Source organism: Aeromonas sp. QDB62, from assembly GCF_027705695.1.
Classification (GTDB): Bacteria; Pseudomonadota; Gammaproteobacteria; order Enterobacterales; family Aeromonadaceae; genus Aeromonas; species Aeromonas allosaccharophila.
In genome coordinates this window covers 1-56,972 of the sequence record NZ_JAPDCD010000013.1, presented here as the reverse complement: position 1 = coordinate 56,972, position 56,972 = coordinate 1, and the positions used below count along the sequence as shown (strand labels likewise).

At 60.5% G+C, this 56,972-nt stretch carries 54 protein-coding genes (1 of these 54 running past the window's edge); 19 read left to right on the top strand and 35 right to left on the bottom strand.

The features are described 5' to 3' along the window. From mshE to OKC27_RS08545, 8 genes are all read right to left on the bottom strand, one after another. On the bottom strand, positions 1-35 hold the 5' portion of the coding sequence (gene mshE / locus OKC27_RS08580) for an MSHA fimbrial ATPase MshE (protein WP_042057133.1). Its footprint begins 1,675 nt before the window's first position; only the first 35 of its 1,710 coding nucleotides appear in the window; the start codon lies at positions 33-35; the stop codon falls past the left edge of the window. Positions 36-109: 74 nt separating this feature from the next. Further along, positions 110-1,204 (bottom strand): tetratricopeptide repeat protein, encoded by a 1,095-nt coding sequence (locus OKC27_RS08575; RefSeq protein WP_270806170.1) that lies wholly within the window; start codon positions 1,202-1,204, stop codon positions 110-112. A gap of 100 nt (positions 1,205-1,304) precedes the next feature. After that, entirely contained in the window at positions 1,305-2,195 is an 891-nt protein-coding gene (gene mshM, locus OKC27_RS08570) for an MSHA fimbrial biogenesis protein MshM (RefSeq protein ID WP_270806169.1), read from the bottom strand. A gap of 92 nt (positions 2,196-2,287) precedes the next feature. Next, a complete protein-coding gene (gene mshL / locus OKC27_RS08565) occupies positions 2,288-3,961 on the bottom strand; it encodes a pilus (MSHA type) biogenesis protein MshL (RefSeq protein WP_270806168.1) in 1,674 nt (557 codons plus the stop codon). Positions 3,962-4,031: 70 nt separating this feature from the next. After that, on the bottom strand, positions 4,032-4,361 hold the full coding sequence (locus OKC27_RS08560) for a SctD/MshK family protein (RefSeq protein WP_058054210.1): 330 nt from the start codon (positions 4,359-4,361) through the stop codon (positions 4,032-4,034). Continuing rightward, positions 4,354-5,001, bottom strand: coding sequence for an MSHA biogenesis protein MshJ (locus OKC27_RS08555; RefSeq protein ID WP_182933345.1), 648 nt, complete (start codon positions 4,999-5,001; stop codon positions 4,354-4,356). Before OKC27_RS08555 ends, OKC27_RS08560 begins: the two co-directional genes overlap by 8 nt. Continuing rightward, the gene (locus tag OKC27_RS08550; RefSeq protein WP_270806167.1) at positions 5,001-5,594 is read right to left on the bottom strand and encodes a PilN domain-containing protein; all 594 of its coding nucleotides are present in this window, start codon (positions 5,592-5,594) and stop codon (positions 5,001-5,003) included. Before OKC27_RS08550 ends, OKC27_RS08555 begins: the two co-directional genes overlap by 1 nt. Further along, positions 5,594-6,457: a hypothetical protein gene (locus tag OKC27_RS08545; RefSeq protein WP_058054213.1), complete on the bottom strand. Its 864-nt coding sequence runs from the start codon at positions 6,455-6,457 to the stop codon at positions 5,594-5,596. Before OKC27_RS08545 ends, OKC27_RS08550 begins: the two co-directional genes overlap by 1 nt. 86 nt (positions 6,458-6,543) lie before the next feature. Here OKC27_RS08545 and OKC27_RS08540 point away from each other — a divergent pair, with 86 nt between their 5' ends. Continuing rightward, positions 6,544-7,467 carry a 1-aminocyclopropane-1-carboxylate deaminase/D-cysteine desulfhydrase gene (locus OKC27_RS08540; RefSeq protein ID WP_182938836.1) on the top strand — a complete coding sequence of 308 codons (924 nt, stop codon included), beginning with the start codon at positions 6,544-6,546 and terminating at the stop codon, positions 7,465-7,467. Between the two features lie 63 nt (positions 7,468-7,530). On the opposite strand, the gene OKC27_RS08535 is transcribed toward OKC27_RS08540, so the two are convergent. Continuing rightward, the gene (locus OKC27_RS08535; protein WP_182938835.1) at positions 7,531-9,459 is read right to left on the bottom strand and encodes an EAL domain-containing protein; all 1,929 of its coding nucleotides are present in this window, start codon (positions 9,457-9,459) and stop codon (positions 7,531-7,533) included. A gap of 505 nt (positions 9,460-9,964) precedes the next feature. Here OKC27_RS08535 and OKC27_RS08530 point away from each other — a divergent pair. Together OKC27_RS08530 and OKC27_RS08525 are read left to right on the top strand one after the other, a co-directional pair. After that, the gene (locus tag OKC27_RS08530; RefSeq protein WP_418133795.1) at positions 9,965-11,491 is read left to right on the top strand and encodes an EAL domain-containing protein; all 1,527 of its coding nucleotides are present in this window, start codon (positions 9,965-9,967) and stop codon (positions 11,489-11,491) included. A gap of 201 nt (positions 11,492-11,692) precedes the next feature. Next, a complete protein-coding gene (locus OKC27_RS08525; protein ID WP_182938833.1) occupies positions 11,693-12,790 on the top strand; it encodes a calcium:proton antiporter in 1,098 nt (365 codons plus the stop codon). A gap of 145 nt (positions 12,791-12,935) precedes the next feature. On the opposite strand, the gene hutH is transcribed toward OKC27_RS08525, so the two are convergent. The 10 genes from hutH to ftsY form a co-directional block, all read right to left on the bottom strand. Further along, positions 12,936-14,468: a histidine ammonia-lyase gene (gene hutH / locus OKC27_RS08520; RefSeq protein ID WP_182938832.1), complete on the bottom strand. Its 1,533-nt coding sequence runs from the start codon at positions 14,466-14,468 to the stop codon at positions 12,936-12,938. Between the two features lie 4 nt (positions 14,469-14,472). Continuing rightward, positions 14,473-16,182: a urocanate hydratase gene (hutU, locus tag OKC27_RS08515; protein ID WP_182938831.1), complete on the bottom strand. Its 1,710-nt coding sequence runs from the start codon at positions 16,180-16,182 to the stop codon at positions 14,473-14,475. A 53-nt stretch (positions 16,183-16,235) separates the two neighbouring features. Further along, the gene (gene hutG, locus OKC27_RS08510; protein WP_182938830.1) at positions 16,236-17,198 is read right to left on the bottom strand and encodes a formimidoylglutamase; all 963 of its coding nucleotides are present in this window, start codon (positions 17,196-17,198) and stop codon (positions 16,236-16,238) included. Further along, positions 17,191-18,426 (bottom strand): imidazolonepropionase, encoded by a 1,236-nt coding sequence (hutI, locus tag OKC27_RS08505; protein ID WP_182938829.1) that lies wholly within the window; start codon positions 18,424-18,426, stop codon positions 17,191-17,193. The genes hutG and hutI overlap by 8 nt, the downstream gene beginning before the upstream one ends. Positions 18,427-18,580: 154 nt before the next feature. Next, the gene (gene hutC / locus OKC27_RS08500; protein ID WP_182939698.1) at positions 18,581-19,285 is read right to left on the bottom strand and encodes a histidine utilization repressor; all 705 of its coding nucleotides are present in this window, start codon (positions 19,283-19,285) and stop codon (positions 18,581-18,583) included. Positions 19,286-19,296: 11 nt separating this feature from the next. Beyond that, the gene (can, locus tag OKC27_RS08495; RefSeq protein WP_041206790.1) at positions 19,297-19,956 is read right to left on the bottom strand and encodes a carbonate dehydratase; all 660 of its coding nucleotides are present in this window, start codon (positions 19,954-19,956) and stop codon (positions 19,297-19,299) included. 125 nt (positions 19,957-20,081) lie between these two features. Beyond that, the gene (rpoH, locus tag OKC27_RS08490; protein WP_182938828.1) at positions 20,082-20,936 is read right to left on the bottom strand and encodes an RNA polymerase sigma factor RpoH; all 855 of its coding nucleotides are present in this window, start codon (positions 20,934-20,936) and stop codon (positions 20,082-20,084) included. Positions 20,937-21,386: 450 nt separating this feature from the next. After that, positions 21,387-22,340: a permease-like cell division protein FtsX gene (gene ftsX, locus OKC27_RS08485; RefSeq protein WP_033137698.1), complete on the bottom strand. Its 954-nt coding sequence runs from the start codon at positions 22,338-22,340 to the stop codon at positions 21,387-21,389. Continuing rightward, positions 22,340-23,008 carry a cell division ATP-binding protein FtsE gene (gene ftsE, locus OKC27_RS08480; protein WP_042057091.1) on the bottom strand — a complete coding sequence of 223 codons (669 nt, stop codon included), beginning with the start codon at positions 23,006-23,008 and terminating at the stop codon, positions 22,340-22,342. Before ftsE ends, ftsX begins: the two co-directional genes overlap by 1 nt. Before the next feature lie 89 nt (positions 23,009-23,097). Further along, complete coding sequence (gene ftsY / locus OKC27_RS08475) at positions 23,098-25,035, bottom strand: signal recognition particle-docking protein FtsY (RefSeq protein WP_270693004.1); 1,938 nt, start codon at positions 25,033-25,035, stop codon at positions 23,098-23,100. Between the two features lie 110 nt (positions 25,036-25,145). Between ftsY and rsmD the strand changes: the two genes are divergently transcribed. Together rsmD and OKC27_RS08465 are read left to right on the top strand one after the other, a co-directional pair. After that, positions 25,146-25,775: a 16S rRNA (guanine(966)-N(2))-methyltransferase RsmD gene (gene rsmD, locus OKC27_RS08470; protein ID WP_042057088.1), complete on the top strand. Its 630-nt coding sequence runs from the start codon at positions 25,146-25,148 to the stop codon at positions 25,773-25,775. Next, positions 25,759-26,070 (top strand): DUF1145 domain-containing protein, encoded by a 312-nt coding sequence (locus OKC27_RS08465; RefSeq protein ID WP_042057085.1) that lies wholly within the window; start codon positions 25,759-25,761, stop codon positions 26,068-26,070. Before rsmD ends, OKC27_RS08465 begins: the two co-directional genes overlap by 17 nt. A gap of 854 nt (positions 26,071-26,924) precedes the next feature. On the opposite strand, the gene OKC27_RS08460 is transcribed toward OKC27_RS08465, so the two are convergent. The 5 genes from OKC27_RS08460 to OKC27_RS08440 all read right to left on the bottom strand — a co-directional run bounded on the left by OKC27_RS08460 (position 26,925) and on the right by OKC27_RS08440 (position 32,049). Beyond that, a complete protein-coding gene (locus OKC27_RS08460) occupies positions 26,925-27,911 on the bottom strand; it encodes a helix-turn-helix transcriptional regulator (protein WP_042057084.1) in 987 nt (328 codons plus the stop codon). Between the two features lie 290 nt (positions 27,912-28,201). Continuing rightward, the gene (locus OKC27_RS08455) at positions 28,202-28,588 is read right to left on the bottom strand and encodes a SirB2 family protein (RefSeq protein ID WP_182938826.1); all 387 of its coding nucleotides are present in this window, start codon (positions 28,586-28,588) and stop codon (positions 28,202-28,204) included. Then, positions 28,585-30,441, bottom strand: a complete 1,857-nt coding sequence (locus tag OKC27_RS08450) for a monovalent cation:proton antiporter-2 (CPA2) family protein (protein ID WP_270693005.1) — start codon at positions 30,439-30,441, stop codon at positions 28,585-28,587. Before OKC27_RS08450 ends, OKC27_RS08455 begins: the two co-directional genes overlap by 4 nt. Before the next feature lie 67 nt (positions 30,442-30,508). Further along, entirely contained in the window at positions 30,509-31,105 is a 597-nt protein-coding gene (kefF, locus tag OKC27_RS08445) for a glutathione-regulated potassium-efflux system oxidoreductase KefF (RefSeq protein ID WP_182938824.1), read from the bottom strand. Between the two features lie 101 nt (positions 31,106-31,206). After that, complete coding sequence (locus tag OKC27_RS08440; protein WP_182938823.1) at positions 31,207-32,049, bottom strand: LysR family transcriptional regulator; 843 nt, start codon at positions 32,047-32,049, stop codon at positions 31,207-31,209. Between the two features lie 143 nt (positions 32,050-32,192). On the opposite strand from OKC27_RS08440, the gene OKC27_RS08435 reads away from it, so the two are divergent. The 6 genes from OKC27_RS08435 to OKC27_RS08410 all read left to right on the top strand — a co-directional run bounded on the left by OKC27_RS08435 (position 32,193) and on the right by OKC27_RS08410 (position 40,233). Next, on the top strand, positions 32,193-32,915 hold the full coding sequence (locus OKC27_RS08435) for an SDR family oxidoreductase (protein ID WP_182938822.1): 723 nt from the start codon (positions 32,193-32,195) through the stop codon (positions 32,913-32,915). A gap of 89 nt (positions 32,916-33,004) precedes the next feature. Further along, positions 33,005-33,328, top strand: coding sequence for a hypothetical protein (locus OKC27_RS08430; RefSeq protein WP_005342845.1), 324 nt, complete (start codon positions 33,005-33,007; stop codon positions 33,326-33,328). 46 nt (positions 33,329-33,374) lie between these two features. Then, positions 33,375-33,806, top strand: a complete 432-nt coding sequence (locus OKC27_RS08425) for a DUF411 domain-containing protein (RefSeq protein ID WP_182938821.1) — start codon at positions 33,375-33,377, stop codon at positions 33,804-33,806. Between the two features lie 234 nt (positions 33,807-34,040). Beyond that, positions 34,041-36,194 (top strand): S9 family peptidase, encoded by a 2,154-nt coding sequence (locus tag OKC27_RS08420; RefSeq protein WP_182938820.1) that lies wholly within the window; start codon positions 34,041-34,043, stop codon positions 36,192-36,194. A 411-nt stretch (positions 36,195-36,605) separates the two neighbouring features. Then, positions 36,606-37,577, top strand: a complete 972-nt coding sequence (locus OKC27_RS08415; protein WP_042057072.1) for a TAXI family TRAP transporter solute-binding subunit — start codon at positions 36,606-36,608, stop codon at positions 37,575-37,577. A gap of 103 nt (positions 37,578-37,680) precedes the next feature. Beyond that, complete coding sequence (locus OKC27_RS08410) at positions 37,681-40,233, top strand: TRAP transporter permease (protein ID WP_182938819.1); 2,553 nt, start codon at positions 37,681-37,683, stop codon at positions 40,231-40,233. A 521-nt stretch (positions 40,234-40,754) separates the two neighbouring features. Here the strand turns inward: OKC27_RS08410 and OKC27_RS08405 are convergent. Then, complete coding sequence (locus OKC27_RS08405) at positions 40,755-42,008, bottom strand: phospholipase D-like domain-containing protein (RefSeq protein WP_182938818.1); 1,254 nt, start codon at positions 42,006-42,008, stop codon at positions 40,755-40,757. Positions 42,009-42,081: 73 nt separating this feature from the next. Between OKC27_RS08405 and OKC27_RS08400 the strand changes: the two genes are divergently transcribed. Next, complete coding sequence (locus OKC27_RS08400; RefSeq protein ID WP_182938817.1) at positions 42,082-42,258, top strand: hypothetical protein; 177 nt, start codon at positions 42,082-42,084, stop codon at positions 42,256-42,258. On the opposite strand, the gene OKC27_RS08395 is transcribed toward OKC27_RS08400, so the two are convergent. From OKC27_RS08395 to tatA, 3 genes are all read right to left on the bottom strand, one after another. Beyond that, on the bottom strand, positions 42,236-43,657 hold the full coding sequence (locus OKC27_RS08395; protein ID WP_182938816.1) for a lytic transglycosylase F: 1,422 nt from the start codon (positions 43,655-43,657) through the stop codon (positions 42,236-42,238). The genes OKC27_RS08400 and OKC27_RS08395 overlap by 23 nt on opposite strands. Positions 43,658-43,886: 229 nt before the next feature. Then, the gene (locus OKC27_RS08390) at positions 43,887-44,189 is read right to left on the bottom strand and encodes a YfcZ/YiiS family protein (RefSeq protein WP_005339945.1); all 303 of its coding nucleotides are present in this window, start codon (positions 44,187-44,189) and stop codon (positions 43,887-43,889) included. Positions 44,190-44,205: 16 nt separating this feature from the next. Then, the gene (gene tatA / locus OKC27_RS08385; protein WP_042057064.1) at positions 44,206-44,367 is read right to left on the bottom strand and encodes a twin-arginine translocase TatA/TatE family subunit; all 162 of its coding nucleotides are present in this window, start codon (positions 44,365-44,367) and stop codon (positions 44,206-44,208) included. Between the two features lie 276 nt (positions 44,368-44,643). Here tatA and OKC27_RS08380 point away from each other — a divergent pair, with 276 nt between their 5' ends. Beyond that, a complete protein-coding gene (locus tag OKC27_RS08380) occupies positions 44,644-45,612 on the top strand; it encodes a LysR family transcriptional regulator (RefSeq protein ID WP_042658151.1) in 969 nt (322 codons plus the stop codon). Between the two features lie 75 nt (positions 45,613-45,687). Here OKC27_RS08380 and OKC27_RS08375 read toward each other — a convergent pair whose 3' ends face one another. Both OKC27_RS08375 and OKC27_RS08370 read right to left on the bottom strand, forming a co-directional pair. Continuing rightward, complete coding sequence (locus OKC27_RS08375; RefSeq protein WP_042057060.1) at positions 45,688-46,287, bottom strand: YhgN family NAAT transporter; 600 nt, start codon at positions 46,285-46,287, stop codon at positions 45,688-45,690. Between the two features lie 97 nt (positions 46,288-46,384). Then, positions 46,385-46,630, bottom strand: coding sequence for a YecH family metal-binding protein (locus OKC27_RS08370; protein WP_042057059.1), 246 nt, complete (start codon positions 46,628-46,630; stop codon positions 46,385-46,387). A 209-nt stretch (positions 46,631-46,839) separates the two neighbouring features. Here OKC27_RS08370 and OKC27_RS08365 point away from each other — a divergent pair, with 209 nt between their 5' ends. After that, a complete protein-coding gene (locus OKC27_RS08365; RefSeq protein WP_139409338.1) occupies positions 46,840-48,123 on the top strand; it encodes a dicarboxylate/amino acid:cation symporter in 1,284 nt (427 codons plus the stop codon). 11 nt (positions 48,124-48,134) lie between these two features. On the opposite strand, the gene OKC27_RS08360 is transcribed toward OKC27_RS08365, so the two are convergent. Then, positions 48,135-48,449 (bottom strand): putative signal transducing protein, encoded by a 315-nt coding sequence (locus OKC27_RS08360; protein WP_042057054.1) that lies wholly within the window; start codon positions 48,447-48,449, stop codon positions 48,135-48,137. A gap of 9 nt (positions 48,450-48,458) precedes the next feature. Further along, entirely contained in the window at positions 48,459-49,361 is a 903-nt protein-coding gene (locus OKC27_RS08355; RefSeq protein ID WP_042057053.1) for a LysR family transcriptional regulator, read from the bottom strand. Between the two features lie 96 nt (positions 49,362-49,457). Between OKC27_RS08355 and OKC27_RS08350 the strand changes: the two genes are divergently transcribed. Together OKC27_RS08350 and OKC27_RS08345 are read left to right on the top strand one after the other, a co-directional pair. Further along, entirely contained in the window at positions 49,458-50,510 is a 1,053-nt protein-coding gene (locus OKC27_RS08350) for an HlyD family secretion protein (RefSeq protein ID WP_182938815.1), read from the top strand. Further along, on the top strand, positions 50,510-52,063 hold the full coding sequence (locus OKC27_RS08345) for a DHA2 family efflux MFS transporter permease subunit (RefSeq protein ID WP_182938814.1): 1,554 nt from the start codon (positions 50,510-50,512) through the stop codon (positions 52,061-52,063). Before OKC27_RS08350 ends, OKC27_RS08345 begins: the two co-directional genes overlap by 1 nt. 78 nt (positions 52,064-52,141) lie before the next feature. Here OKC27_RS08345 and OKC27_RS08340 read toward each other — a convergent pair whose 3' ends face one another. Beyond that, a complete protein-coding gene (locus OKC27_RS08340) occupies positions 52,142-52,768 on the bottom strand; it encodes a lysoplasmalogenase (protein ID WP_042658155.1) in 627 nt (208 codons plus the stop codon). Between the two features lie 187 nt (positions 52,769-52,955). On the opposite strand from OKC27_RS08340, the gene OKC27_RS08335 reads away from it, so the two are divergent. Beyond that, on the top strand, positions 52,956-53,099 hold the full coding sequence (locus OKC27_RS08335; protein WP_167573640.1) for a hypothetical protein: 144 nt from the start codon (positions 52,956-52,958) through the stop codon (positions 53,097-53,099). A gap of 215 nt (positions 53,100-53,314) precedes the next feature. Here OKC27_RS08335 and OKC27_RS08330 read toward each other — a convergent pair whose 3' ends face one another. Continuing rightward, entirely contained in the window at positions 53,315-54,433 is a 1,119-nt protein-coding gene (locus OKC27_RS08330; RefSeq protein WP_182938813.1) for a fatty acid desaturase, read from the bottom strand. A 147-nt stretch (positions 54,434-54,580) separates the two neighbouring features. Here OKC27_RS08330 and fabR point away from each other — a divergent pair, with 147 nt between their 5' ends. Both fabR and OKC27_RS08320 read left to right on the top strand, forming a co-directional pair. After that, the gene (fabR, locus tag OKC27_RS08325) at positions 54,581-55,201 is read left to right on the top strand and encodes an HTH-type transcriptional repressor FabR (RefSeq protein ID WP_058054236.1); all 621 of its coding nucleotides are present in this window, start codon (positions 54,581-54,583) and stop codon (positions 55,199-55,201) included. 19 nt (positions 55,202-55,220) lie between these two features. Next, on the top strand, positions 55,221-55,586 hold the full coding sequence (locus OKC27_RS08320; RefSeq protein WP_182938812.1) for a YijD family membrane protein: 366 nt from the start codon (positions 55,221-55,223) through the stop codon (positions 55,584-55,586). Positions 55,587-55,680: 94 nt separating this feature from the next. Here OKC27_RS08320 and OKC27_RS08315 read toward each other — a convergent pair. Beyond that, positions 55,681-56,843, bottom strand: a protein-coding gene (locus OKC27_RS08315) for an IS3 family transposase (RefSeq protein WP_270806166.1) whose coding sequence is annotated in 2 segments (ribosomal slippage) — positions 55,681-56,585 and positions 56,585-56,843 — 1,164 coding nt in all. Because the reading frame shifts where the segments join, the coding sequence is not laid out codon by codon here. Positions 56,844-56,972: the final 129 nt, after the last annotated feature.

The window sequence follows — 56,972 nt, the reverse complement described above, 5'->3', positions numbered from 1 at the left end:
TCGCCGAGGCGCATTTTCAGTCTGGGTTGTGCCATGTTTGCTCCGATGTCTGTTACTTCACACCCGTTGCCGCATTCGATCAGGCTTCGCTAATCGAACTTGCGTTTTATCAAGGGGTTAGTTGGCCAATTCGTTGTTCCAGCCAGTTGGTCGACGCCTCGCCGAGGTTGCCGTGCAGCAGGGCGTTGCGATAGGCATCGAGCGCTCGCTGGCTGTGCCCCTGACCATCCTCGGCCACGCCGAGGCCAAGCCACCAGCGGCCCTGATCCGGCTGCTGGCGCAGCAGCTTCACATAGAGCGCCGCTGCATCGGCATTCTGGCCCAGCTCCTGGGTCAGCCCGGCCCAGGTGGCGTAGTAGTCCATGTTGCTGGCAAGATCCGGCTGATAGCCGGATAACCAGCCAAGCGCCTGCTGCTGCTGACCCTCGCTGATGGCAAGGCGGGCCAGCAGCAGACGAAAATCGGCCTGCTGGGGATCGAGCCGGATCCCCTCCTCCAGCAGCTGACGCGCCTCAGTCAGGCGGCCCTCGCCGTAGAGCAGCCCCGCCAGCTGCTCCCGCGCCCCCTGGTTGTAGGGATCGTGGGCCAGCACGTCGTAATAGTTGTCCTGCGCATCCCGCAGGCTTCCCTTGACCATGGCAGTGGTCGCCTTGCGCTCCGCCAGCGCCGCCAGCTCCTTGGCCGACAGCTCCACCGTCTCGATCTTCAATACGCCCGGTTTGCGCGGCGCGCTGGCGACGGCCTGCTGCTCTGCCGCCAGTTCGGCGTAAAGCTCGGGCTGCAGCTCTTCATCGGTCGGCTCCGACTCGTCAAAATCACTAGAGGCATCAAAGGGCGCACCGTCGGCCGTGTCGCCCGAGTCACCTTCTCCGGCCTCGTCATTCACTTCATCCTGACTTGGCAGCGGCAGCGCAGCCGCCACCTCGACCGGCTCGGGCTGGCTGACTGGCGCGGCGGCCCTTGTCACCACATCGGGAGTCACCGCATCGGGGGCGACCGCTTCGCTGGTAGCCGTGACGGTATGGGTCTGCTGCCAGTAGATCCAGGTTCGCCAACCGAGGATCCCCAGCGCCAGACCGCAGATCAGGGTCAGCAGCAACATCCACCATCCCTGCTGACGCGCAGGGGCAATATAGACGGCAGCGCCATCGGATCCTTGCTGGCGCTGATCCAGATCTTTCAGCATCTGGTTGATGACGCTCATGGCCAGACTCCATAAGCCAGCATAGGTATCCGCCAGCCCCATGTTGACGCACAACGCAGCTGGGGCGCTCTCATATCCCCGAGCATCTGGTTGATCTCGTTCATGGCCAGACTCCATAAGCCAGGGCGCACCCCAGCAACAGTAACAGGGGCCACCAGCGCCGTGGCGCAAAGCGGCTGACATCGTCGGTATCGCGAATGGCGAGCCGCACCAGACGGCTATCGATCTGGCGCACACCCTGACCATAGGCCAGCATCAGGCACTTCTGCGCCAGGATGTTGATAAGTCTCGGGATCCCTCGCGAGGCTCGCCACAACAGGCGCATGGCGCGACCGGCAAACAGCGGCGCCCCGCGATACCCGGAGACCTGCAATCTGTGCTCCAGATAGGCGCGGGTCTCGTCAAAACGCAGCGGCCGCAGGCAATAGGAGAAGCCAATCCGCTGGCGCAGTTGGCGCAGATGTGGCTTGGCCAGTCTGGCATCCAGCTCCGGCTGGCCGAACAGCACGATCTGCAGCAGCTTGCTCGATTCGGTCTCGAGATTGCCGAACAGCCGGATCGCCTCCAGCGTCTCGTCCGGCAGCGCCTGCGCCTCGTCGATCAGCACCACCACCCGACTGCCCTGCTGGTGCAGGCTGATCAGGTGACGATGGATGCGATCGGTGAGATCCAGCTCGCTCTGATCCCGCACCGCCAACCCCAGCTCCAGCGCCAGCGCGATGCGCAGCTCGGCCGGGGTGAGGTGGGGATTGGGCAACCAGGCCAGCCGCACCGGGCGCGCTTCCGAGCCCAGCTCGCTTAGCAACTTGCGGCAGAGCAGGGTCTTGCCGGTACCCACCTCGCCGGTCACCTTGATAAAGCCCTCCCCCTGCGCCAGCGCCCAGTTAAGCACCTGCAGCGCCTCTTCGTGAGGCGGCAGACCGTAGTAGAAGCCGGTATTGGGGGTGAGGCCAAACGGCGCCTCCTGCAGGCCGAAGTGGGTCAGGTACATGAGACCTCACCTGCCACGGCGAGCACGCGACCTGTGCTGGCAAGGCCGCACAGGCCGTTCGGGATAAGGATGACCGCATCTGGTGTCATGGGTCAGCCCTTGGCCGGATACCACTTGTCGAGCAGCTCGGAGGAGCGTTGCAGCTCGTTTTGCCAGGTATCTTTCTCCACCACGGTCGGTTTGAGCATGATCACCAGCTCCACCTTCTTGGTACTCTCGCGGCGGTTGGTAAAGGCTTCGCCCACCCAGGGAATATCCCCCAGCAGCGGCACCTTGCTGACGATCTCCTGCTTGTCGGTCTTCATCAGACCACCGATGACGATGATGTCGCCGTTATTGGCCTGCACCACGGTATCGGATTCGCGGATAGAGCTCTTGGCGAGCGGCAGCTCCAGCGGTTTGGCGGTGCCGACGTTGATGATCTTCTTCTGCTCTTCGGTATCGATAACCGAGGGGTGGATATGCAGCAGCACCCGACCCTCTTCATCGATCTGCGGCGTCACATCCAGCGCAATACCGGAGAAGAAGGGGGTCAGCTCCACATTGGGGGTCACGATAGGTTCGGCCGTGCCGGTCGAGGTCACGGTGGTGGTCGAGGCGTTGGTGACGAAGTACTCGTCCGTGCCAACCTTGATCACCGCCTTCTGGTTGTTGGTCGCGGTGACACGCGGGCTGGAGAGGGTATTTACATCTCCCTGGGTCTTGAGCAGGTTGACCGCCACGTTGAAGTTGCCGTCAGAAATCTTGAAACCGGCGCCGCCACCCAGCGCACTGAAGATCTGGTTGGGGGTGGTAGGCAACTGTGAGGTGTCTGCTGAACCGCCGCCGGTGATCCCCTTGTTGCCATCCCAACTGGCAGAGAGACCGCTCCAGTCCACCCCCTGCTCGTACCCTTCGTTGAGGGCGACTTCGATAATCCGCGCCTCCAGCACCACCTGACGCTTGAGGTGACTCTCGGATTGGTTGAGGAATTCACGCACCGCCTTGAGCTCTTTCGGATAGGCGCGGATGGTGACCAGACCCGCCTGCGGGCTGGTGATCACGGCGCGCCCATCGCCACTGCCGATCAGGGTCTGCAGAGAGTCGCGCAGATCGGTCCAGTAGTCGCTGTTGGTATCGGTCTCGATACGGGTGCCGTTACTGCTGTCGCCGCTCGAGTTGTTGCTGGAGGAGTTGTTAGAGCTGTTGTTGTTGGACGAGTTGTCGAAGCTGCCGTTGCTGTCGTTGTTGCTGTCATTGGCGGTCACCCCGCCGGTACTGACCGAGGTGCGGGAGAGGCCACGGCGGGACATCATCAGGTAGTTGACCGGGATGGTTTCGGTGCGCAGGCCCGCCGGATAGATATGGAAGACATTGCCCTTGCGCTGCACGTCAAAGCCGTACATGTCGCCCACCACCGCCAGCACTTCCGGCAGGGTCACATCTTTCAGCTCGACGGAGACCAGCCCGGCCACACCGGGGTGCACCGCCACGCTATAGCGGGAGCCCTTGAACAGGGAACCGAAAAACTCCACCGCCTCCACGTCGTGAGCCGCGATCCGCAGCCGCTTCTCCGGCATGCCGACCGGCATCTGCGGCCGGTTCAGCTGCAGCAATTCACTTTGCACCGATTTGGGCAAGGCGGTCAGCGGGGCAGCCTGCTTCTGCTGGTCGTTCATGGCCTGCTTGAGCGCATCCTTGGCCTGGGTCGGCTCGGGGTGCTGATACGTGGTACAGCCTGCGGCCATCATGGCCACGGTGATCAGACAGAAACGGTGTTTTTTCATGTAATTAGGGCACCCTGACTTGCAATTAAACTCGATAAAGCCGGCTCACCTGCCAACGGGCAGCTGCGACTCACACCCGGATCTTGCTGGCAAACAGTGTTACCGCATGGCGTTTTCCCGCCTTTTCCAGCACCACGGCATCGGCATTGATGGCCACCAGCGTATAGCCGTCCACCTGTTGTCCGACCCGATAACTCTTGCCATTGAGTACCGCCAGTGCCGGGCCATTGCCCAGCACCACGCTCTGCAGCTTCGGCAAACCGGCGCTGCTCTCGCCGGTCGCACGGGCACCAACCGCCACATCCGCCAGCGGCGCGGTGGGATCCTGCAATACCTCGACCTGCTCCGCCTGTACCAGCACGCTGAACAGGCAACAGCACAACGCAAACACTCTAGCCACGGATAAACTCCTTGCTGGTACTCAGGGTGTAGATCTCCATCTCCACCACCGCGCCGGGATAGGCTTTGACCTGATAGTCGAACTGCTTCCAGTAGAAGTGGCGCGGCAAGGCTTCCAGCGCTTTAAGATATTGATACACATCGAAATAGCCGCCTTCAAGCTGAAGCCGGATACCATGCTTGTATAAATTGACCTTCTGCTCCCCCGCCATCAGCGGGGTCGGCTCCAGCGAACTGAGCGCCAGCATATGGAGATTGGCGGAGCGGGAGAGCAGCGCCTCCAGCACCAGCGGCATCTCGTGCGCCGGGATCAGATCGACGGTCTGGGCCTTCAGCTCACCGTCGATCCGAGCCAGATCTGCTTCCACTTGCGCCAACTGGTCACGCACTCCCTGATTGGGATCCCGCTTGAGGCGAGCCTGTTTGCCGAGGTTCTCCAGCTCCATGATTTCGAGGTCACGCTCGGCGGCGCTCAGGGCCATGCGATCCTGCTGCAGGCGGGCATCGGCGCCCTCGAGCCAGCCGTAAATGCCGGCCGCGCCCAGCAGTACCAGACCGGTCAGCAGGATCAACACCCGCTCCCGCTGGCTCAACACGGCGATACGCTGGCCCCATGCCTGCCATTGTGCTTTCAGGTTCATCAGGGTTTCTCCCGCGCAATGCCGCTCAACTGGAAGGTCAGGCGACCCTCCTTGTCACGACTCAGGGTCAGTTCACCAAACTCCTTGCCCACCAGACTCGGGGTCTGCTTGAAGCGGTTGACCCAGGCTGGCACATCCTGACTGCGGCCAGCAAAGCCGGAGAGGTTGATCCGCCCTTCGTTGATCTCGATGCGCTGCAACGAAAGGTTGCTGTCGCGAATGCGGGAGAGATCCGCCATCACGCTGGCGTAGCCCTGGGATTTTTGCAGGGTCAGGCTGCCCAGCTGGCGCATCAGCCCCTGCTTGGCCGTCAGTTCATCCTGCTTGTTGACCAGTTGCTGTTGCAATCGGGGATCTGCCTGATGGCGCGCCAACTCGGCATCGAGCCGTTGCGCCTCGCTGCGCTTGAGCTCCAGCTCGGCATGACGCTGTGCCAGTGCCCGGCTGACCTGTTGCTGCTGCCAGCCATAACCGACGCCCACCAACAGCATCAGCAGCAGCGCAAAGCCCCACACCAGCGCCATCTGGTTAAGGCTGGCCCACTGCCGTTTGGGGCGAAACTCGGCGCCATAGAGGTTTATCTGACGTTTCATCACGCATCCTCCCCGATGGCGGCGGCATAGGCCGAGAGGTATTCGACACCGGCCAGCACCGCTTTATTGGCCATGGCGGAGACGGCAAAACCAAAGGTCTGCTCCATGTGGCGCACCAGAGTACCGATAAAGGGCGAGGCGACGGCAAACTGCATCTGTCCCAGCTCGGGCAATTTCAGCTGGCCCGCCAGATAGTCGAGGGAGCGCTGGATCTCCAGCGCCAGTGAATCGAGTTGCATGCTGTCCGGCTCATGCTCACCGGTCAGGCTGGAAAAACCGCGCAGCTGGCGAGAGAAGCAGAGCCCCCCCTGATGAAAGACCAGCAGTTGCAGATCCAGCCCCTTGGGCTGCCACAACAGCATGCGCACCACATCATCAGCCTCATAGAGAGAGGTGAGCGCCAGCTCGTCACTGATGATGGATTGCAGGGTGGCGATGCCGTTGATAGCATCGGCCAGCTGTTGCACCCGGCTCTTGGGCAGGCAGATCACATTGATGCGCGGGCGACCGGCAGGCGGAGTGGGCAAATCCACATAGTCCATCGCCAGTTGCAGCACGGGTTCGCTGACATAATCCTTGACCGCCCAGGGGAGCGCCCCCGCCATCTCGGCGTCAGGCACGGCAGGCTTGTCGATCTGGATCTGCTGATAAAGGCTGGCGGCGAGGGCCACCCGCACTCTGGACTTGGCCAGACCATGACGGCTGAACAGCTCGTTGATGGCCACCGCCCACTCCTGCGGGCCGTTGATGGTGCGCGTTGCGAAGACGGGGGGATTGCCCACCGCGGCCAGCATGATCCTGTCATTGGCCAGCAATAGCCCGACCTGGCGGCTTGGCGTCGACCGTCTGAACAGTTGTTTCATGTAAGCCCGCCCATCATAATTGGTTAAATGATTGAAATATTAACATAAACCGCAGATTAGCCTCCAGATAAAAGACGGACTCACCATTGCAAGCCAGCCTTTCAAGCGAGCCGGATGGCCATGCCACCCTGCCCTCCCCCCTGCAACGCCTCCACCACCCGTTGCTGACCCGCTATGACGTCGAGCTCTGGTGCAAGCGGGATGACCTGATCCATCCGGCCATCTCCGGCAACAAGTGGCGCAAGCTCAAGTACCACCTGCTGCATGCCAGCGAGCACGGCAAACAGCACCTGCTCTCGTTCGGCGGTGCCTACTCCAACCATATCCACGCCCTGGCTGCCGCCGGATACCAGACCGGTCTTCGCACTACCGGTATCATACGGGGCGAAGCCGATGCCGTCAGCAATACCACCCTCAGGGATGCCAGACGCTGGGGCATGGATCTCGTTTTCGTCGATCGCCAGAGTTATCGGCGGCGGCAGGATCCCGACTGGCTGGCCCAATTCGATGCACCCGATACCCTGATCGTTCCGGAAGGGGGTAGCAGCCCGCTGGCTATCCCCGGGGTGGCCGAGCTGGTCGGCGAAGTGCCCTTCTCGCCAGATCTCTGGGTACTGCCCTGTGCCAGCGGTGGCACTCTGGCAGGACTCATCGCTGGCAAACGGGATCGGGAGCAGATCCTCGCCATTGCGGTGCTGAAGGGGGGCGACTTTATCGCCGACGAGGTGTGCCGCCTCCATCCCGCAGCCGCCAGCATTCCCGGTTGGCGGATCGCGCTCGATCATCACGACGGTGGCTACGCCAAATTCAGCCCGGCGCTCTGGCAGTGGGTAGAGGATTTTAGCGCCGAAACCGGCCTGCCGCTGGAGCCCATCTACAGTGGCAAGGCGATGTGGGGGCTGTTTCGCGAGCTGGCGGCGGGCCGCATCGCCCCCGGCAGCAAGATCGTCTTTATCCACACCGGCGGCATGCAAGGACTCGCCGGACTGCGGGAGCAGGGGCGGCTGTGAGCCCGCCTGACGGCAACCGCAAACAACAGAGGGTCGCCCCAAGGCGACCCTCTGTTGTTTATCTCACACGCCAGCCGGTTCCGGCACCAGCCGCTGGGGCTCGGCAAACCAGGGCCCCTGCCCGGCATGCACCCCGAGGTGGCGCAGCATCTTCCACTCGTCGCCACTCTCCACCCCCACCGCCAGCACCCGTGTGCGGGTATTGGCGCAGCCCCCCACCAAACTGCGCACCGCCATCTGGTTGACCTGACGGGCGTGGATCTCCCGCACCAGACTTGGGTGCAGCTTGAGGAAGTTGATCTCGAACTCCTTGATGTACTGGGTGCTCACCACATCCTGACCGGCATGATCGATGGCCAGCTGGCAGCCGAGCATCCGCAGGGAGCGCAGCGGCCGCTTGAGCGCCTCGAAGTGACGGGTCACCTGGGATTCGGAGAGTTGCAGGATCAGCCGCTCGTTGGTGCTGCGCGGCAGCTGGAACAGGGCGAAGAAGAGCCAGCGCTGGAACTCGCGGTTGAGCAGGCTCTGGGCACTGAGGGTCAGACTGATGGGGCAGCTCTGCTCGGAGCGCTGGCGCAGCAGGGCGAGGGTCTGTTCCGCCACCAACCGATCCAGTTGCAACAACAGCCCGACTTTCTCCGCCATCGGCATGAAGATCCCCGCCTGCAGGGCTCGCCCCTGTTCGTCGTGCAAGTAGGTGAGCAGCTCCAGCTGCAGCACTACCTGCCCCCGATCCTGCTGGATCGGCTGGGTGTAGAATTCGATGCCGTGCTCTTCGAGGCGGCGACTGATCAGGGTACGCCAGCGCACCGTGCCCTTGCTGCTCTGCTCCTCATCCAGCTGCTTCTCGTAGAGGAACCAGCCGTTGTGCCCCTGCAGACGGGCACTCTTGAGGGCCAGCTCCGCCTCCTCCTGCACCTTGAGCAGGCTGTCTTCGGCCTGATAGCAGACGGCGCCGAGATAGACCGCCGTGTCGGGATTGATCTCCTGCGGCCAGTGCAGTCGTTGCAGGCTCTTGAGCAGCTGGCTGGCACTATCCACCATCTCGCTCTCTGACATATTGGGCAGCAGCACCGCAAAGACCTGACCGGCATAGCGGGCCTGCAGGGCGCCGTTATGCTTGCGCACGAAGGCGCCGATGGTGGCACTCGCCTCCAGCAGCAGGTCGTGCCCCAACAGCTCGAACTGTTCGGCCTCCAGATCCTCCAGACAGGCGAGATCGATCAGCAGCACGCCGCCGCTCATCACGCTCGCCTCCATGATGGCGCTCTCCAGCCGGTTGTCGAAAAACAGCCGGTTGCCGATGCCGGTCATCTTGTCGACGAAGGCGTTGCTGCGAATGAAGTTGTCGAAGCGGCTGCGCTCCTTGCGGGCATCGGCCAGCTCGGCCAGCAGATGGTCGAGGGCCTGACTGGCGGCCACCGGCCACTCTTCGGCGGGGTCGTGGCTCAGCTTGGAGAGTTTGTCATCGAGGATCAGCTGGGCGCGAATGCCCAGTAGTTCGGCACCGCGCAACTGCTGGCGCAGCCAGCGAATGGAGTACCAGAGGCCGAACACCACGATAAAGACGCCGAACGAGATGCCGGACATCGCCCTGATGGAGTATTCCGCCTCCTTGAAGGGACGCTCCAGCTTGAAGTTGGCCTGCATGCCGGTCTGATGGGGCAGCGGGTGGCTGTATGGTTGCAGCAACTGTTCGTCGACCGGATTGCGCACATCGCGGAACCAGTAGACCCGCTGGTCGTTCTGGCGCACCTCCAACTCCACCACATGAGCCGCCCGCAACAAGGTGGGCAGCCAGCGACTCATATCCTCCATGTCGTGAGCGACATCGAGCTGCTTGTCGATCACTTCGACCAGCGCATCGACCTTCTTCTGCTGCAACTCCATGCCCAGCTCGCGAAAGCTGAACACCCCGCCAATCAGCACGGTCGCCATGGCCGCGATCACGCACAGGGTGATAAATGAGACAAGCTGTGTTGTGAGTTTCATGCGCCTTTCCGTATGCCCGGCATCATCCATTGGAGCTCATGGTAGCAGCGGCGGAGTCACCATCACTATGGACGGGGATCCCGCTTCTGCAATTTAAGCGGGCAAGCATAACCCAAAGCAGAGGGAGAATACCAAGGATGACGGGCTGCGAAAGCGGGAGAGGACAAAGTGACGGGCAGAAAAATGGTCCCTCAAAGGGGACCAAAAGGAACACTCATATCAAAACTAACACTCTGTGCTACTGACAAAAAACAGATACAGGAGTATTGAACACACGGTGAGTCAAACCGCAGGGCTACTCTAATGCAGTTCGGATAAGCTGGGCAATTGTCATTTATGACAGGTCAGCGATTGAATCTTGCCAAAGTTAATAATAAAAACATTTAAAATCATATAGTTAAAAAATCAATCAACAAGTGCGACACGTCTGACTCAAATTGATTGCACTAATGCACTATGATGACCTATCCCATTTGTGTCTCATGAAACTGGCAGGTACCCCTTGTTGCGCATCTCATCGGTCTGGATCTCTCTGCTGCTGTTTACCCTGCCCATCGTGGCCAGCCAGTCGCTGGGGTTATGGCTTGCCAAGCCGTTGGCCAACTACCTGCTGGAACAGAAAGTGGCCGAGATAAAGCAGGCACTGGAAGAGCGTCACAAGGAGCTCGATACTGCGCTAACGGAGCAGTTGGCGCAATTTGACTTTGACTGTGGCCCAACGGATATGGCACTGCTGCGCGACCCCCGCTACTACAGCGCCCACATCCGCCTGCAGGGGCTCACACTGGCATCCGGCGCCAGCTGCTCGAGCCTGGGGCCGGGGCTTCCCATTGTCATCACGAATTATCAAGATGATATCCGGCTCGGTAACTTCGGCTTAACCGCGACACCGGCCAAATTCAATACCGAGCAGGAGCTGGTGGCCTACTACCAATCTGGCGAAAATATCGCCTACTGGGTGCTGGATAACAGCTGGAGCCACCAACTGCTGCAGCACCCCTGTGCCAACTGCTTCTATCTGGAATTCAGTGAGCAGGATCCCGAGGTGACCACCACCTACTTCCCCCGCGGCGACAAGACCATCAAGAGCGAAGAGGGACGCCGCAGCATGAGCTTCACCGATCCGGCCGTGCTGACCAGACAGACGGTCTGGGCGGGCAAGGCGCTCAATCAATATGCTCTGCAGCAAGTCAGACTTTACGGTCTCTGGGCTGGCACCCTTCTGGGTGTGGTGCTGACAACAGGTTATTGGTTATTGCGCAACTACCGACGCTCTCTCAAGGGGCTACTGCAGGCGGGGCTGGCACGACAACAGTTCATCCCCTTCTACCAGCCCGTGGTGGACAGCCAAAGCGGCCAGGTTGTTGGATTCGAGGCGCTGCTGCGCTGGCAACGGGGCAACGAACTGATCCCGCCCGGCACCTTTATCGACTATGCGGAAGAGCAGGATCTGATCCTGCCGATGACCAGCCAACTACTGGAAAAAGTGATCGCGGATCTGCCCCAACTCGCACCCAATCAGTGGGTCAGCGTCAACATAGTGGCCGCCCATCTCGAACAATCACACCTGCACGACTTGCTGCAGCGCCATCAATGGCCCTCTCCTGCCCGACTCACCTTCGAACTGACCGAGCGCAAGCCCATTATCGACATCGGGGCCGCAAGCAACCAGATCTCCGCCCTGCAGGCAAAGGGCTATCACTTCAAGCTGGATGACTTCGGGACCGGCTACGGCGGCTTTGCCTACTTGCAAAGCCTGGGGATCCGCCAGATCAAGATCGACAAGATGTTCGTCGACACAATAGGCACCGACGACCTCAAGCGCAGCGTACTGGATGCCACCATCGCCTTTGGCCGGGAATCCGGCATGGAGATGATCGCTGAGGGAGCAGAACGTCAGGAGCAGGTGGACTATCTGCAGCGACACGGCGTGCATCTGATCCAGGGTTATGTCTATGCAGCGCCGATGCCGCTGAACAAGTTGACGCTCTGGTTGCTGGCCTGGCAGCAACATCACTCGAAGGCGGCATAAGTACTCCCCGCCGCACAGGCAAGCCTTGATCAATCGGAAGTCGAGTGGCAAAACCCGACCTCCTCATCTCTTGTAACAAAATGATTTTTCCTTGAGCAGGCAATCGCCTTTATCATTGGCGGGGCCGTCACCCCGGTGACTCGGCCCCACTTTCGCCATACCCCGTCGGTTTAGACCGCCCAGAGATGAGAACCATTGCCTATGAAGACAGTTATCCGGCAAGAGATTGCCCTGCCCGTCGGCCTGCTGACCCTGCTCTTTTTCAAGACCCTGGGCAGCGACCTGCTGACAGAGACAACTCCGCTCGGGATCTATCTTCCGGTATCGGCGGGGCTGCTGGCCATCGTCACCTGGGCCATCTTCTCGGTGGTGCGCCACTCCGACGCCCTCGCCATCAAGCTGGGCGAGCCCTTCGGCACCCTGATCCTCACTCTCTCGGTCATTTCTCTGGAGGTGGTGATGATCTCCTCGGTGATGCTGACCGGCGAGCCCAACCCCACTATGGCGCGCGATACCATGTTTGCGGTGGTGATGCTGGTGAGTACCGGGCTGGTGGGCTTCACCCTGCTGTTTGGCGGCTGGCGCTACCACACCCAGAGCTTCAATCTGGACGGGGTCAAATCCTATCTGGTGGCCATCATTCCGCTGGCGCTGCTCTGTCTGGTGCTGCCCAACTTCACCGAGGGTGGCGCAATCGGCAGCATGTCGCGCGCCATGTCATGGATGCTGATCATCATCTCGATCCTGCTCTACGGCGTCTTTCTGCTGATCCAGACCCGCAGCCACAGCCACTTCTTCGTCGACAGCGATCACGAGGATTACGAGGAGCACCACGGCCCGCTGCAGAGCAACATCTACCATACCCTGCTGCTGCTCGCCTATCTGCTGGTGGTGATACTGCTGGCCAAGACCCTGGCCGTGCCTATCAACTTCGGCGTGAAGATCATGGCGGCGCCTCCTGCGCTGGGGGGCTTTATCGTCGCCTGTATCGTGCTGGCACCCGAGGCGGTCGGCGCCATCAAGGCAGCCATCAACAACCAGCTGCAGCGGGCGATGAACCTCTACTTCGGCTCGGTGCTGGCCACCATCGCCCTCACCGTGCCTGCCGTGCTCTTTATCGGCGCCATGCTGGGTCAGGAGGTGCGCCTCGGCCTCTCCGCCGCCGACATGGTGCTGCTGGTCACCACTCTCATGGTGTGCAAGGTAACCTTCAGCAGCGGCCGCACCAATGTGCTGCACGGCGCTACCCATCTGGTGTTGTTCGTGGTCTATCTGTTCCTGATGTTCGAGCACGAATAACCGCATTCAACCAGCGCCAGAAACGCAAAGACCGCCCGATTGGGCGGTCTTTTATCATCTACTCCCGGATCTCACGGGCGCCAGTGAAGCGGCTTCTCCCTCATCCCCAACCCTTCTCCCGCCAGGGGAGAAGGGGGACCAAGGCTTACAGGCTGGGCAGCACCCCGACCGGGATCAGGTCGTTGTAGCTCGCCTGAGCCAGCAGCTCGGCAGCCGCTTCGATGTCCGGCGAGAAGTACCTGTCCTTGTCGTAGAAGCTCACCTCTGCCCGCAGGCGTCCCTTGGCCAGCTCGATCAGCTCGGTACTGCGCAGCGGCGCGCGGAAATCGAGCCCCTGTGCCGCCGCCAGCAGTTCGACCGCCAGAATGCCGCGGGTATTCTCGGCCATGTCTGCCAGCCGACGACCGGCGAAGGTGGCCATGGAGACGTGATCCTCCTGGTTGGCGGAGGTGGGCAGGCTGTCCACCGAGGCGGGATGGGCCAGCGTCTTGTTCTCGGAGGCGAGCGCCGCCGAGGTGACCTGCGCGATCATAAAGCCCGAATTCACCCCGCCGTTGTTGACCAGAAACGCCGGCAGACCGGACATCCGCGAGTCGATCAGCAGCGCCATCCGCCGCTCGGAGAGGGAACCGATCTCGGCGATGGCCAACGCCAGATTGTCGGCAGCGAAGGCCACCGGCTCGGCGTGGAAGTTGCCGCCGGAGAGGATCTCCTCGTCATCGGCAAACACCAGCGGGTTGTCGGAGACCGCGTTGGCCTCGCACACCAGCACCTCGGCGGCGTGGCGGATCTGGGCCAGACAAGCCCCCATCACCTGCGGCTGGCAGCGCAATGAGTAGGGATCCTGCACCTTCTCGCAGTTGTGATGGGACATGCCGATCTCGCTGCCATCCACCAGCAGGTGACGATAACAGGCGGCCGCGTCGATCTGGCCGCGCTGACCGCGCACCGCGTGGATGCGGGCATCGAACGGACGGCGGCTGCCAAGGGCGGCTTCCACACTCATGGCGCCGATGGTGATGGCACCGGCGAACAGATCCTCGGCGTGGAACAGCCCCTCCAGCGCAAAGGCGGTGCTCGCCTGGGTGCCGTTGAGCAGCGCCAGCCCCTCTTTTGGCGCCAGCGCGATGGGCTCGAGCCCGGCAATTTTCAGCGCCGTGGCGGCGTCGATCAGCTCGCCCTTGTGGCGCGCCTTGCCTTCACCGATCAGCAGGCAGCTCATGTGGGCCAGCGGTGCCAGATCGCCGGAAGCGCCGACGGAGCCCTTCTTCGGCACCACCGGATAGACCTCGGCATTGACCAGCTTCATCAGCGCCTCCAGCACCTCCAGCCGGATGCCGGAGAAGCCCCGCGCCAGCGAGTTGAGCTTGAGCACCATCATCAGCCGCACGGTGGCGTCATCCATATAGGTGCCAATCCCTGCCGCGTGGGAGAGCACGATGGAGCGCTGCAACTCGTCAAGCTGCTCCACCGGAATGCGGGTGTTGGCCAGCAGGCCAAAGCCGGTGTTGATGCCATACACCACCCGGTTCTGCTCGATCACCTTGGTGACCACCGCAGCGGAGGCGTGGATCCCCGGCAGGGCGGCCGGATCCAGTGAAACATGTACCGGCTCGCGGCTGACGCGGCGCAGGGTGGCAAGATCCAGCTCGCCCGGAGTAATAGTCAATTCAAACATGGTGTTACACCTTTCCTTTGACACCGTGGGCGCCGTCAATCATCGGCAGATCCAGTTTCGCCTCATGGGCACAGTTGATGGCAATCTCGTAACCCGCATCCGCGTGGCGCATCACGCCGGTGGCCGGATCGTTACGCAGTACCCGACCGACGCGGCGGGCCGCATCGTCGGTGCCGTCACAGACGATCACCACGCCGGAGTGCTGGGAGAAGCCCATGCCGACCCCGCCGCCGTGGTGCAGGGAGACCCAGGTCGCACCACCGGCGGTGTTGAGCAGGGCGTTGAGCAGCGGCCAGTCGGAGACGGCATCGGAGCCATCCATCATCGACTCGGTCTCGCGGTTCGGGCTGGCCACCGAGCCGGAATCCAGATGGTCGCGGCCAATCACGATAGGCGCCTTCAGCTCGCCATTTTTCACCATCTCGTTGAAGGCCAGACCGAGCCGCACCCGATCCTTGACCCCGACCCAGCAGATCCGCGCCGGCAGCCCCTGAAACGCGATGCGCTCGCGAGCCATGTCGAGCCAGTTGTGCAGGTGGGGATCGTCCGGGATCAGCTCTTTCACCTTCTGATCGGTCTTGTAAATATCCTCCGGATCGCCGGAGAGGGCCACCCAACGGAACGGGCCGATCCCCTCACAGAACAGCGGGCGAATGTAGGCTGGGACGAAGCCGGGGAAATCGAAGGCGTTCGCCACCCCCTCCTCCAGCGCCATCTGGCGGATGTTGTTGCCGTAATCCAGAGTCGCCGCGCCACGGGCTTGCAGGGTCAGCATCGCCTCCACCTGACGGGCCATGGAGCGACGGGCGGCCAGATTCACCTCCTGCGGGGCGCTTTGTTGCAGCTCGCGCCACTTGGCAACGCTCCAACCCTGCGGCAGGTAGCCGTGGATCGGGTCGTGGGCAGAGGTCTGGTCGGTCACCACATCCGGCGTGATGCCACGGGCCACCAGTTCGGCAAATACGTCGGCGGCGTTGCCGAGCAGACCGACGGAGACGGCGCTGCCGCTCTGCTTGGCTTCCTCGACCATGGCCAGCGCCTCATCCAGCGTGTGGGCCTTCTTGTCCACATAGCGGGTCTTGAGGCGAAAATCGATACGGGTCTCGTCGCACTCCACGGCGATCATCGAGAAACCGGCCATGGTGGCAGCCAGCGGCTGGGCACCGCCCATGCCACCGAGACCACCGGTGAGGATCCAGCGGCCCGCAGGCTCGCCGTTGAAGTGCTGATTGGCCACCGCGAAGAAGGTTTCGTAGGTACCCTGCACGATCCCCTGAGTGCCGATGTAGATCCACGAACCCGCGGTCATCTGGCCGTACATCATCAGGCCCTTCTTATCGAGCTCGTTGAAGTGCTCCCAGTTGGCCCAGTGCGGCACCAGGTTGGAGTTGGCGATCAGCACTCGGGGCGCGTCCTTGTGGGTCTGGAACACCCCGACCGGCTTGCCGGATTGCACCAGCAGGGTCTGATCCTCCTCCAGCCGGGTCAGCACCTCGACAATCTTGTCAAAGCAGGCCCAGTTGCGGGCGGCGCGACCGATGCCGCCATAGACCACCAGCGACTGGGGATGCTCGGCCACCTCGGGATCCAGATTGTTCATCAGCATCCGCAGCGGCGCCTCGGTGAGCCAGCTCTTGGCTGTCAGTTCGGTGCCGCGCGGGGCACGGATCACGCGATTGGGATCGTGGCGGGGATCCTGCTGTTGCACAGACATACACACTCCTTGTTGTATCAATACGGTGCCTTCGGCGATGTGTGGCCAAAGGGTTAACGGGTCAACAGATGAACCAGCCGCGCGGCCACGCGGGCGCTGCGGTTGTCCTGATCCAGCGTCGGGTTGTACTCGGCCAGATCGGCGAGCCTGAGCTTGCCGCTGGCCCGGATATGGGCGATCAGTGGTTCGATCACCGCCAGCTCCACGCCACGGGCGGCGGGGGCGCTCACCCCCGGCATCACGGCACCGGGCAGCACATCAAGATCGATGGTCAGATATAGGTGATCACAATCGGCGATAAAGGCATCCAGCCCGCTTAGCAAGGCTGGCAGCTCGGTCTGAGTCATCGCCTCATCCAGCACATGCCACACGCCCAGCGCCTTGGCTCGGGCAAACAGGGCTTGGGTATTGGCAGTCTCGGCCACCCCGAGGCAGGCGTAGTGAAATGGCGTACCCTGAGCGGCGCACTGCTCGGCGATCTGGAAGAAGGGAGTGCCGGAGCTTACCAGCTCCTGTTTCATCCGCAGGTCAAAGTGGGCGTCGAAATTGATAATGCCGACCTTGCCACTGCCGCTCAGATGCAGGTTGAGGCCACTCCAGCTGCCGAAAGCAACCTCGTGACCGCCCCCCAGCACCAGCGGGAAGTGGCCCAGATCGAGCGCGGCGGCGACCCGTTCGGCCAGTCGGCCGTGGGCGGCGTCGAGATCGCCGTCGGGGCAGCTCACATCCCCGCCATCGTAGACGGGCCGGTTCAGGTGCCAGGCGGTGTTGGCCAGCAGCTTGCGCACCGCTTGCGGCGCACCGACAGCACCAATGCGCCCCTTGTTGCGGCGCACCCCTTCGTCGCAGGCAAAACCGAGCAGTACTACACCAGCTACCTCTTTTGCCCCGGCTGCCCAGGGCTGCACCTCTTGCCAAGGCAGAACTTTGTCGTGCCAGCGCAGGGCCAGCTCACCATCTTCCGGATCCTGCCGCCCTTGCCAGAGCGACATATCGACCGGGTTGAACTTATCCATGAAGGCTCTCCTCACCGTTGAAGATGCGGCTTGCCAGCTGATCGACGCCGACCATGTAGCTCAGCTCGGCCGGATGGGCGCAGTGCCAGATCAGGAAATCGGCCACCATCCCCACCCTGAGCTGGCCAAGGCGCTCCTGCTCGCCGAGCGCTTTGGCGGCGTGGCGGGTCACCCCGACCATCGCCTCCACCGGCGTCAGGCCAAACAGGGTGCAGGCCATGTTCATCGCCATCCGCAGCGAGACGATGGGGGCGGTGCCCGGGTTGATGTCGGAGGAGACAGCCATCGGCACACCCGCCTTGCGCAGGGCGGCAATCGGCGGCAGCTTGGTCTCTTTGAGGAAGTAAAAGGCGGTGGGCAGCAGGGTGGCGACCACGCCACGGTGGGCCAGCGCCAGGATCCCTTCCGGATCCAGATACTCCAGATGATCCACCGAGAGGGCGCCAAAGTGGGCGGCCAGCGTGCTGCCGCCGAGATTGGAGAGCTGATCCATGTGCCCCTTCACCGGCAGGCCGTATTGATCCGCCGCCAGATAGACCTGCTCGGTCTGGGCCAGCGAGAAGCCGATGTGCTCGCAGAAGACATCCACCGCATCGGCCAGACCCGCCTCGGCGGCGGCCGGGATGATCTCCTGACAGATGGTCTCGACCCAGCTGTCAGGATCGTCGTGATACTCCGGCGGCACCGCATGGGCCGCCAGCAATGTAGTCTTGACCCGGATCGGCAGCGCCTCTCCCAGTCGGCGGGCCACCCGCAGCATCTTGAGTTCGTCATCCAGCGTCAGGCCATAGCCGGACTTTATCTCCACCGTAGTGACCCCTTCGCGGATCAGGGATTTCACCCTTGGCAACGCCAGCTCGAACAGTTGCTCTTCGCTGGCGGCACGGGTGGCACGCACCGTGCTGATGATGCCACCGCCCCGACGGGCGATCTCCGCATAGGGCACGCCCTGCTGACGCAACTCGAACTCTTCGGCACGGCTGCCGGCAAAGACCAGATGGGTGTGACAATCGATAAGACCGGGGGTAACCAGCTTGCCCTGCATATCCAGCCAGTGGGTGGGATGGGAGCCCTTCAGCTCGGCCATCGGCACCAGCGCGTGGATCTTGCCTTCCTTCACACCGATGGCGTGGAGCGGCAACAAGCCGTAGTCGGCCAGCTCATCATTCAGGGTGGCGGGCGTCACGTTGAGCCAGATCCGCTCGCAGTTCAACAGTTCCTTGTTCATAGCGACCTCAAATGTATATACATATATTTATAGTCGATCTCTATGATGAAAGAAAGAGCGGAGTTCACATCCTGATAACAGCATCAAACTTAGAGTTTAAGCACAAAAAAGCCCACCAGGAGGTGGGCTTTGCAAAATAGAGCTGTATAGACATTCACTCTAACTGAGCCTTGGAGCTGAGCTTGTAGCGGGAACCGGGGGAGAGTAAACGGGCATAGGAGACCAGATGCCCCTCCGACCAGGTACGCCGGTGCAACAACAGGCAGGGGGAATCTACGCGGATCTGCAACAATCCCGCCTCACCGGCACTCGGCAACACGGCTTCCACCACGTGCTCCATCTCGGAGAGGGGGCAGACATCCATCAGATAGCGGTTGGGGGTTTGTCGGGTGAAATCCTGCTCGCCATAGCCCGGCAGGCGCCCGGCATCGACGAAGCGCTCCTCCAGCTGCAGTGGCTCGCCATCGGCCTGATGGACGATCAGGCTGTGAAAGATGGGGGCGCCAACCCGCAGTCCCAGTTGTACCGCTACCTTCTCGTCGGCGGCCAGCCGTTGCAGGCGGATCACCCGGGCGCTGTATTCACTGCCCCGCTCGGCAATCTCGTCGGCGATGTTGCGAATGGCCAGCAGCGGCGATTCGGTACGCCGGTCCGCCACGAAGCTGCCGGAACCGGCGGTACGCACCAGCCACCCCTCGGCCACCAGTTCGCGCAGCGCCCGATTGACCGTCATCCGGCTCACGGTGAACAGCTCGCACAGGGCAGCTTCGGTCGGGATCCTGTCCCCCGCCTGATAGTGGCGTTCGCGGATCCCGTCCAGAATGTGCTGCTTGATCTGCAGATAGAGGGCTGGCGCCACCATGAAGCTCCCTAGCGCCGACGATGGGGCGGACGCATGTCCGGCCAGGCGCGATAAACATCGGGGATCTGATCCGGCCCGCTGATGCAGAGATCGAGATCGTGCAGCAAGCCATCCTTGATCCCGTAGATCCAGCCATGCACCGCCAGCTCCTGCCCCTTGCGCCAGGCGTTCTGGATGATGGTGGTATGGCAGACGTTGGCGACCTGCTCGGCCACGTTCAGCTCGCACAGGTAGTCGAAGCGCTCATGCTCATCCTCGATGGCCTCGAGCTCTTCACCATATTTGAAGTAGACATCCTTGATGTTGCGCAGCCAGTTGTCGATGAGACCCAGCTCCTGGTTCTGCATCGCGGCCTTGACGCCACCGCAACCGTAGTGACCGCAGACGATGATGTGCTTCACCTTGAGCACTTCTACCGCGTATTGCAGCACGGAGAGGCAGTTGAAATCGGTATGCACCACCAGATTGGCGACGTTGCGGTGGACGAAGACATCCCCCGGCAGCAAGCCCATCAGCTGGTTGGCGGGCACCCGGCTGTCGGAACAACCGATCCAGAGGTATTCGGGGGCCTGCTGGGCAGAAAGGGTGGCAAAGAACTCGGGATCTTCGGCCTTGATCCGTTCGGCCCACTCACGGTTGTTGGTAAACAGGTCGTTCAACAGTTTCACTTCTGCTCTCCCTAATGTGGCAGTGGCGGCAACATAACACACTCAAGGGTAACCAAAGCAAGGCCGACCAGATCCTTGCGAAACAAAAACAGGGCCATCAGGCCCTGTTTTTATGAGAGGAAGCATCAGGCCTCCATGGCATCTTTCAGCTTCTTGAGTGCGTTCTTTTCAAGCTGACGCACACGCTCGGCAGAGACGCCGTAGGTATCGGCCAGCTCCTGCAGAGTGGTCTTGCTGTCATCATCGAGCCAGCGGGCGCGGATGATGTGCTGGCTGCGTTCATCCAGCGTAGCGAGGGCCGAGCTCAGGCGACGGGTCGCGTGATCGTCCCAGTTATCGTTCTCGATGGTCGCGGCCAGATCGGAGGATTTGTCCTCCAGATAGTGAACCGGTGCGAAGCCGCCCTCTTCTTCATCGTCACCCACCAGATCGAACGCCTGATCGTAGTTGGCCATCCGCGCTTCCATCTCGGTCACATCGCTTGTGGAGACGCCGAGATCAGCCGCCACGGCCTGAACCTCTTCGTGGTTCAGCCAGCCCAGACGCTTTTTGGATTTACGCAGATTGAAGAACAGCTTGCGCTGGGCCTTGGTGGTGGCCACCTTGACCATGCGCCAGTTGCGCAATACATATTCGTGGATTTCGGCCTTGATCCAGTGCACGGCAAAGGAGACCAGACGTACGCCGACCGTCGGATCGAAGCGCTTGACCGCCTTCATCAGGCCGATATTGCCTTCCTGTACCAGATCGGCCTGAGGCAGGCCGTAACCGGCATAACTCTTGGCGACATGAACGACAAAGCGCAGGTGCGACATAACCAGCTGACGGGCAGCCTCGAGATCGCCATCCTGCTGCAAACGCTCAGCCAGTTCACGCTCTTCCTCTGCGCTCAGCACCGGAATAGAGTTTACTGCCTGGATATAGCCTTCCAGACTACCTTGCGGAATCAGAGCCATAGTGCGCTGCAATGAAGTTCCCATCTGTTACCTCTTACTTTTCAATCGAATCAGTCTAACACCCTGAGAGGGTCTGTCTACTGACCGGATGCCATTCTGCGGCGTGTATCAAAGAACATGCCCAGTTTTAGACCGGCTTATCTTAAGCCTGCAGGATGAATCATGAATGAACAGTCAAAAAAAGGGGGTCACAATGAAGGACCCCCGAAAAGTAGCATGCTAAGTCCATTGTTGCGGAGCTCGCAACCTTCACATGCTTGCCAAGTCTGACGAGCAAGGCAGAGGGGCCACACTCGTATAAATGCTTCAGCTTAATAGACTGCTTATAAATCAGAAGGTTCCACGGATCCAGCAAAGATCCGGAAGATCATTGTTATTCAGAATACTCTGACTATGGGGGCCAAGCCAGAAACGGCCCCTTTTTTACTTGATCCACCTCGCAAAATCCAGCGATTTACCCTGATGATAAAGTAATCAGGATGGTTCGATGTCGCGAATGTGGCGATGGACCGAGAACCAGGAGGCGATCAGCCCCAGCAGGGCACCCAGCAAGATCAGATTGATCCCGTCTACCGCCCCCATGCCGACCAGCCGGAAGTTACTGTTATACAAGCCCGCCAGCTCCTTCACCACCCCTTCGCTCCAGATCACCATCACTTCGGTCAGCCACCAGGCCAGCATGCCGCCGATCACCCCGAACCAGATGCCGGTATAGAGGAAAGGACGATGAATAAAGGAGTCTGTCGCCCCCACCAGCTTGAGCACTTCGATCTCGGAACGCTGGTTGAGGATGTTGAGACGCAGGGTATTGCCGACGATCAGCAGCACGGCCGAGAGCAGCAACACGGCGATACCGGTAATGGTGTGGCGCAGCAGGTTCATGATCCCCTGCAATCGGGTCAGCCACTGCAGATCCAGCTTGCCCTGCTCGACCCCATCCTCGTTGTTGAGCTTGCCGAGCAGCTCGGCGGCCCCTTCCGGATTCTGCCAGCGTGGATCCGGGATCACACTCAACACCGGCGGCAGCGGGTTGCTGTCCAGATAATCGAGGGCATCGCCGAAGCCGGAGATCTCGCGAAACTCCCGCAGGGCATCGTCACGGCTCAGATAGGTGACCGAATCCACCTCGGGATAGAGCAGGATCCGGTGCTGCAGATCGAGAATGCTCTGCTCCGGCAGATCCTTGCGCAGGTAAAGGGAGATCTGGGAGCTGGTCTGCCAGCTCCCCTCCACTACCTCGGCGTTTTTCAGCAGCACGTGGAAGCAGGAGGGCAGCGCCAGACTGACGCCGAGCACCGCCAGCGTCATCAGGGAGGCGAGCGGATTGCGCCACAACTCCCCGAGACTGGCAAACGCCTGCCGCACATGGTCAACCCCGTACATCATCAGACGGCGCAGCGGCGGTTGTTTATGACGAACGATAGCCATCAGAGCTCCTCCCCGGCCGAATACATGCGGCCCGCCTTGAGGGTCAGGGTGCGATAGCGCATGCGGGCGATCAGTCCCAGATCGTGAGTGGCAATCAGCACCGAGACCCCAAAATTGTTGAACTCCTGAAATAGCCGCATGATGTCCATGGAGAGCTGGGGGTCCAGGTTACCGGTCGGTTCATCCGCCAGCAGCAGCGGCGGTTTGTTGACGATGGCACGGGCGATACCGACCCGCTGCTGCTCACCACCGGAGAGCTGGCGCGGCTGGTAACGCTCCTTGCCGAGCAACCCCACCTTATCGAGCGCCGCCGCGACCCGCTTGTTGATATCGGCGTGGCTGTAGCCATCGATCACCAGCGGCAGCGCCACGTTGTCGAACACGGTGCGGTCCATCAACAGCCGGTGATCCTGAAAGATCATCCCGATCTGGCGGCGGACATAGGGGATCTGGCTGCGCTGGATATGGCTGACATCGTCGCCATGAAAGAAGACGCGACCATCGGTCGGGCGCTCCATCACGCTGATCAGTTTGAGGAGGGTACTCTTGCCCGCCCCCGAGTGCCCGGTCAGAAAGGCCATCTCCCCCTTGCGCAGGTGAAAGCTGACCTTTTGCAGCGCCTGATGGCCGCCGCTGTATACCTTGCTGACCTTGTCAAAACGAATCATAACGGTTCCCTGAAATTGACAAACCCCGACCGGAGTCGGGGTATGGAACACTTACTCATCACGGCTGAGCTGACTCATCGCGGCCGGACTTATTCATCGCGGCTAAAGAGCGCCTCGATGAAGTCGTTGGCAACGAAGGGACGCAGATCGTCGATCCCCTCGCCCACCCCGATATAGCGGATCGGGATCTGGAACTTGTCGGCCACCGCGAAGATGACGCCGCCCTTGGCCGTCCCATCCAGCTTGGTCAGGGTGATACCGGTCAGGCCCACTGCCTCGCTGAACAGCTTGGCCTGGCTCAACGCATTTTGCCCGGTGCCAGCATCCAGGGTCAGCATGACCTCGTGAGGGGCCTCTTCGTCCAGCTTCTTCATCACCCGCACCACTTTCTTGAGCTCTTCCATCAGGTTGCTCTTGTTCTGCAGGCGACCGGCGGTGTCGGCGATCAACACATCGGCGCCGCGGGAGCGGGCAGCCTCGATGGCGTCATAAATCACGGAAGCGGAGTCGGCACCGGTATGCTGGGCGATCACCGGAATATTGTTGCGCTGACCCCAAACCTGCAACTGCTCGACCGCAGCGGCACGGAAGGTATCACCCGCCGCCAGCATCACACTCTTGCCTTCGGCCTGGAACTGCTTGGCCATCTTGCCGATGGTGGTGGTCTTGCCGACGCCGTTCACGCCGACCATCAGGATCACGTAAGGCTTCTTGCTGGTGTCGATCACCAGCGGCTGCTCGACCTTGGCCAGCATCTCGCCCATGTCCTGTTTGAGCAGGCCATAGAGCGCCTCGGCATCCTTGAGCTGTTTGCGATCCGCATGCTGCACCAGGCCTTCGATGATGCGAGTGGTGGTATCCACGCCGAGATCGGCGGTCAGCAACTGGGTCTCCAGCTCTTCGAACAGCTCATCGTCAATCTTCTTGCCACGGAACAGACCGAAGAAGCCGGAGCCGATATTCTCCTTGGTGCGCACCAGACTGCGCTTGAGGCGAGCAAAGAAGCCCTCCCGCTGCGGTTTGTCCTGAGTGTCGTCGTCCACCTTGGCGGCCAGTGGCAGGGCGGCCAGCGCGGCGGCCTCAGCCTCCATCTCGGCGACCAGCCGCAGGTCTTCCGCTCGCTGGGCCTCTTTGGCGATACGCGCTTCTTCCGCAGCTTGAGCTTCAGCGGCAATACGCACTTCTTCTGCAGCGCGGGCTTCGGCTGCAATACGAGCCTCTTGCGCAGCACGGGCTTCGGCAGTAATGCGAGCCTCTTCCGCGGCGCGGGCTTCGGCGGCAATACGGGCTTCTTCCGCGGCACGGACTTCGGCAGCAATACGAGCCTCTTCTGCAGCCTGAGCTTCGGCGGCAATACGGGCTTCTTCCGCGGCACGGACTTCGGCAGCAATACGAGCCTCTTCTGCAGCACGAGCTTCGGCGGCGATACGGGCCTCTTCCGCTGCACGGGTTTCAGCAGCAATGCGAGCCTCTTCTGCAGCACGAGCTTCGGCAGCAATACGAGCCTCTTCCGCAGCGCGGACTTCGGCGACGATACGCGCTTCTTCTACGGCGCGGGCTTCGGCTGCAATTCGGGCCTCTTCCGCGGCGCGGGCTTCGGCAGCGATACGAGCTTCTTCCGCAGCCTGCACTTCTGCGGCAATACAAGCAGCTTCGGCAGCTTGTGCTTCTGCCGCGATACGAGCGGCTTCGGCAGCTTGCGCCTCTGCGGCTGCACGTTCCTCTTCGGCGAGCAGCGCTTCGTTGACGATCACCGGCTCCAGATCGGAGGCGCACTCCTCAACCACCAGCGGACCGTGGTCGTCCAGCTCGGTCGGCAGGCAGCAATCATCTTGCAAAACGGTATTGTGTGCGCTGGCAGGCACTTCGGGGGCAACAGCCGGCGTACTATCGGAAACGGGAGCGGGGGTAGCAGCGACCTCGGGCTCAACGGTAACGGGGGTGGCTTGGGGTGTCTGTGGTTGGACAGCCTCAGCCTCTTCTTTCTTGCGGCCGAAACCCAGCCAGGAAAACAAACCTTTTGCCATCTAAAAATACTCACATCAAAGGCTGACTGCTAAGATAGCCGTCCCTTGGCGGGTCGGCATAAAAATGAACCGCCTTATACTACCACTTTATTTTCTGACGATGAAACGCGATGCCCAGAGTGAAATCCAGCCGTAGCAACCCGAGCAAGAGTCCCGCCCCGCAAGGAAAATCGGGCTTTGTAAGAATCATCAGCGGCCAGTGGCGAGGCCGCAAATTGCCGGTCAAGGATGTGGAAGGGCTCAGACCCACCACGGATCGCGTCAAAGAGACCATCTTCAACTGGCTAGCCCCCCACATTCGCGGCACCCGCTGCCTCGACCTGTTTGCCGGCAGCGGTGGACTCGGCCTGGAGGCGCTGTCGCGCTATGCCGAGCAGGTGACCCTGATCGAAATGGACAAGGGGGCCGCCGACCAGATCAAGAAGAATCTGGCCGCCCTCGGCAGCAGTCAGGGTCAGGTGATCCAGTCTGATGCGGTGAGCTGGCTGCAAGGCCCTGCCACCCCTTTCGATCTGGTGTTCCTCGATCCACCGTTTCGCCGCGAGCTGCTGCCGCAAGTTTGCGAACTGCTGGAGCAGCGCGGCTGGCTGGCAGCGGATGCCCTGATCTATCTGGAGCGGGAAAAAGAGATGGCCGATCTGGCGCTGCCTGCCAGCTGGCAGTTGCTCAAGGACAAACAAGCAGGCCAGGTCTGCTACCAACTCTATCTAAGGGAGGTAAACAATGAAGCGAGTCTTTAATCTGCTGGCGATGGGGCTGGTACTGTTCTTCTGGTTTGGCGTGCTGGTGAGCCTGATTGCCCCGCTGCCCGGCAAACTCAACGGTTTTCTGCCGGTCTGCGGCGTAATTGTCGCGCTGCTGCACTGGCTGCAGGCCAGCATGATCAAGGCAGCTTGCAAACGCTACTTCGCGGTCACCAAGACCGAGTTTGTCACTGTGCTGATATTTGGTGTGTTTGGCATGGTCGACATTCGTCAGCGCCTGCAAGAGATCGTCAACGCCGCCCAGCGCGGCAATCTCTCGGGCAAACCATAAAAGAAAAGGGGACGGCGGTAGCCGTCCCCTAGAGTCGTGTCGTCCTGTCCGTAGAACTGCAATGCTCCCTGCAATCCCTGACGTTATCCTAATCCTTTGGAATATCCCCTTTCCAATCCGTTGGCGTGTCCTGCGGCGTTCCTGGCCTGGCAATTCATCCTGAACTGCTTCACTGTCTCCATCCTGGAGGTGTCCATTACCACGTCCTGTGGGGGTCCTTGCGTCTTCCTGACCGATAACCATCCGGGTTATCTCACTTCATCCTGAAGTATTCCTCTCGCATCCGGCGAGGTCCTGTTCATCCTGAAGAACGAGGTTCCGTTCGTTCTGCTCTCATCCCGAGAGTGTCCTGCCGCGTCCTGCGGTGTTCCTTTATTCATCCGTGACGATAATCATCCTGATTATCGAGCTCATCCTGAGGTGTCCCTTGTCCACATCCTGCGGACTATTCCATCTTTATGCGCTGCCCTGCATCCTGCCGGACCAGCTCCGTCCTTGTGAGACCCATAGTAAGGAAATGCGCACCCCGAACAAGGGCCATCCGATGATAAAGATCTGATGCCGCTCCCATTTCAAAAAACAAACTTAAAAACTAACCCTTTAATATCAGATAGTTAATTAGTTTCACAGGAAATCTCGATCATTCTGGCATGGCTTCGCGTACGGTTCAAAGCGCCAGCCTCTTACAGTGGCTATGGCAGATCTCTTACACGGGTTTCGCCCCCAAAAACGGGGCAGGAAAACGGTTCAATCCTGTCGTTAAGACTTAAAAATTAGTTGAATAAATATGCTTAAAAAAACAGCAAAAAAAAAGAGCCGAGACCAGGCTCGACTCTTCACATGCAATTTCTTAATCAGCTCAAGCGGTTGGCCGGATTGAGATAGGCCTTGCGCAGCGATTCCGGTGCCAGCACCTCCAGTTCACCGCTGATGTTGTTCAGCCAGCTGCGAAACTCCGGGGTGTCCTGCACTTCGGTCTCCACCACCACGCTGCGCTTGTCATAGCGGGTCATGCGCGGGTTGTTGCCGGGGATCTGATTATCCACCAGCGACTGGCTGTTGGCATCGATCCGGCCGACGAAGCGGATCGGGCCGCTCACATCCTGATAGCCCTGATCGCGGATCAGCTTCTGGATATTGAAATCCTTCGGCTGGGTGGCGCTGAAGTTGGTCAGCTCCACGTTCTTGATATGGTCAAACGGGATACCGTAGACCTTGGGATCCAGCTCGGACAGGGTGCAGAGCAGGATCGGACCGTCCGGCTGATTGAGAATGCCGAGCGGGTTGATACGGTCGTAGCAGAGCCACACGGTGCGCTCTTTGATCACGCGCTGGATCTCGGCACTGAACTTGCGACCACGCCAGAGCGCATCGCGGATCAGGGTGCTGCGGCGGATCTCCGGGTTGCCGGCAAACGGACGCGGTGACTGGTGGACACTCTCCAGCCAGCGTTCGGCCAGTTCACTCTGGCTGTCGCGGATCACCTGGCTCGCCTTGTCGACCAGCGGATTCAATTCGGTCAGTACACTCGCCGGCAACAGTTGGCTCGCCTGATCACTCCAGGTTTTCAGGGCCACAGCCAGCGAGAGCGGCATGATATTGGCAAAGTCATTGAGGCCGTGGCGCTCGAAGCACCAGCCATGGGGTTTGCTGCGCTCGTCCGAGGTGAGGTCGAACAGTCCCATGCCGGACATCTCCTCCAGGTCCCGTTGCACGGTACGCAGACTGACGTGGATACCTTCCTCTTCCAGTTTTACCTGGAGTTGGCTGGCGGTCAGCTTGTAAGGGCGGTGCGGGATGCAACGCGCCAAGGTCAGTTGTCGTAACAGCTTCTTGCTCATGGTGCTTGCCTTCACTGGTTTAGCGTTGACTGTATGCTAGTCGTGACTTGCGACAGTCTATGTCGCAAGTTTTGCTGCGACAACTGTCGCCATTTTCATACAAACACAATCATGATGTTGATATATAAGAGAAAATATGAAAAAAGCAGGGGCGGAGAGGGATAAAATCAGCAACAAAACCATCAAATTAAAGTTCTAGGGGATGAACTTGCGACAGGTAAACAATCCAAAATAAAATAATTAAACAGAATAATATCTCGATAGGGGGAGGCGTACCTCCCCCGAATCATTTACAGCAGCCACGACCAGGCTGACTTGGTGATGGCTGCACCGACCATGTAGCCAAACACCGCCAGCGCCGCCACACCGGCCACCAGCTTCTGACCGCGGGCCGGGCGCTTGAGCGCCATGACACCCAGACCGATATAGAGCACCAGTGCCATCAGCTTGGCCATCAGCCAGGGTTGTTGGCCGGGGCTCAGCTGCAAGGTCACCGCCAGCAGCACACCAAACAGCAGCAGGAAGGTGTCGTTGATATGGGGCAGGATCTTCAGCCACTTCTGCTGCAACCGATCGCTGCCGGCCAGCGCCAGACTCCAGCGATAGATAAAGAGCAGCAGACTGACCAGCGCCAGCGTCATATGTAGGTGTTTGAACATGGGGTAATAGGCAATCATTTTGCTTCCTTGTCGTCGTCGGGTAGCCCGCTGTTCCAGTTGTGGGCATGGATACGCTCCTGCCCCTCCTCGTCGTCTTGCAACAGATCGGAGAGGATCTCCCGGTATTGCAGGCTCTTGTTGATATAAGTGTGTTCGTCGTCCAGATAGTTGACCTGCTCGCGCAACAACCAGTTATCGTGCTGCTTGAAGGTCTGCCCCGCCCGCCAGGCTTGGTTGGCTCTAAACCCAAGCTGGGTCAGGGCCTCCACCCCCAGATCGACCGCCGAGCCCAGGGTTTCCCGGTGCACGCTCTCGACCCCGTGCCGCAGGATCTCGTGGGCATGGGGTCGATCCAGCGCTCGCGCCAGGATCTTCAGGTGCGGGAAGTGCTTCTGCACCATCTCAATCACCGCCAGCGAGGTGGCAGGATCGTTGATGGAGAGCACCAGCAACTTCGCCTTGTGCGCCCCTGCGGCATGGAGCAAATCGATCCGGCTGGCATCGCCATAGAAGACCTGATAGCCATACTTGCGCAGCGTTTCTATCTGGCTGGCATCCTGCTCGAGGATGGTAGTGCCGATGCCGTGACCATGCAGCAGACGCCCCACGATCTGACCGAAGCGGCCGAAGCCTGCGATGATCACCGGATGCTCCACCAGCTCAGGTTGCTCATGCTGCGGTGTGTCGCTCTGGTTACGGTAATCGAACCAGGGCTGGATCACCCGATCGTTGAGGATCAGCAGCAGCGGGGTCAACGCCATGGAGAGCGCCACCACCAGCGTCAGCAGCGAGATGGTCTCACCGGGCAACACCCGGTTTTGCGCCGCAAACGAAAAGAGCACGAAGGCAAACTCGCCCCCTTGCGCCAACGCCAGTGCGAAGGTCCAGCGCTGACTCGGCGAGATGCGGATGGCAAAGCCGAGCGCCATCAGCACCAGCCATTTGAGCGCCATCAAACCAACCACCAGCGTAGGGATGAGGAAGGGGTGCTCGGCAAACAGGCCAAAATCGATCCCCGCCCCCACCGACATAAAGAACAAACCGAGCAGCAAGCCCTTGAACGGCTCTATGTCCGCCTCCAGCTCGTGGCGATATTCGCTGTCGGCCAGCACCACACCGGCGAGGAAGGAGCCAAGAGCGGGCGAGAGGCCCACCGACTCCATCAGCACCGCGATGGCGATCACCAGCAGCAGGGCGGCGGCGACGAAGATCTCCCGCATATGGGACTGGGCGATGGCGCGAAACACCGGCCGCATCAGGTAGTGGCCACCCAGCACGATGCCGGATATCGCCGCGACCACCAGCAGACCATGTTGCCAACCCGCCAGTTCGGAGCCGCCATTGCTGGCGACCGGCGCGATGGCCAGCAGCGGCAGGATCGCCAGGATCGGAATGACCGCAATATCCTGAAACAGCAACACGGCAAAAGCGGAGCGACCGCTCTCGCTCTGCATCAGTTTGCGCTCCTGCAGGCTCTGCAACACGATGGCGGTGGAGGAGAGCGCCAGGATCAGGCCGATGGCCAGCCCCTGTTGCAGCGGCAGACCGATCAGGTGCGCCACGCCGGTCAGCGCCGCCGTAGTGAGCAGCACCTGCAGGCCGCCGGTGCCGAGGATCGGCCCCTTCAGCTGCCACAAGAGGGCCGGACGCAATTCCAGCCCGACCAGAAACAGCATCAGCACCACGCCAAACTCGGCGAAGTGCATCACATCCTTCTGTTCGCCCACCAACCCCAGCAGGAAGGGGCCTATGATGATCCCCGCCAGCAGGTAGCCGAGCACCGAGCCCAGCCCCCAGCGTTTGGCCAGCGGCACCGCGATAACGGCGGCAGAGAGGTAGATAAAGGCATCAAACAGGATCCCGTGGCCCATCAGTCAGCCCTCCGTGTGAAGGTCTGATCCGGCTCATGCGCTCGGCCAACAAGCTGCCCGTATTTCATCAAAGCACCTCCAGCAAGTCGCGCAGATAAGGGCGCCCAGCCAACTGCTCCGGGGTCAAGTGATCATCACGCAAGGCACAAAGCAGCTGGCGGTAATCCTGCCCACAACGGCGAAGGGCGGCGGGATCCTTGATCTTGTGAAAGGAGTGCAGCACGAAGGGGGGCAGCCAGTTCATGCCGCACAAGGTGGCAGCCTGCTGAAATGGCAGCAGAAAATCGAGCAGCGGTCGGCTGTTGTACCCCTCGCTGCAGTAGGACTCCGGCGCCCCGCCGGTGGTGATGGCGCTCAGCCACTGCTTGCCCTTGAGGGCATGGGCTTCGGGGCCGTAGGCGTAGCCGTACTCCAGCACCAGATCCATCCACTCCTTCATGATGGCCGGGCAGGAGTACCAGTAAAACGGGTGCTGAAAGACGATGATGTCGTGCTCACAGAGCAGCGCCTGCTCCCGCTTCACATCGATGAACATGTCGGGATAGTGCTGGTAGAGGTCGTGAACCGTGACCCCCTCCAGCCCCTCAATCGCCTGCAACAGCTGCTTGTTGGCCCGCGAGCTCTGCAGAGCGGGATGGGAAAAAATTACCAGAATGCGTTTCATGACCACATCACCCGAACAAAGCCTTGCAGTGCAAGGCACGGTAAACAGAAAAGGGGAGTCTGGGGAGCTGCATCGTAAAGGTGCACCGGAAAGCGACCTTATCAGGAAGCGCCATAACCTGCCAACTCGGGGATCAGCTCCCGCAGCGCCGGATTGAGGGTCTGGTGGGCGGGATAGCAGAGCCCAATCCGGCGAAACATCCGCGGCCCGCTCACCGGCAGGGTACAGAGCCCCGCCTCATCCTCCACCAGCCCGTCCGGTAGAAAACTGATGCCGACCCCCGCCAGCACCAGCGCCATCACCAGCCCCTTGCTCTCGGCCTTGGCCACCAGATTGAGGGTAAGGCGGTCACAGGCCAGCAGGCCGATAGTCTGCTGATGGGCTTCGCAGGGCGGGCACTCAATAAAATCATAATGTTGCAGCTCGGCCAGCTCGATCCTTTCGCGGCTGGCCAGGGGATGGTGGACCGGCACGCAGAGCACGTAATCCTCCTCCCACAGCGGCAGGAAGATCTCGTCCTCCCGGCGCAGGGCATCCAGCGTCAAGCGGCAGTCGGCGGGCGTGGTGTAGTCGGAGAGGGTGAGATCCAGCTGCGGCAGCACGCGCTGTACTTGCTGCAGCAGCCCGGCCACCCAGCGGCGACTCAAGTCCGGCATGATGGCGATATTGAGCTTCGCGCGCGTCGCTTTCTGGCGAAACAACTCCGGCAGACGGCGCGCCTCCTCCACCAGCTTGACCGCGTGGGGATAGAGATAGTGGGCCGGATCTTTCGCCACCACCCCCTTCTTGCCCCGGACAAACAGACTGTCACCGAGCGCCTCTTCCAGCTGGCGCAGTCCCGCCGAGAGGGAGGGCTGGCTGACGTGGCAGCGCTCGGCCGCCGCCGTGATGTTCTTCTCTTCATAGATGGCGATGAAGAAACGCAGCAATCTCAAGTCCAGCATAAGCCCAACCATAGTTTTTTCAGATGATAACCAGCGGAAAACAATATTTATCACTTATAGATGCAGTGACTATAGTGATTGGGTTCCGTGCTGGCCAGCCACCTGTTTGCTCAAACCGACTCTTGAATCAGAAGGAAAGACCCATGTCCAAATCTCTCGTCGTGATCACCGGCGCCTCCGCCGGGATCGGTGCCGCCATCGCCCGTGCCTTCTCTGCCGCCGGTCATCCGCTGCTGCTGTTGGCCCGCCGGGTCGAGCCGATGCAGGCACTGAACCTGCCCGATACCCTCTGCATCGGGGTCGATGTGACCGACACCGCCGCCATGAAGGCCGCCGTCCAGCAGGCGGAAGCCAAATTTGGCCCGGTCGGCTGCATGGTCAACAACGCCGGCGTCATGCTGCTGGGTCAGGCTGACGTGCAGGATCCGGCCGAGTGGCAGCAGATGCTCAACATCAACGTGATGGGGGTGCTGAACGGCGTCCACGCGGTGCTGGCCGGGATGAAGGAGCGCCGCAGCGGCACCATCATCAACATCAGCTCCATCGCCGGTCGCAAGACCTTCCCGAGCCATGCTGCCTACTGCGCCACCAAGTTCGCCGTCCACGCCCTGACCGAGAACATCCGCGAAGAGGTGGCCGATGTGGGCGTACGGATGGTGACCATTGCCCCGGGTGCGGTCGAGACCGAGCTGCTCAGCCATACCACTGACGAGAACATCAAGGCCGGTTACCACGACTGGAAAGATCAGATGGGCGGCGTTATTGCGCCGGAAGTGATCGCCGATGCGGTGCTCTACGCCTGGAACCAGCCTGCCAACGTCTGCGTGCGCGAGATCGTGCTGGCGGCGACCCGTCAGCAACCTTGAATCCGGGCTGACTGACACCATGGGGAGGGCTTGACCCTCCCCCGGGGCACAGGGTTACCATGTGCCCCTTGTTATTTTCGAGTCATTCCATGGTTCTCACCCGTCGCCAACTCGCTCACGCCCGTCGCTGGCTCCCCTTGTGGAGTCTGGTGCTGGTGTTGATGTCGTTTGGCAGCCGGGCCGCAACCGACCTCTGTACCCTGACCACCCACTGCAGCCAGAGCGAGCGTACCCTGGAAAAAGCGATGCCCTGCGGCAGCTTTACCACCGCCCTCTCGATGACACTGGTAGGCAGCGACAGCCTGACGGTCGCCGTGCTGGAACCGGATACCCCCGACTTCGCCTCCCCCTCTCTCTTTATGCCGGACGCCCCGTGCGAGCGGCTCGAACGTCCCCCACGCACCCAGATCTGAAACGCATCCCGTATCGGGCATCTTTTCTTTCAATCTGAGGTGAGTGATGTACAAACCCCTGTTACTGGCCATGCTGGCCGGTACCGTCAGCTTTTCGGCTCTCGCGGCCGAGAAGATGACCGTCTACAAATCCAGATATTGTGGCTGCTGCCAAAGCTGGAACGAGCACATGGAGCAGAATGGCTTCGAACTGGAGGTCATCGAAACCGAGCAGCTCGGCGCAGTGAAGCAGCAATACGGTATCGCGCCGGAACTGGCCTCTTGCCATACCGGTATCGTAAATGGCTATGTGATCGAGGGGCATGTACCGGCCGCCGATGTGCAGAAGCTGCTCAGGGAAAAACCGGCAATTCGTGGCCTGACCATTCCGGGCATGCCCCAGAGTGCGCCGGGCATGGATATTCCGGGCCATCCCTATGAGGTACTGAGTATCAGCAACGAGGGCGCGACCACCCACTGGTCGAGCTACCCCGGCTGACGAAGACTGGTCATGAGAGGACACTCCCATATCATGTGAGGCACACCTGAGCGGACTCTTGCCGCTCATGGCCAGAAAGAGGGCCGCTATCGCGAGATAGCGGCTTTTTTTGATTACATTTCCTGCAATAACAAGGGATTGCTTGCAACCACCGGCAACAAGGGGCAGATTTAATGCCAATTCATGGAGCCGATGCTCAGGTCTACCAACCCTTTCCAGCGCCAAGGATGCGACATGTTTACCTTTTCCCGAGGAGTTCTGCTGCTAGCCTTTCTGACAGTTCTCCCCCCCACTTATGCCAATGAAGAGCCCGTCATGCTGACAAGCGAACATCCAATCCAGCCGCCCGTGGCCGCCAAACATCCCCGCACCCTGAAAAAACACGGGGATACCCGCATCGACAACTACTACTGGCTGCGCGACGACCAGCGTCAGGCGCCGGAAGTACTGCAATACCTCGAGGCCGAGAACGCCTATACCGAGGCCATGCTCAAGCCGACCCAGCCCCTGCGCGAACAGCTCTACAAAGAGATGGTGGCCCGCATCCCCCAACAGGATGAGTCGGTGCCCTATGTGAAGAATGGCTACCGCTACCAGACCAGCTATGAGCCGGGCAAGGAGTACGGGATCTATTCGCGCACCAAGCTCGGCGAAGAGCAGGCGAGCCTGCTGCTCGACAGCAACCAGCGGGCTGAAGGGCACGAGTTCTATGCCCTCGGCGCCCTTGAGGTGAGCCGCAACAACCGCTGGCTGGCTGTGGCGGAAGATTTCCTCTCCCGTCGTCAGTACCAGATCCAGTTCCTCGATCTGGAGAGCGGCCAGTGGGCCACCGACAAGCTGGAAAATACCTCCGGCAATCTGGTGTGGGCCAACGACAACAAGACCGTCTTCTATGTGCGCAAGCACCCGCAGACCCTGCTGCCCTATCAGGTCTATCGCCATACGCTCGGGACGGATCCGGCCACGGACAAGCTGGTCTACGAGGAGAAGGATGACTCCTTCTACGTCAGCCTCTACGCCACCACCTCGGAAGATTTCATCGTCATCGCCCTCTCCAGTACGACTACCGGCGAAGCACGACTGATCGATGCCAACCAGCCGGAACACGCCCCCCGCCTGTTCCTGCCCCGTCAGGTGGACCACGAATACAGCCTGGATCACTACCGCGGCCGCTTCTATGTGCGCTCCAACAAGGACGGCAAGAACTTCGGCCTCTACGAGACCAAAGAGAGCCCGGTCGATCGCTGGAAGGCGGTGATCGCCCCCAATCCGGACGTGCTGCTGGAGAGCTACGCCCTGTTCAAGGATTGGCTGGTGCTGGAGGAGCGCAACAAGGGGCTGACCCGACTGCGCCAGATCAACTGGCAGAGCGGTGACGAGAAGGAGATCGCCTTCGACGATCCCGCTTATGTCACCTGGCTCGCCTACAACCCGGAGCCGGATACCAGCGCCCTGCGCTATGGCTACTCCTCCATGACCACCCCCGCCTCCACCTATGAGCTGGATATGGCGAGCGGCAAGCGCACCCTGCTCAAGCAGCAGCCGGTGGCAGGTTTCAAGGCCGACCAGTACGCCAGCGAGCGACTCTGGGTGACAGCCCGCGACGGCGTAGCGGTGCCGGTGTCGCTGGTCTATCGCAAGGACAAGTTCAAGAAAGAGCAGGCCGATACGCCCAAGAATCCGCTGCTGGTCTATGGCTACGGCTCCTACGGCGCCAGCATGGATCCCGACTTCAGCAGCTCGCGCCTGAGCCTGCTGGATCGCGGCTTCGTCTACGCCATTGCGCATATCCGGGGTGGTGAAGAGCTGGGCCGCCACTGGTACGAAGATGGCAAGTTGCTGAAAAAACAGAATACCTTCAATGACTTCATCGATGTCACCAAGGCGCTGGTGGAGCAAGGCTACGGTGCCAAAGATCAGGTCTACGCCATGGGCGGCAGCGCCGGTGGTCTGCTGATGGGGGCCGTCATCAATCAGGCGCCAGAACTCTATCGCGGCGTGGTGGCGCAGGTGCCGTTCGTCGATGTGGTCACCACCATGCTGGACGAGTCCATCCCCCTCACCACCGGGGAGTATGACGAGTGGGGCAACCCGAACCAGAAGCGCTACTACGACTACATGAAGAGCTACAGCCCCTACGATCAGGTGAAGGCGCAAGCCTACCCCAACTTGCTGGTCACCACCGGGCTGCACGACTCGCAAGTGCAGTATTGGGAGCCCGCCAAGTGGGTCGCCAAGCTGCGCGAGCTGAAAACGGATGATAACAAGTTGTTACTGAACACCGACATGGACGCCGGCCACGGTGGCAAGTCGGGCCGCTTCAAAGCCTACGAGGATATCGCGCTGGAATACGCCTTTATCCTGGATCTGGCCGCCCCGGCCAACTGATCCATCATGACTCCGGCCCTTGTCACGCAAGGGCCGCATAAGAATCCTCTCGTAGTTTTTCCCTCTTCCATTTCCCTTCATATCAAATTAATCTGCGGCTAGAAAATGAATGATCGAGGTCATGTTTCTCAAGATTTAACTCCGTGATTTTGCCATTTCGTTTGATTTATGTTGGGTGAATGTGCTTAATCGGAGTGCTTGCAACTTTTTATTTGGCCCCTCAGGGGCCAATTTATCTTCGACCGACAGGAGGTCGGTAGCCTCACCACAGGATGGGGTGACTGCCGGAAAGGGGTGATCAACTCCCCCGCTTTCGTGCAACGAGAAGAGTGGGCAAGCCCGGCGCAGAACGGGGTTGCCATCAATTTATCCGGGGAACGGATAAACAAAATCAAAGAAAAGGGAGAAAAAATGAAAGGATTAACTTTGGCGTGCGCCCTGTCGGCGGCTCTGGTCGGTGTCTCATTCGGTGGTCCGGTACAAGCGCAGGAGCGCTTCGTGACCATCGGCACCGGCGGTCAGACCGGCGTTTACTATGTCGCTGGCCAGTCCATCTGCCGCTTCCTCAATCGCGGCGCCGCCGATCACCAGATCAAGTGCAACGCCCCGGCCAGCGGTGGCGGTGTTGCCAACGTCAACGGCATCCGTAGCGGCGAATTCAACTTCGGCATCATGCAATCCGACCACCAGTTCAAGGCGATGAAAGGGCTGCCGCCGTTCCAAGCCGAAGGTGCCATGGATGACATTCGCGCCGTTTTCTCCCTGCAGAGCGAGGTGTTCACCATCCTGGCTCGCCGCGATGCCAAGATCGCCAGCTTCGACGATCTGAAGGGCAAGCGCGTCAACATCGGCAACCCGGGCTCCGGCCAGCGTGACACCATGGAAGAGATCATGGCGGTCAAAGGCTGGAAGAAGGGCGACTTCGGTCTGGTCTCCGAGCTGAAACCGGCCGAACAGGCCTCCGCCCTCGGTGACAACAACATCGACGCCATGAGCTACTTCGTGGGTCACCCGAACGGTGCCATTCAGGAAGCCTCCACCACCACCGATGCGGTACTGGTACCTGTGACCGGCGCCGACATCGACAAACTGCTGGCCGAGAAGAGCTACTACAGCAAGGCCGAGATCCCGGGCGGTATCTACAAGGGCAGCGACAAGCCAACCCCCTCCATCGGTGGCAAAGCGGTGCTCTCCACCAGCGCCAAAACTGATCCGGAAGTGGTCTATCAGCTGGTCAAGTCGGTGTTCGACAACCTGGATCGCTTCAAGCGCCTGCACCCTGCCTTTGCCGACCTGAAAGAGGCCGACATGATCAAGGTGGGTCTCTCTGCACCGCTGCATGAAGGGGCTGCCCGCTACTACAAAGAGCGCGGCTGGCTCTGATTGAAGGCCCCGGGGCCTTTGTCACTCTCTTCGACACCCGTCTGCCGCCTGATTGCGGGGGCGGGTGTCGCTCTTGTTGTACTCGTTGGCACAAGTTAACCCTATGCAAGATAAACAACTCTCTACCGAGGAACTGATCGCCCAGGATGTGGGCGCTCGCCTGCCGCTGGGCCCGCTGGGCTGGATCATCACCGCCCTGGCGCTGGCCTGGTCGCTGTTCCAGCTCTGGATCGCCTCACCACTCCCCTTCATGGTGGGATTTGGCGTACTCAATGACACCGAAACCCGCTCCATTCACCTCACTTTTGCCCTGTTGCTGGCTTTTCTGGTGTTCCCGGCATTTCGCTCCTCGCCGCGAGATCGGGTCCCCCTCGGCGATATCGCCCTCGGCCTGATTGCTGCTGGCGCCGCGTCTTACCTGTTCGTGATGTATGAAGCGCTGGCGCTGCGTCCCGGCACCCTGACCACCGCCGATCTGGTGACCGCCTGCATCGGCATTCCGCTGCTGCTGGAAGCGGCGCGCCGCGCGCTGGGGCCGGCACTGGCGGTCATCGCCATCGTCTTTTTGGTCTACAGTCTGGCGGGCCCCTGGATGCCGGGACTGCTGGCACACCGCGGGGTCAGCTTCAGCGCGCTGGCCAACCACCAGTGGATCACCACCGAAGGGGTGTTCGGCATCGCCCTTGGCGTCTCCACCAGCTTCGTGTTCCTGTTCGTGCTGTTCGGCGCCCTGCTGGAGCGGGCCGGTGCCGGTCACTACTTTATCCAGCTCGCCTTCAGCCTGCTCGGTCACCTGCGCGGCGGCCCGGCCAAGGCGGCAGTGGTCGCCTCCGGCCTGACCGGTCTGATCTCCGGCTCGTCGATTGCCAACGTGGTGACCACCGGCACCTTCACCATCCCGATGATGAAGAAGGTGGGCTTCAGTTCAGAGAAGGCGGGGGCGGTCGAAGTGGCCTCCTCGGTCAACGGCCAGATCATGCCACCTGTGATGGGAGCCGCCGCCTTCCTGATGGTGGAGTATGTGGGCATCCCCTACGTGGAGATCATCAAGCACGCCTTCCTGCCTGCCGCCATCTCCTACATAGCGCTGCTCTACATCGTCCATCTGGAGGCGCTGAAACTGGGCATGCAGCCCATCGGCAACCATCAGCCCAAACCCTGGCTACGCCGCCTGACCGGCTTCGCCTTTGGCGCGGCCCTCATCAGCGGCCTGTCACTGGCGGTCTACTATGGCCTCGGCTGGCTCAAACCTGCGCTGGGTGACTACGCCCTGCCGGGGATCTCGGTACTGCTGGCTGCCACCTATGTGGCCCTGTTGAAGATCGCCGCCAGCAATGAACCGTTGCCCGCCGAAGATCCCGACAAGCCGCTCACCGAGTTGCCCGATACCCGCGCCGTGCTGCTCTCCGGCCTGCACTTCCTGCTGCCGGTGGTGGTACTGGTGTGGTGCCTGATGGTGGAACGCCTCTCGCCGGGGCTGTCCGCCTTCTGGGGGACCGTGATGCTGGTGATCATCCTGCTGACCCAGCGCCCGCTGCTCAACTGGCTGCGCAAGGACGGCAAGCACGACTACGGCACCGTCGTGGACGGCGTGGTGGATCTGCGGGAAGGGCTGGTCGCCGGTGCCCGCAACATGATCGGTATCGGCATTGCCACCGCCACCGCGGGGATTATCGTGGGTGCGGTCTCCCAGACCGGGGTTGGTCTGGTGCTGGCTGATCTGGTGGAGTTCCTCTCCATGGGCAACCTGCTGCTGATGCTGCTGCTCACCGCCCTGTTGAGCCTGATCCTCGGCATGGGGCTGCCCACCACTGCCAACTACATCGTCGTCTCCAGCCTGCTGGCACCGGTGGTAGTGACGCTGGGGCAGCAAAACGGGCTGATCGTGCCGCTGATCGCGGTGCACCTGTTCGTCTTCTACTTCGGCATCATGGCGGATGTGACGCCGCCGGTGGGGCTGGCCTCCTTCGCGGCTGCAGCTGTCTCCAAGGGCGATCCCATCAAGACCGGGATCACGGCGTTTTACTACAGCCTGCGTACCGCGGCGCTGCCGTTCCTGTTTATCTTCAACACCGATCTGCTGCTGATCGACGTGGACTTCGCCCACGGGGTGCTGATCTTCATCGTGGCGACCATCGCCATGCTGATCTTCGCCGCCGCCACCCAGGGCTGGTTCCTGGTGAAGAGCCGCTGGTACGAGAGCCTGCTGCTGTTACTGGTCGCCTTTACCCTGTTCCGCCCGGGTTTCTGGATGGACATGGTGCACGACCCCTATCGCGAGACCCCGCCTGCCCAGCTGGCCCAAACCATGGGTGAAGTGGAGGCGGAGAGCACCCTACGGCTGCGGATCCTCGGTGAAGATGCGGTGGGCAAACCGCGCAAGTTCACCCTGCTGATCGCCGTACCGGATGGGGCGGATGGCGAGGAGCGGCTGACCAATCTGGGGCTGAGCCTCTATGAGCAGGATGGCAAGACGCTGATCGACAACGTCGCCTTTGGCAGCCCGGCCGCCACCATGGGGCTGGAGTTCGATCAGGAGATCCTCACCGTCAAGGCGCCGACCGAACGCTGGACCAAGGAGTGGATGTGGATCCCGGGCTTCCTGCTGTTCGGGGTGATCGTCTGGCTGCAGCGTCGCCGCAGCAAGGCCGGTTAATCCGCCGGGCAGATTAGACCGAGGGCCGCCAGTGCGGCCCTCTTTTTATTGCCTTACCCTCTGCGGCTCTTGCGATGGGCGACGGTCATGGAAAAGTTAAACGGTGGCGAGCAACCAAAAAAAGTGGGGTGACATGTCCATGTCACCCCCTCGCAAATAGCATGTTCCATATTGGAGTCCGGCCACGCCGGGTCTCTGTTTCACTTTCCGATAGTTCGCTACCCATCTGAAGTGAGCGCCCATTGCCGCGAAGCAACTGGCCAGCAACCCGTAACAACCCTCGTCCACACGGCAGACAAGCCGCCGTGTTTGTCCTTGCAACTGAAATATTACGCATAAAAACAAAATAAAAAACGTTTTTATGCCCATTCCATTCACATGCAAGTACAAAAAACAGCCTTATCATCACCACTAAATTGTTATAAAACAGCCAGATAGATCCAAGCATGGTTATTCACCCGCAAGGGTCGTCTGCAATGGCTTACAAGGCTTTGCGAGATCTCGCACAAAAAATGGCCGCCTCACAGCCAGCGGCGCAGCGGCAACCAGTCGCTCAGGCGGGCCACCAGCCGCCTTGACCACCCCTCGGGTTTGCGCGGCGATCCCTCGGCCTGCTCCTGCCAGCGAGCCAGCCACATTCGCAGCGCCTCGCAGATCGGCGGGCAGTGCAGATGCAGCATCAGCTCGGTATTGAGAAACAGCGAGCGGGGATCGAGGTTGAGGCTGCCAAACAGCGCCCGATCCTGCCCCAGCAGGATCAGCTTGGCGTGCAGGCTGCCGTGGCCATGATCAAACTCGGCAACCCGGATCCCGCGGCGCTGCAACCAGCCGAGATAGCGCTGATAGGCGCCATAGACCAGCGGCACATCGGTGCTGGCCAGCGAGTTGGTGAGAATGTCGATGGCGACCCCCTGCTGGCGCAGCCGCGCCAGACGGTGCCGAAACCCGCGGGTCAGGATGAGGTAAGGAGTCACCAACCCAAGCGAGCCGGGATTGTCAGCCAGCTGGCGCCACAGCTGACGGGCGGTGGTGGGGCGGGAGATCAGCCCCTTGCCGGGACGGTCGAACCACACCTCGGCCCGCCCCTCGTGCCATTGCAGCGGCACATCGCTCTCGTCAAACAGCGCCGCAGGCAGATCGTAGACCGTGGCCACCGCCGGATCCGTCATGGTGAACAGGAAGTCATTGACCACCTGAATTTCAGCGGGCAGCAACTCGCGGCGTAGCAGATGGCGGATGGGGTGGCTCCAGCGGCTGTGCCAGAATTGCTCGAACCCCTGCACCATCTGCTGGCACAGCCCCCCCTGACAGGCGAGATCGAGATCCACGAAGGGGGCCTGCAGATCCATCCCGAAGTAGCGATCGCCGATGTTGCGCCCGCCGATCAGCGCCAGCTTGCCATCCACCAGCAGCAGCTTGTTGTGCATCCGGTGGTTGATGCGGCGAAAGCTGAGCAGCCCCTCCAGCAACAGTGCCAGCGGGCGCCAGCCCCGCAGCCAGAAGGGGTTGAACAACCGCACCTCGATCCCCGGATAGTGAGCCACCATCTCCAGAAAGCGGTTGTCACCGGCATAGAGATCATCCACCAGCAGCTGCACCTTGACGCCACGCCGGGCGGCATGGAGCAGCTCGCTCAGCAGCAGCTTGCCGCTGCTGTCCTCCTCCCAGCTGTAGTACTGCGCCTGGATCCGCTCGCAGGCATGGCGGATCCAGTGGCAACGCACCTTGAGTGCCAGCCGGGGATCGTCGATCAGGGCAAAGGATCCGGGGATCATGGTGTCATCCTGCTGTCATGGCCGGGTGTCATAACGCTGGCGAGCCTCTTCACATATTCAAAAGGAGTTGCTGATGGAACTGCATGATACCCCGATGTTGCGCTATCTGGGCCAGCTCAGCCAGCCAGATCTCATCCCGACCACCGGCCCCGCCCACTGGTTTTTGCAACACAGGGACGGTGGCTGGCAATTGCCGACCGTGCAGGCGACCCTGCCGGTCAACCGGCTCAGGGCTGAGCCGCTTCGATAGCGGCAGCCTTGCCCTCGATCTGGGGCAGGCTGAAACGATAGGCCACGTAGTACTTGTAGATGGTGCCGACATAGTTGATCGGCCCCTGCCCAACTTCGTTGGCCACCAGCTGATCCACGTTGCCGAACCAGACGTTGGGATCGAGCCCCAGCTTCTCGGCCTTGCCCCGCAGCGCCTGCACCCGGTTAGGCCCCGCGTTGTAGGCGGCGAGGGCAAACAGGTGGCGGTTGAGCCGATCCAGCTCGGGATCATTGAAGTAGGTATCGAGGATCAACCGCATGTAGCGGCAGGCGGCTTCCACATTGCCCTCAAGGGTGGTCAGTCTGGCGCCGTTGATACCGACCTCCCGCCCCGTGCCAGGCAGCAGTTGCATGATGCCCACGGCCCCCTTGTGCGAACGCACCTTGGGATTGAGGCCGGACTCCTTGTAGCCGAGCGCCGCCAGCATCAGCCAGTCGAGATCGTATTGATTGGCGTACTTCTCCAGCACCTTGCGAATGGTCGCCAGTCGCCCCATGGGGTCCGGCGCCAGGATATTGCTCATCTGATCGCTGTGAACCAGCAACCGGCGCAGGGTCATGTCGCTGTAGAGGCTGTTGCGGCTGACACTCGCCAGATAGCCATTGACCGCCTTGAGCAGCTCGGGGCTGTTCTTGCGTAGCGCCCAGGCGCTGGTGCCGTTGCTGCGTAGGGGGATCAGCTTGTGAGCCTTGAGGCCGGAGATCATCCCCCCCAGCCAGATCCGCCCCTTGTAGCTGTCGGTCACCGTCAGGGGAATGATGCCGGCGGCCACCATCTCCAGCAGATCGCCATCCTGCAGGTATTCGGGCACCGTCTCGATATAGACGGGGGGCAGCCCCAGCTCGCGAAACAGCCAGTTGAGCTGACGCAGACTCTCGTAGTAGCTGGAGCTGGCGCGCACCCAGACCCGCCTGCCGGAGAGCTGGGTAATGCGGTTGAAGGCGGGCAAGCTGTTCTGGCTCACCACCCACTCCTCGATGGAAGAGATGAGCGGCCGGGAGAAGGCCACCTGTTCACGCCGGGTCGGGGTCACCGTCATGGTCGCTGCCACCAGATCGCCGCGCCCTTCGGCCAGATAGTCCAGCAGCTTGTCCTGGCGCACCGGGATGTAGACCACCTTGAGCTTGACCTTCTCCTTGGCGAGATAGGTCTTGTTCAGCCAGCGCTCGAACCCTTGTAGCTGGTTGACCAGAATGCCGTACTGGGAGCCGCGATCGAGAAAATAGAAGCCGCGCTCATAGACCACCAGAGCCCTGAGTTCGCGTTTTTGCAGAATGCTTTCGAGATCCCCGGGTTGGGGCAGACGCAGTGGCTTGAGTTCAGCCGCCAGCAGGGGAAAACAGCAAAGGGCCAGCAGAGCCCAGATCCAGCGTCGCATCACGATGGCTGCCCCTGCGCTAACGTCACGCCTGCTGCCGATTGGCAGCACGGATCACGATAGAGGGTGGGATTGGGGGCAGAGATCCATCGCTGCGTCATGATGTTTGCGCCTTCTGTTGGCCGACTCGCGCCGGGCAAAAACGTCTGTGGGATAGAGTAACTATAGAACGCCGACCCACAGCAGAAGGGTCAACACGGCAGGCAAACCTGCCGCGTTATCAGACCACTCAGATAGAGCGGGCCCGCATTTCGAAAATCAGTTTTTCGGCGGTGCAGGTGAATTGCAGGCGGGCTTTCAGGATCACGCCGTTGGCGCCCTGGGTCAGTTCGCTGCTCACTTGAGCTTCGGCAGTGACCTGTTTGGCCAGTGCTTCATAGGCAGCCAGCTTGGCGCGGGCATCAGCCTCGGCCGCGGCTTCAATAACCAGATCCATCACATCGTCGCCTTCGCCGATGATGGTGCCGATCTCGGCAAAACAGCCGCAGCTGTCACAGGTTTCGTTCAGTTCAACTTTCTCGTCTACAGACATTTTCTACTCCTACTGCTTATTTCGGATGATTTGCGTCGTCACGCATCGCCTTGCGAAAATCTTTGATGGCGGTCCCCAGATCCTCACCTGCACCGGCAAGACGCTTGCTGCCGAAGACCAGCACAACGACCAGCAAGAGGATCAGCATATGCCAGATATGAATTCCACCGAGTCCCATAGGGATACTCCCTCACAAAGAGATATCTGTTACTTGTATCAAAATAGAGCGCTGGGATTGTTGGGCAAAATCAAGGCAGGTGCAAGTGAGCAAATAAATCATAGCCAAAAAATAGGGCGACCCTGAGGTCGCCATATTGATTGTGCTACATGTCCCCTCAACCGCTACATCCTGTACCAGTGGTTCATGCGAACCTGAGACCATTCGAGGATAAGATCGCCAAGATATGAAAACAAATGGTATAAATTCATCTTAGAATTGAAGAGGATTCATATCATGCTGCTGGAACAACTGGGTCGCATCGACCTCAATCTGCTGATTATCCTGCAGGTACTGCTGGAAGAGCGCAACGGCAGCAAGGCGGCACGCCGCCTTCATCTGAGCCAATCCGCCGTCAGCAAGGCCCTCGGCCGCCTGCGCGATACCTTTAACGATCCCCTCTTCATCCGCTCTGCCTACGGGCTGGAACCCACCGGCCGTGCCCTTGCGCTGCAACAGCAGTTGCAACCCATCCTGCTGTCGCTGGACAATCTGATCCAGCCGCCAGAGTTTGACCCCGCCAGCTCCGAGCGGGAGTTCGTCATCGCCAGCATGGACAGCGCATTTACCCTGTTTGCCCCGCTCTACCTGAGCGAGCTGAAGCGGCAGGCACCAAGGATCCGCCTGCGTTACGAGGAGTGGACCGAGAACAGTCTGACCGAGATGAGTCAGGGGCAGGTGGATATCGCCTTCGCGGTGCGGGAGAACTGCATCAGCTCCGATTACCGGCTCGATACCCTGCCCGACAGCATCTGTCAGCGAGTGCTGGCGGTCGATGATCTCACCTGTCTGGTGCAGCAGCACCACCCCGCGCTGCGGGAGCCCAACTGGAATCTGGATCACTATCTCAGCTACCCCCATGTGCAGACCTATTGCGAGGGACGGGATCGCTGGATGCTGGATCACAAGCTGGCGGAGCAGGATCTCTATCGACGTATCGAGGCGACCGTGCCCTCCTTCGAGGCGGCGCTGCGGATGGGGATGCACTCCGACATGATAGTGACCCTCTCCAAGCTCTACGCCCGCCACGCCACCCAGGTCTATCCGCTGTTGCAACTGCCACTGCCCATCGGGTTGGACAGCATCTCCCACCTGCTGATCTGGCATCAGCGTCACAGCGAGGATCCGGGCCACCGCTGGCTGCGGGAGCTGTTGCTGTCCCTCATCATGAGCAAACTGGAACCCGCAGCGACCACACACGGGTGACGGCACACCTGCTCGGCGGCACAAAAAACGGGGCTCTGCATAGCCCCGTTTCATTTATTTCGGCATGTAAACCGGTCAGCCCTGACCGGTCACCGCCAGATAGTGATGTACGCCGTCCAGCAGCATCTGGACCGAGATCATCACCAGCAGCATGCCCATTAATCGCTCCACCGCAGTGAGTCCCCGCTCACCCAACAGCTTGTTGAATACCTCGTAGAACATCAGGATCACCGCGCTGGCGGCCCAGGCCATGAAGAGCGCCAGCGACCAGTCCACCATCCGGGCTGGCTCCTGATTGGCCAGCAGCATCAAAGAGGCAAGGATCGACGGGCCGGCGATCATCGGGATCGCCATCGGCACCAGGAAGGGCTCCTCGCCCGCCGCCAGTCCGGTCACCCCCCCTTCACTCGGGAAGATCATCTTGATGGCGATCAGGAACAGGATGATGCCCCCGGCAATGCTGACCGCTTCCTGCCGCAGATTGAGGAAGCCGAGGATCTGCTGACCGACAAACAGGAACAGCATCATGATGGCCAGCGAGAAGAGCAGCTCGCGGATCATCACCTTGCGGCGTCGCTTGGGATCGATATGACGCAGGATAGAGAGGAAGACCGGCAGGTTGCCCAGCGGGTCCATGATCAGAAACAGCATGACTGCGGCAGAAAAAGTATCCATACAACGCCCGGGCTACGCCCTGAATAGGGAAAAGAGAGGGGGCGAAATATAGCAAAGGGCGAAGAATTGAGCGAGCGCCAGATGCGCTCGCTGGGGGTTAACCGTGGTTGCAGATCTTGTCGGCATGGGTCTGGAAGCCCTCTGCCGAGTCGATAAATTTGCCACGAGCGGCCAGGAAGTCGATCAGCGCCTCCGCATCCATCTCACTGGCACTGCAGGTATGAAAACGGGCCTCGGCACCGAACCGCTCCGCCATCGCCTGTTTCAGGCTGGCACGGGTAAATTGCCCCCCTTGCGCCAGCATCATTTCCATCACTTCGTGACCATGAACCGATTGCGACATCTCTCACCTCAATAATGAACATATTTAATGCCAATTAAATATCGCCCCGCCCGGAGGGATCTTGATATAGGCCAATAAATTGCGCATTACCTGGCCAGGGGAGTGGTCACCGCCGCCGCTTTGTCGATAATGTGGCAACCCGCGTCAGGGATCGCTACACTGGCGCCCCTTTTTGGCCATCGCAGACAATGTATAAGGATATTGGCGTCATGCTGTTCCATGGAGAGGCTCTCAAGCCCTGGCAGATCTGGACCCGCCGCCCCCTCTGGCTCAAGACCCTGATCGGCATGCTGACAGGGATTGGTCTGGGCGTCGGTTTTGAACAGCAGGCCCTGCTGCTCAAGCCCCTTGGCGTCTTGTTCGTCAACACCATCCAGATGCTGATGGTGCCCCTTATCTTCTGCTCAGTCATCGCCGGTCTCACCTCGCTGCTCAAGGGCAAGGCCCTCGATCGCATCGGCAGCAAGGCGATCTGTCTCTACTTCTGCTCGACCGCCATCGCCATCTGCATCGGCCTGATGATGGGCTGGCTGCTGGAGCCCGGCATGGGTGCCGACATGGGCCCCTATGAGCGGATCGGCATGTCGGAACCGCCCACCCTGGCCAGCGTGCTGAGCCATCTGGTGCCGAGCAACCCGGTACAGGCGATGGTAGATGGCAAGATCCTGCAAGTGATCGTCTTTGCGGTGGCGCTGGCGGTGGCCCTCAACGCCAGCGGTCGCCGTGGTCGTCCCGCCATCCTCTTCTTCACCTCGCTGGCCGAGGGGATGTTCAAGCTGACCCAGATGGTGATGGCGCTCGCCCCTTATGGTGTCTGCGCCCTGATGGCCTGGATGACCGGCAAGTACGGCCTCGATCTGCTGCTGCCGCTGCTCAAGGTGATCGGCGCCGTCTACCTCGGTTGCCTGCTGCACGTGCTCGGGGTCTACAGCACCCTGCTGCTCCTGCTGGCACGGCTCAATCCGTTGCACTACTTCAAAAGCATCGTCGATGCCCAGGCGGTGGCCTTCACCAGCAGTTCCAGCAGCTCCACCCTGCCCATCAGTCTGGCCTGCGCCGAGAAGCGGCTGGGAGTCTCACCCGCCATCACCGCCAAGGTGCTGCCCATCGGCGCCACTATCAACATGGATGGCACGGCCCTCTATCAGGGGGTCACTGCGCTGTTCGTGGCTCAGGCATTCGGGGTGGACCTGCACATGGTCGATTACCTGACCATCATCAGCATCGCCACCCTGGCCAGTATCGGCACAGCTGGCACCCCGGGCACCGGGTTGATGCTGCTGACCCTGACGCTGACGGCGGTGGGCTTGCCGCTGGAAGGGGTGGCACTGATTGCTGGCATTGACCGGATCCTCGACATGGCGCGCACCACGGTCAATGTATCGGGGGATATTCTGGTGTCGGTGCTGATCGCCCGCAGCGAGAACGAGCTGGATCTGGCGATCTATCATGATGCCAGCGCGGGGGAAGATATCGAGTTCCCGCCGCGCTAGCGGAAGAAAACTCAGCTGTCGTGGGGATCGTGATGACAGCGCCAGCAGACCTCAAAGTTGGCGCCGTTCTCCTCCCCGCACTGACCGCACAGCCAACCGTTACCCTGACGCTGCTGGTAACGCTCGATGACCCGCCCCGCCCTGCTGCGATCCTCGGCCCGCACCATCAGGGTCACCTGCAACATGTCGACCGGCAGTTCGCCAAGGGCGCCGGAAAGCCCCTCGCCATTGAGCCGCACCAGCACCCCTTCTGCCTCCAGCGCCCCTTTCAGGGCGTGTGCCTCCAGGGTATGAGAGGCGCGATAGAGATTGATCCAGTTATCCATAGCTCCCCCTTACAACAGCTTGTCGATGCCAAACTCGGCGCCGTTCTCAATCATGAAATCGATGAATGCCCGCAACTTGCGCGGCATCAGCCGCCGCTCCGGAAACAGCAGGTAGATGGGCACCCTGGGTTGCTGCCACTCTGGCAGCAGGATCACCAACTCGCCGCTGGCCAGCTCATCCTGACAGAGCATAGCGGGTAACGAGGCCAACCCCAGCCCCGCCTTCGCCGCCTCTCGGGCACAGGTAATATTATTGACCCGAAAACGGGATGGGGGGTCAACCAGCACCTCTCTGCCATCCAGCTCGAAGCACCAATGAGAGGCGAGAAACCCGCTGCTCACCGTCACCCGCTCGTGATTGACCAGATCCTCCGGCCGCGCGATGACCGGACTGCGCGCCAGATAGTCCGGGCTGGCACAAAGCAGCCGTCCGGTGCTCCAGAGCCGGCGGGCCGCCAGATTGGAGTCGCTCATGTCGCCAATTCGCACCACCGCATCCAGCCCTTCGCTGATGGGGTCCACCACCCGATTGGTCAGCTCCAGCTCCACCTGCAAGGCAGGATAGGCCTGCAAAAACTTGGCGACCAAGCGCCCGACCACCAGTTGCCCTGTCTCGATGGGCACCGCCAGTTTGAGGATGCCGGTCACCTCCTGCTGGCTGGCGCTCAGCATCAGCTCGGCTTCGGTCAGGGCATCGACCGCCTTGCTGCAGTGCAGGTAGTACTTCTCCCCCTCCTCGGTCAAAGTGAGCTGACGGGTGGAGCGATAGAGCAGTCGCACCCCGAGCCGCTGTTCCAGCTCGGCGATACGGCGGCTGACCATCGCCTTGGTCATCCCCAGCTCGCGGGCGGCTCCCGTAAACGAGCCTTTGTCGACGATACGCACCAGAATTAACGCGGCATTGAGATCCATTGTTGCACCAGTGAAACTGTATATCTCGTGAACCAATACTAATCGAAACAGTTGACCAGTGTTAGCCTGCGCCCCTTAAGTTCAGGAATCACAAAAATGAGTCAACACAAAAAAATTCCCCTGCTGGCAGCCATGATATTGGCGCTGCTCGGTCTGCTGTTCGCCGGTTACTGGTATCTTCACGGCCGCCATTTTGAAAGCACCGACAACGCCTACCTGCAGAGTGAAGTGACCGGGATCAGCTCCAAGCTGCCCGGCTATATCCGCGAAGTGCTGGTCACCGACAACCAGCCGGTCAAAGCGGGCCAGCTGATCGCCCGGCTCGATGACCGTGAATACAAGACCAAAGTGGCCGAGGCTGAGGCCGACCTGCATCTCAATCAGGCGACGGCCGAAAATCTCGCTGCCACCCGCACCCAACAGCTGAGCCTGATCCAGCAAGCCGAGGCCAAGGTCGCCTCCGCCAATGCCGAACAGCTGCGCGCCAGCCAGCAGGTCAACCGCATCAGCCAGCTCAACCAGCGCCACTACAGCTCGCAAGACAGTCTGGACGAGGTGCGTGCCGGTCTGCAGGTCAATCAGGCGCAAGCCCAGGAGGCCAAAGCCGCCCTGCAGGCGGCCCGTGAACGCCTGCTGGTACTGGATGCCGAGCGCAAACAGAACCTGGCCAAGCTGGCATTGAGCGAAGCACAACTGGAGCAGGCCAAGCTGGAGCTTGGCTACACCGAACTGCGGGCGCCTGCCGATGGCATCATCGGCAAGCGCAGCCTGCGGGAAGGGCTCTACGTCCAGTCCGGCATGCAGGTCGCCAGTCTGGTGCCGCTGCAGCAGGTGTGGGTCGAGGCCAACTTCAAGGAGACCCAGCTCGCCCATATGCAGCCGGGCCAGAAGGTCGAAGTGGTGCTCGATGCCTACCCGGATCAACCGGTCGAGGGGATCATCGACAGCCTGGCCCCGGCGACCGGTGCCAAGTTCGCCCTGCTGCCACCGGAGAATGCCACCGGAAACTTCACCAAAATCGTGCAGCGGGTGCCGGTCAAGATCCGCATCCCCGAGCCGGGCCTGCTGGCTGGCAAGCTGCTGCCGGGTCTCTCTACCGAAGTGATCGTGGATACCCGCACGCCTGATCCCGTGGTTGCCGCCAACTAATGGAACCCATTCCACGTCGCAACTGGATCGCGGTCATGGGGGGCCTCATCGGCGCCTTCATGGCCATCCTCGATATCCAGATCACCAATGCCTCCCTGAAGGATATTCAGGGGGCGCTATCGGCCACTCTGAGCGAAAGCTCCTGGATCTCCACCTCCTATCTGGTGGCGGAGATGATCGCCATCCCCCTGAGCGGCTGGTTGAGCCGGGGGCTGAGCGTGCGCCGCTACCTGCTGTGGACCACCGGCGCCTTTATCGTCGCCTCCGTACTCTGCTCGTTCAGCTGGAACCTCACCAGCATGATCGTCTTTCGGGCGCTGCAGGGTTTCACCGGCGGGGCGCTGATCCCGATGGCTTTCTCCCTCATCGTCACCCTGTTGCCGCTACAGAAGCGGGCCACCGGCATGGCGCTGTTTGGCCTCTGCGCCACCTTCGCCCCCGCTATCGGCCCGACCCTCGGCGGTTGGCTCACCGAACAGATGTCATGGCACTACATCTTCTACCTCAACGTGCCGCCAGGACTGCTGGTGATGGCCATGCTGGCCCACGGGCTGGACAAAAAGCCGGTGGACTGGGCCGTGATCAAGCGGGTGGATCTCATCGGCATCGTCACCATGGCGCTCGGGCTCGGCTTGCTGGAGGTGGTACTGGAGGAGGGCAATCGGGAGGACTGGTTCGGCTCAAGCTTCATCGTGCGACTGGCGGTGATCTCGGCGGTGGCGCTGGTGTTCTTCGTCATCAGCCAGCTGATCCGCCGCCACCCGCTGGTCAATCTGCGGCTGCTGCATAACCCGCGCTTCGCGCTGGCCTGCTTCGCCTATCTGATCCTCGGGATGGCGTTGATGGGTTCCATCTATGTGTTGCCGCTCTACATGACCCAGATCCACAACTACAACGCGCTGGAAATCGGCGAGGTACTGATGTGGATGGGACTGCCGCAACTGCTGGTGCTGCCGCTGGTGCCCAAACTGACCCACAAGATAGACCCGCGCTATCTGGTGAGCTTCGGCTTCCTGATCTTCGCCGTCAGCTGCTTTATGAACGTCAACATGAGTGCCGACTACGCCGGGCCGCAGCTGATCCAGTCGCTCATCGTGCGGGCGCTGGGGCAACCCTTCATTATGGTGCCGCTGTCGCTGGTAGCGACCGCCAGTCTGAGCCACGACGAGATACCCTCCTCCTCGACCCTGCTCAACGTGCTGCGCAACCTCGGCGGCGCCTTCGGTATCGCCATCATCGCGACCTTGCTCGACAACGATACCCGCACCCATGTGCTGCAGATTGGCAGCACTCTGGCCGCCAGCAGTATCGAGGGGCAGAGCTATCTGCTGCAGCTGGCCCAGAGCATGATGGCGCAGGGCTCAGGCCCCGAGATTGCCCAGCAGCAAGCGCGGGCCATGCTGGCCAATACCATCAACCGGGAGGCGGCCATCATGGCCTATAACCAGGTGTTCTACATCATGGGGATCTTCCTGCTGATCGCCAGCGGCCTGATGCTGTTGCTCAAATCCCCCGCCCCACGGGCAGCGGATGCCGAACCGCTAGAGGCGTGAAAAAACGCCGGGCATAAAACGAAAAACGGGCCAATGCCCGTTTTTCGCTATCTATTACCTGTACTCAACCAGAAGGCATTATCCCGCCAGCGATCCCGCAATCAGGAATTGCGCGGCGAAGTAGCTGCTCATGACCCAGGCCCGAGCGTGGGGAAAGGGGCGGCGGAAGCGATCGAGCGCCAGCATGCTGTCGGAGAAGAGGAACATCAGCGCCCCCACCAGAGCGGCGGCAGAACCGGCAGTGAGAGAGGCATGCCAGGCACCGGCGGCCACCCAGGCCATGCCGATGATCACCAGCATGTAGCAGAAGACCGGGATCCGCATCTCCCCCAGCTTGCCCCACAGCAGACCAAAGACCATGCCGGCGATCAGCAACAGCAGCAAACCATCCAACAGATTGAGCACCAACGGCCCCTGGGCAAAGCCGACGATATAGCAGAGATGCGCGACAAAAAACGCCGCTAACCCCTGAATGAAGCGATCGCTTGGCAGCATCAGCAGCACATCGCCCGCCAGCGAGAGGCAGAGGCCGAGCAGGATCCAGGCGTGAGAACCGTCGTGGTCATAACTCTGGTAGCCGAACGCCAACGCGATGATAAGCAGCATGGTCAGCGGCTTGCTGATATAGAACTGGCGGCTGTCTGAACCGTAGGCAGCACGGATGTGCCACCAACCTGAAGCGATGATCAAGAAACTCAATAACATGCCCTGCTCCTCACCTGTTGCTCGCAGTCATACGGCAACCGTTTTTATCATGGTGCAGGGTAACAAATTCCCTCCCCCAGTGGCAGGGGTGCTTATCAAATGGACAGACTAAGCCTAAAGTCTAATTGCCGCCCCGAGTGGTTCAGGGCATAAGTGACGGGTCTGGAGGATCACCATGGAAGAAGCTATGAAAAACTATCTGCCCGCCATCGATATTATGATGTGCCATCTGGGGATCAGCTTTGAGCAGGCCTGCGAACAGCTGGGTCTCAGCCAGCAGGAGCAACAGGCACTGGATCAGTTGCAGCAACAGCAGAGCCAAACCAACTAGCCCTCCCGTTATTGGATATCATGATGTGCCATCCGGGGATCAGCTTTGAGCAGGCCTGCGAACAGCTGGGTCTCAGCCAGCAGGAGCAACAAGCACTGGATCAGTTGCAACAACAGCAGAGCCAGACCAACTAGCCCGTTCAAACATGCATACCAAAGAGAAGACCGCCAGCAGGCGGTCTTCTCTTTAAGTCTGTGTGATACCCCGGCAAGGCATCATGCAATGCCTGCCAGCAGGCGACTCCAGCTGCGTTTACCTGCGATGAAGCCATCCCGCAAAGCGCGGTACTCCAGTTGCAGCTTGAGGCGGTCATAGCGCGCCAGCGCCTTGCGCTTGCGCAGCTCCAGCAGCCGTTTGCGACTGGCGTAGTAGTGTTGCAGTTGCTGGCTCAGCTTGTCGTACTCCTCCTGCAGCAGTGCCTGCCACAGTTCGCGATCCTCCTGCTTGCGCAATCTGGCTTGCGCCCGCTTCAGCTGCATCAGCAGCCGGGCCTGCTCAATACGCTCCTCCGGCGAGGATCTGAGATCCCCCGCCAGACCACACCAGGAGGCGAGCCGGATCAACCACTTGGTCGGATCGAACTGCCACCAGTGAATGCCGTTGCGGTAGTCATTCTCGAACAGGTGGTGAAAGTTGTGGTACCCCTCACCAAAAGTGAAAAAGGCCAGGATGCCGTTATCGCGAGCGGTATTGCGGTCGGTATAGGGCTGACTGCCCCAGATGTGGGCCAGCGAGTTGATGAAGAAGGTGGTGTGGTGAGTCATCACCATCCGCAGCACGCCCGCCAACAGCAGCATGCCGAGCAGATCCCCGTGCCACAGGCCAAGCAGCAGCGGCAGACCCAGATTGGTCGCCAGCACCAGCATCAGGTAGTGACGGTGCTGAAACGCGACCACAGTGTTGTTCTGCAGATCCCGCACATTGCTGTAATCGCCATAGCGATCTCCCTGATGCTCCCGCAACATCCAGCCGATGTGGGAGTACCAGAAACCGCGCCCCGCGCTATAGGGGTCTTTTTCATTGTCATCCACATGGCGATGATGACGGCGATGATCGGCCGACCAGTGCAGGGCCGAATTCTGCAGCGCCAACGCGCCGCCGATGGCAAACAACCACTGCAAAGCGGGGTGCGCCTTATAGGCCTTGTGCGACCAGAGCCGGTGATAGCCTGCGGTGATGGAGAGACCACTCAGGCAGAACAACAACAGGAAGCTGGCCCACTGCCAGAGATCGTAACCGTGGCTCATGCCGTACCAGGGCACGACAATCAACGCCACTATCCCGGAGAGGGAGAACAGCAGGGTATTGGTCAAAATAATCGGGGGTCTGGCCATCTCATAGCATCCTTTCAGCGAACAGCTGTTCACCATTTTCCATGGCGATTTCCTCAGGGTCAATGGTAAAAAAGTAGGATACAAACCTGATCCTGAGGCGCCTTCGGGTTATCATTTGGCCTCGATAAGCTGAAGGTGACTGATTCTGTGGGTATTCGCGCTCAACAAAAAGAAAAAACCCGGCGTACATTGATCGATGCTGCATTCAGCCAACTGTGTGCCAACCGGAGTTTCTCCAATCTCAGCCTGCGGGAAGTCGCTCGTGAAGCGGGTATTGCCCCCACCTCTTTCTATCGCCACTTTCGCGACATGGAAGAGCTGGGCCTGACCCTGGTTGACGAAGGGGGTCTTACCCTGCGCCAACTGATGCGCCAGGCACGCCAGCGCATTGCCGGTGGCGGCAGTGTCATCAGCACCTCGGTGCAGACCTTTATGGAGTTTGTCGAGAACAACCCCAACATCTTCCGGCTGCTGCTGCGGGAGCGCTCCGGCACCTCGGCCGCCTTTCGTCAGGCGGTGGCTCGCGAAATCCAGCACTTCATCGCCGAGCTGACCGATTATCTGGAAGCCACCACCGAAGCGCCACGGGAAGATGCCTACATCCAGGCTGAAGCCATGGTCACCATCGTATTCAGTGCCGGCGCCGATGCGCTCGACATGACCAGCGAAGAGTGCCGGGCACTCTCCGACCGAACCATTAGCCAACTGCGGATGATCGCCATGGGCGCCGAGGTACAAAACCAGAAGCGCCGTGCACCTCACCCATGACCACAGGATGGAGAACGACATGCCTGAACAGCTTATGATCCCGAAAAAACCGCTCGCCATGGCGATGCTGATTGGCATCTGTGGCGACGCCTCTCTGGCCGTGCTGACCAACTCGGTCGTACCTTTCTCCTTCTTCCCGCTGATTGCCCTCTGGCTGGCGGCCTATCAGCTGTTCCAGCACTATCGCCATGAACCCATGGTGGGCAATACCCCCATCTGTACCCTGTTCTGCTTCTTTATCGGTGCCTTCGGCCACTCTGCGCTGCTCAAGGTGCAATACCCGGAGCTCGGCAGCAACTTCTTTTCCCTGATCATGATGCTGCTGCTACTGGCAGCCCTCTCCATCAAACTTGGCCTGAGCATTGGCAACAAAGAGAAGCCCTGATAAATCGACCGAGTGATGGTAATCACCTGATAGATAAAGCAAAGAGGCCTTTCCAACGGGAAGGCCTCTTTGTTTGTGGTACACACTGTAGTGGTCAACTAAATCCGGACACTTGGTTAGGCCGAACCTCGGCTTTTGCTGGCGGTATCCCGTCATTGTATTGATGTGGACGCCGCCAGTTGTAGTAATCCATGAGGTAACAACTGATATCCCGCTTTGCTTCCCGCAGGCTCATGTATCCCCTTGCCGGGAGCCACTCTGACTTCAGGCTTCTGAACAATCGCTCCATCGGTGCGTTATCCCAGCAATTACCACGCCGACTCATGCTCTGGGTCATGCGATAGCGCCACAGTCGTTGCCGAAATGCCCGACTGCCGTATTGGCTACCTTGGTCAGAGTGAAACAGCACACCGGATGGGCAACCTCGCAGCTGATAGGCCATCTCCAGTGCTTTTATTGCCAATTCTGCATCTGGTTTGTCAGACATCGCCCAGCCCACGACCCGCCGGGTATGCAGGTCGAGCACTGCGGCCAGGTAATGCCAGTGACCACCGGCCCAGACGTAAGTGATATCGCCACACCACACCTGATTGGGTTGCTGGACATCAAATTCGCGGGCCAGCAGATTGGGAATATCCGGTCGTTCAGACTGTGCCACCTTATAACGGTGTGCGCCCAGCTGCCTGGATGCCAGCCCGGCTTCCTTCATCAGGTTACGTACTTTGAATCGACCAATCTGATACCCCAACTCCCGCATCATCGACATCAAGGTGCGGCTGCCTGCCGAGCCTCGGCTCTCTTTGAACAACCGGCGCAACTCGCTGCGTTGCTGTATCCGCTCACGGTTAATCGTCCGCTTGCTAGCCAGATAGTCGTAAAAACAGGAAGTGGGAACATCGAAAGCGCAGCATACCAGGGTGATGGGGGCTTGCTCTCTTAATTGGTCTATCAGCGCGTACGTGTGAACTCGTCCGTCATCAAGAGAGCCGTAGCCTTTGTTAGAATGTCCTTTTCGCGCTCGAGCCGATGGATGCGGGCTTCCAGCTCCTGAATTTTCTGCTGCTCAGGAGTCAGTGCTTTGCTAATAGGAGTGGTGCCGGTTCGTTCGGATTGTAGTTGCTGAACCCAGCGGCGAAGTACGGTTTCACCGACATTCAGTGAACGGCTTGCTTCGGGGACAGAATATCCCTGGTCGAGCACCAGGGATGCGGCTTCGAGTTTGAATTCGGCAGTAAATGAGCGACGTAATCTTGTCATTGAACACCTCTGGTCATGGTGGCGACTGTACCACCTAAAATGGTGTCCAGGATGATTAGACCATATATGGACGCCCCCGGGTTGTGCAAGAACTGAACTGATACGGTTTGCGACCATATATCCGGCGTT

Bases quoted from the DNA above. Each gene is read 5' to 3' on its own strand.
- OKC27_RS08575 (WP_270806170.1), bottom strand. From the start codon at position 1,204: ATGAGCGTCATCAACCAGATGCTGAAAGATCTGGATCAGCGCCAGCAA.
- mshM (WP_270806169.1), bottom strand. From the start codon at position 2,195: ATGTACCTGACCCACTTCGGCCTGCAGGAGGCGCCGTTTGGCCTCACC.
- mshL (WP_270806168.1), bottom strand. From the start codon at position 3,961: ATGAAAAAACACCGTTTCTGTCTGATCACCGTGGCCATGATGGCCGCA.
- OKC27_RS08555 (WP_182933345.1), bottom strand. From the start codon at position 5,001: ATGAACCTGAAAGCACAATGGCAGGCATGGGGCCAGCGTATCGCCGTG.
- OKC27_RS08550 (WP_270806167.1), bottom strand. From the start codon at position 5,594: ATGAAACGTCAGATAAACCTCTATGGCGCCGAGTTTCGCCCCAAACGG.
- OKC27_RS08545 (WP_058054213.1), bottom strand. From the start codon at position 6,457: ATGAAACAACTGTTCAGACGGTCGACGCCAAGCCGCCAGGTCGGGCTA.
- OKC27_RS08535 (WP_182938835.1), bottom strand. From the start codon at position 9,459: ATGAAACTCACAACACAGCTTGTCTCATTTATCACCCTGTGCGTGATC.
- OKC27_RS08525 (WP_182938833.1), top strand. From the start codon at position 11,693: ATGAAGACAGTTATCCGGCAAGAGATTGCCCTGCCCGTCGGCCTGCTG.
- hutH (WP_182938832.1), bottom strand. From the start codon at position 14,468: ATGTTTGAATTGACTATTACTCCGGGCGAGCTGGATCTTGCCACCCTG.
- hutU (WP_182938831.1), bottom strand. From the start codon at position 16,182: ATGTCTGTGCAACAGCAGGATCCCCGCCACGATCCCAATCGCGTGATC.
- hutG (WP_182938830.1), bottom strand. From the start codon at position 17,198: ATGGATAAGTTCAACCCGGTCGATATGTCGCTCTGGCAAGGGCGGCAG.
- hutI (WP_182938829.1), bottom strand. From the start codon at position 18,426: ATGAACAAGGAACTGTTGAACTGCGAGCGGATCTGGCTCAACGTGACG.
- rpoH (WP_182938828.1), bottom strand. From the start codon at position 20,936: ATGGGAACTTCATTGCAGCGCACTATGGCTCTGATTCCGCAAGGTAGT.
- ftsX (WP_033137698.1), bottom strand. From the start codon at position 22,340: ATGGCTATCGTTCGTCATAAACAACCGCCGCTGCGCCGTCTGATGATG.
- ftsE (WP_042057091.1), bottom strand. From the start codon at position 23,008: ATGATTCGTTTTGACAAGGTCAGCAAGGTATACAGCGGCGGCCATCAG.
- ftsY (WP_270693004.1), bottom strand. From the start codon at position 25,035: ATGGCAAAAGGTTTGTTTTCCTGGCTGGGTTTCGGCCGCAAGAAAGAA.
- rsmD (WP_042057088.1), top strand. From the start codon at position 25,146: ATGCCCAGAGTGAAATCCAGCCGTAGCAACCCGAGCAAGAGTCCCGCC.
- OKC27_RS08465 (WP_042057085.1), top strand. From the start codon at position 25,759: ATGAAGCGAGTCTTTAATCTGCTGGCGATGGGGCTGGTACTGTTCTTC.
- OKC27_RS08460 (WP_042057084.1), bottom strand. From the start codon at position 27,911: ATGAGCAAGAAGCTGTTACGACAACTGACCTTGGCGCGTTGCATCCCG.
- OKC27_RS08455 (WP_182938826.1), bottom strand. From the start codon at position 28,588: ATGATTGCCTATTACCCCATGTTCAAACACCTACATATGACGCTGGCG.
- OKC27_RS08450 (WP_270693005.1), bottom strand. From the start codon at position 30,441: ATGGGCCACGGGATCCTGTTTGATGCCTTTATCTACCTCTCTGCCGCC.
- kefF (WP_182938824.1), bottom strand. From the start codon at position 31,105: ATGAAACGCATTCTGGTAATTTTTTCCCATCCCGCTCTGCAGAGCTCG.
- OKC27_RS08440 (WP_182938823.1), bottom strand. From the start codon at position 32,049: ATGCTGGACTTGAGATTGCTGCGTTTCTTCATCGCCATCTATGAAGAG.
- OKC27_RS08435 (WP_182938822.1), top strand. From the start codon at position 32,193: ATGTCCAAATCTCTCGTCGTGATCACCGGCGCCTCCGCCGGGATCGGT.
- OKC27_RS08430 (WP_005342845.1), top strand. From the start codon at position 33,005: ATGGTTCTCACCCGTCGCCAACTCGCTCACGCCCGTCGCTGGCTCCCC.
- OKC27_RS08425 (WP_182938821.1), top strand. From the start codon at position 33,375: ATGTACAAACCCCTGTTACTGGCCATGCTGGCCGGTACCGTCAGCTTT.
- OKC27_RS08420 (WP_182938820.1), top strand. From the start codon at position 34,041: ATGTTTACCTTTTCCCGAGGAGTTCTGCTGCTAGCCTTTCTGACAGTT.
- OKC27_RS08415 (WP_042057072.1), top strand. From the start codon at position 36,606: ATGAAAGGATTAACTTTGGCGTGCGCCCTGTCGGCGGCTCTGGTCGGT.
- OKC27_RS08410 (WP_182938819.1), top strand. From the start codon at position 37,681: ATGCAAGATAAACAACTCTCTACCGAGGAACTGATCGCCCAGGATGTG.
- OKC27_RS08405 (WP_182938818.1), bottom strand. From the start codon at position 42,008: ATGATCCCCGGATCCTTTGCCCTGATCGACGATCCCCGGCTGGCACTC.
- OKC27_RS08400 (WP_182938817.1), top strand. From the start codon at position 42,082: ATGGAACTGCATGATACCCCGATGTTGCGCTATCTGGGCCAGCTCAGC.
- OKC27_RS08395 (WP_182938816.1), bottom strand. From the start codon at position 43,657: ATGCGACGCTGGATCTGGGCTCTGCTGGCCCTTTGCTGTTTTCCCCTG.
- OKC27_RS08390 (WP_005339945.1), bottom strand. From the start codon at position 44,189: ATGTCTGTAGACGAGAAAGTTGAACTGAACGAAACCTGTGACAGCTGC.
- tatA (WP_042057064.1), bottom strand. From the start codon at position 44,367: ATGGGACTCGGTGGAATTCATATCTGGCATATGCTGATCCTCTTGCTG.
- OKC27_RS08380 (WP_042658151.1), top strand. From the start codon at position 44,644: ATGCTGCTGGAACAACTGGGTCGCATCGACCTCAATCTGCTGATTATC.
- OKC27_RS08375 (WP_042057060.1), bottom strand. From the start codon at position 46,287: ATGGATACTTTTTCTGCCGCAGTCATGCTGTTTCTGATCATGGACCCG.
- OKC27_RS08370 (WP_042057059.1), bottom strand. From the start codon at position 46,630: ATGTCGCAATCGGTTCATGGTCACGAAGTGATGGAAATGATGCTGGCG.
- OKC27_RS08365 (WP_139409338.1), top strand. From the start codon at position 46,840: ATGCTGTTCCATGGAGAGGCTCTCAAGCCCTGGCAGATCTGGACCCGC.
- OKC27_RS08360 (WP_042057054.1), bottom strand. From the start codon at position 48,449: ATGGATAACTGGATCAATCTCTATCGCGCCTCTCATACCCTGGAGGCA.
- OKC27_RS08355 (WP_042057053.1), bottom strand. From the start codon at position 49,361: ATGGATCTCAATGCCGCGTTAATTCTGGTGCGTATCGTCGACAAAGGC.
- OKC27_RS08350 (WP_182938815.1), top strand. From the start codon at position 49,458: ATGAGTCAACACAAAAAAATTCCCCTGCTGGCAGCCATGATATTGGCG.
- OKC27_RS08345 (WP_182938814.1), top strand. From the start codon at position 50,510: ATGGAACCCATTCCACGTCGCAACTGGATCGCGGTCATGGGGGGCCTC.
- OKC27_RS08340 (WP_042658155.1), bottom strand. From the start codon at position 52,768: ATGTTATTGAGTTTCTTGATCATCGCTTCAGGTTGGTGGCACATCCGT.
- OKC27_RS08335 (WP_167573640.1), top strand. From the start codon at position 52,956: ATGAAAAACTATCTGCCCGCCATCGATATTATGATGTGCCATCTGGGG.
- OKC27_RS08330 (WP_182938813.1), bottom strand. From the start codon at position 54,433: ATGGCCAGACCCCCGATTATTTTGACCAATACCCTGCTGTTCTCCCTC.
- OKC27_RS08320 (WP_182938812.1), top strand. From the start codon at position 55,221: ATGCCTGAACAGCTTATGATCCCGAAAAAACCGCTCGCCATGGCGATG.